Source organism: Pseudomonas sp. GM48, from assembly GCF_000282335.1.
GTDB lineage: Bacteria > Pseudomonadota > Gammaproteobacteria > Pseudomonadales > Pseudomonadaceae > Aquipseudomonas.
Genome location: NZ_AKJM01000187.1, coordinates 1 through 52,899, shown reverse-complemented (window position 1 = coordinate 52,899; position 52,899 = coordinate 1). Strand labels below are relative to the sequence as shown.

Annotated in this window: 42 protein-coding genes, 4 tRNA genes and 1 riboswitch; of the genes, 17 read left to right on the top strand and 29 right to left on the bottom strand. The window is 58.7% G+C overall.

From position 1 onward, the window contains the following. Positions 1–2,974: DUF5801 repeats-in-toxin domain-containing protein (locus tag PMI28_RS00660; RefSeq protein WP_007992798.1), on the bottom strand; the 2,974-nt coding region annotated here is incomplete at its 3' end. Positions 2,975–3,252: 278 nt separating this feature from the next. Then, a tRNA-Arg gene (locus PMI28_RS00665) sits at positions 3,253–3,329 on the bottom strand. Between the two features lie 292 nt (positions 3,330–3,621). On the opposite strand from PMI28_RS00665, the gene PMI28_RS00670 reads away from it, so the two are divergent. Further along, positions 3,622–3,843, top strand: a complete 222-nt coding sequence (locus PMI28_RS00670; protein WP_007992796.1) for a hypothetical protein — start codon at positions 3,622–3,624, stop codon at positions 3,841–3,843. A 23-nt stretch (positions 3,844–3,866) separates the two neighbouring features. Beyond that, the gene (locus PMI28_RS00675; RefSeq protein ID WP_007992795.1) at positions 3,867–4,046 is read left to right on the top strand and encodes a PA3371 family protein; all 180 of its coding nucleotides are present in this window, start codon (positions 3,867–3,869) and stop codon (positions 4,044–4,046) included. A 153-nt stretch (positions 4,047–4,199) separates the two neighbouring features. Here the strand turns inward: PMI28_RS00675 and PMI28_RS30850 are convergent, their stop codons facing one another. Next, a complete protein-coding gene (locus PMI28_RS30850; RefSeq protein ID WP_007992794.1) occupies positions 4,200–4,349 on the bottom strand; it encodes a hypothetical protein in 150 nt (49 codons plus the stop codon). Positions 4,350–4,459: 110 nt separating this feature from the next. Between PMI28_RS30850 and PMI28_RS00680 the strand changes: the two genes are divergently transcribed. Next, positions 4,460–4,786, top strand: a complete 327-nt coding sequence (locus PMI28_RS00680; protein WP_007992792.1) for an Arc family DNA-binding protein — start codon at positions 4,460–4,462, stop codon at positions 4,784–4,786. 102 nt (positions 4,787–4,888) lie between these two features. Here PMI28_RS00680 and mgtE read toward each other — a convergent pair whose 3' ends face one another. After that, entirely contained in the window at positions 4,889–6,331 is a 1,443-nt protein-coding gene (gene mgtE, locus PMI28_RS00685; RefSeq protein ID WP_007992790.1) for a magnesium transporter, read from the bottom strand. A gap of 320 nt (positions 6,332–6,651) precedes the next feature. On the opposite strand from mgtE, the gene PMI28_RS00690 reads away from it, so the two are divergent. Then, the gene (locus PMI28_RS00690; protein ID WP_007992787.1) at positions 6,652–7,170 is read left to right on the top strand and encodes a hypothetical protein; all 519 of its coding nucleotides are present in this window, start codon (positions 6,652–6,654) and stop codon (positions 7,168–7,170) included. Between the two features lie 19 nt (positions 7,171–7,189). On the opposite strand, the gene PMI28_RS00695 is transcribed toward PMI28_RS00690, so the two are convergent. From PMI28_RS00695 to ltaE, 7 genes are all read right to left on the bottom strand, one after another. Further along, positions 7,190–7,266: transfer RNA gene (locus tag PMI28_RS00695), tRNA-Arg, on the bottom strand. 72 nt (positions 7,267–7,338) lie between these two features. Next, positions 7,339–7,415, bottom strand: a tRNA-Arg gene (locus tag PMI28_RS00700). Positions 7,416–7,522: 107 nt separating this feature from the next. Next, positions 7,523–7,613, bottom strand: a tRNA-Ser gene (locus PMI28_RS00705). Positions 7,614–7,675: 62 nt separating this feature from the next. After that, positions 7,676–7,864 (bottom strand): carbon storage regulator CsrA, encoded by a 189-nt coding sequence (gene csrA, locus PMI28_RS00710; protein ID WP_002554426.1) that lies wholly within the window; start codon positions 7,862–7,864, stop codon positions 7,676–7,678. A gap of 188 nt (positions 7,865–8,052) precedes the next feature. After that, positions 8,053–9,294, bottom strand: a complete 1,242-nt coding sequence (locus PMI28_RS00715; protein ID WP_007992785.1) for an aspartate kinase — start codon at positions 9,292–9,294, stop codon at positions 8,053–8,055. Between the two features lie 91 nt (positions 9,295–9,385). Beyond that, the gene (gene alaS, locus PMI28_RS00720; RefSeq protein WP_007992783.1) at positions 9,386–12,007 is read right to left on the bottom strand and encodes an alanine--tRNA ligase; all 2,622 of its coding nucleotides are present in this window, start codon (positions 12,005–12,007) and stop codon (positions 9,386–9,388) included. A 146-nt stretch (positions 12,008–12,153) separates the two neighbouring features. Next, positions 12,154–13,158 carry a low-specificity L-threonine aldolase gene (ltaE, locus tag PMI28_RS00725; RefSeq protein WP_007992782.1) on the bottom strand — a complete coding sequence of 335 codons (1,005 nt, stop codon included), beginning with the start codon at positions 13,156–13,158 and terminating at the stop codon, positions 12,154–12,156. A gap of 284 nt (positions 13,159–13,442) precedes the next feature. After that, positions 13,443–13,613: riboswitch (FMN riboswitch) on the top strand. Positions 13,614–13,727: 114 nt separating this feature from the next. Here ltaE and PMI28_RS00730 point away from each other — a divergent pair. After that, positions 13,728–14,237 (top strand): 6,7-dimethyl-8-ribityllumazine synthase, encoded by a 510-nt coding sequence (locus PMI28_RS00730; RefSeq protein ID WP_007992781.1) that lies wholly within the window; start codon positions 13,728–13,730, stop codon positions 14,235–14,237. Between the two features lie 143 nt (positions 14,238–14,380). Here the strand turns inward: PMI28_RS00730 and astE are convergent, their stop codons facing one another. From astE to PMI28_RS00765, 7 genes are all read right to left on the bottom strand, one after another. After that, positions 14,381–15,391 carry a succinylglutamate desuccinylase gene (gene astE, locus PMI28_RS00735; RefSeq protein ID WP_007992780.1) on the bottom strand — a complete coding sequence of 337 codons (1,011 nt, stop codon included), beginning with the start codon at positions 15,389–15,391 and terminating at the stop codon, positions 14,381–14,383. Between the two features lie 12 nt (positions 15,392–15,403). Beyond that, positions 15,404–15,694 (bottom strand): hypothetical protein, encoded by a 291-nt coding sequence (locus PMI28_RS00740; protein WP_007992779.1) that lies wholly within the window; start codon positions 15,692–15,694, stop codon positions 15,404–15,406. Between the two features lie 61 nt (positions 15,695–15,755). After that, on the bottom strand, positions 15,756–17,102 hold the full coding sequence (gene astB, locus PMI28_RS00745; RefSeq protein WP_007992778.1) for an N-succinylarginine dihydrolase: 1,347 nt from the start codon (positions 17,100–17,102) through the stop codon (positions 15,756–15,758). 202 nt (positions 17,103–17,304) lie between these two features. Beyond that, the gene (gene astD, locus PMI28_RS00750) at positions 17,305–18,774 is read right to left on the bottom strand and encodes a succinylglutamate-semialdehyde dehydrogenase (RefSeq protein ID WP_177318994.1); all 1,470 of its coding nucleotides are present in this window, start codon (positions 18,772–18,774) and stop codon (positions 17,305–17,307) included. Beyond that, positions 18,771–19,796, bottom strand: coding sequence for an arginine N-succinyltransferase (astA, locus tag PMI28_RS00755; RefSeq protein WP_007992775.1), 1,026 nt, complete (start codon positions 19,794–19,796; stop codon positions 18,771–18,773). The genes astD and astA overlap by 4 nt, the downstream gene beginning before the upstream one ends. 73 nt (positions 19,797–19,869) lie before the next feature. After that, positions 19,870–20,889 (bottom strand): arginine/ornithine succinyltransferase subunit alpha, encoded by a 1,020-nt coding sequence (gene aruF / locus PMI28_RS00760; RefSeq protein WP_007992774.1) that lies wholly within the window; start codon positions 20,887–20,889, stop codon positions 19,870–19,872. 214 nt (positions 20,890–21,103) lie between these two features. After that, the gene (locus PMI28_RS00765; protein WP_007992772.1) at positions 21,104–22,324 is read right to left on the bottom strand and encodes an aspartate aminotransferase family protein; all 1,221 of its coding nucleotides are present in this window, start codon (positions 22,322–22,324) and stop codon (positions 21,104–21,106) included. Positions 22,325–22,617: 293 nt separating this feature from the next. On the opposite strand from PMI28_RS00765, the gene PMI28_RS00770 reads away from it, so the two are divergent. Continuing rightward, the gene (locus tag PMI28_RS00770) at positions 22,618–27,636 is read left to right on the top strand and encodes a dermonecrotic toxin domain-containing protein (protein ID WP_007992770.1); all 5,019 of its coding nucleotides are present in this window, start codon (positions 22,618–22,620) and stop codon (positions 27,634–27,636) included. A gap of 3 nt (positions 27,637–27,639) precedes the next feature. Here PMI28_RS00770 and argR read toward each other — a convergent pair whose 3' ends face one another. From argR to acs, 6 genes are all read right to left on the bottom strand, one after another. After that, entirely contained in the window at positions 27,640–28,632 is a 993-nt protein-coding gene (gene argR / locus PMI28_RS00775) for a transcriptional regulator ArgR (protein ID WP_007992769.1), read from the bottom strand. 247 nt (positions 28,633–28,879) lie between these two features. Beyond that, a complete protein-coding gene (locus PMI28_RS00780) occupies positions 28,880–29,644 on the bottom strand; it encodes an ABC transporter ATP-binding protein (protein ID WP_007992768.1) in 765 nt (254 codons plus the stop codon). A gap of 37 nt (positions 29,645–29,681) precedes the next feature. Next, positions 29,682–30,380 carry an ABC transporter permease gene (locus PMI28_RS00785; protein ID WP_007992767.1) on the bottom strand — a complete coding sequence of 233 codons (699 nt, stop codon included), beginning with the start codon at positions 30,378–30,380 and terminating at the stop codon, positions 29,682–29,684. Then, a complete protein-coding gene (locus tag PMI28_RS00790; protein WP_007992766.1) occupies positions 30,377–31,066 on the bottom strand; it encodes an ABC transporter permease in 690 nt (229 codons plus the stop codon). The genes PMI28_RS00785 and PMI28_RS00790 overlap by 4 nt, the downstream gene beginning before the upstream one ends. Before the next feature lie 91 nt (positions 31,067–31,157). Continuing rightward, positions 31,158–31,934 (bottom strand): ABC transporter substrate-binding protein, encoded by a 777-nt coding sequence (locus PMI28_RS00795; protein ID WP_007992765.1) that lies wholly within the window; start codon positions 31,932–31,934, stop codon positions 31,158–31,160. A 701-nt stretch (positions 31,935–32,635) separates the two neighbouring features. Continuing rightward, positions 32,636–34,591 (bottom strand): acetate--CoA ligase, encoded by a 1,956-nt coding sequence (gene acs, locus PMI28_RS00800; protein WP_007992764.1) that lies wholly within the window; start codon positions 34,589–34,591, stop codon positions 32,636–32,638. A gap of 474 nt (positions 34,592–35,065) precedes the next feature. On the opposite strand from acs, the gene PMI28_RS00805 reads away from it, so the two are divergent. From PMI28_RS00805 to PMI28_RS0129055, 5 genes are all read left to right on the top strand, one after another. Continuing rightward, on the top strand, positions 35,066–35,329 hold the full coding sequence (locus PMI28_RS00805) for a DUF2790 domain-containing protein (RefSeq protein ID WP_007992763.1): 264 nt from the start codon (positions 35,066–35,068) through the stop codon (positions 35,327–35,329). Between the two features lie 190 nt (positions 35,330–35,519). Continuing rightward, positions 35,520–35,795, top strand: coding sequence for a hypothetical protein (locus PMI28_RS00810; protein WP_007992762.1), 276 nt, complete (start codon positions 35,520–35,522; stop codon positions 35,793–35,795). Positions 35,796–36,321: 526 nt separating this feature from the next. Next, the gene (locus PMI28_RS00815) at positions 36,322–37,569 is read left to right on the top strand and encodes a ribonucleotide-diphosphate reductase subunit beta (protein WP_007992761.1); all 1,248 of its coding nucleotides are present in this window, start codon (positions 36,322–36,324) and stop codon (positions 37,567–37,569) included. 359 nt (positions 37,570–37,928) lie between these two features. Further along, on the top strand, positions 37,929–38,492 hold the full coding sequence (locus PMI28_RS00820) for a BRO-N domain-containing protein (protein ID WP_007992758.1): 564 nt from the start codon (positions 37,929–37,931) through the stop codon (positions 38,490–38,492). Positions 38,493–38,608: 116 nt separating this feature from the next. Next, the gene (locus PMI28_RS0129055; RefSeq protein WP_033063637.1) at positions 38,609–39,322 is read left to right on the top strand and encodes an HNH endonuclease; all 714 of its coding nucleotides are present in this window, start codon (positions 38,609–38,611) and stop codon (positions 39,320–39,322) included. A gap of 306 nt (positions 39,323–39,628) precedes the next feature. Here PMI28_RS0129055 and PMI28_RS00825 read toward each other — a convergent pair whose 3' ends face one another. Beyond that, positions 39,629–43,132 (bottom strand): alkaline phosphatase family protein, encoded by a 3,504-nt coding sequence (locus PMI28_RS00825; RefSeq protein ID WP_007992753.1) that lies wholly within the window; start codon positions 43,130–43,132, stop codon positions 39,629–39,631. Between the two features lie 173 nt (positions 43,133–43,305). Beyond that, positions 43,306–45,072 carry a SulP family inorganic anion transporter gene (locus PMI28_RS00830; RefSeq protein ID WP_007992752.1) on the bottom strand — a complete coding sequence of 589 codons (1,767 nt, stop codon included), beginning with the start codon at positions 45,070–45,072 and terminating at the stop codon, positions 43,306–43,308. A 263-nt stretch (positions 45,073–45,335) separates the two neighbouring features. On the opposite strand from PMI28_RS00830, the gene PMI28_RS00835 reads away from it, so the two are divergent. Beyond that, entirely contained in the window at positions 45,336–46,301 is a 966-nt protein-coding gene (locus PMI28_RS00835; RefSeq protein ID WP_007992751.1) for a hypothetical protein, read from the top strand. 119 nt (positions 46,302–46,420) lie between these two features. Next, on the top strand, positions 46,421–46,738 hold the full coding sequence (locus PMI28_RS00840; RefSeq protein WP_007992749.1) for a helix-turn-helix transcriptional regulator: 318 nt from the start codon (positions 46,421–46,423) through the stop codon (positions 46,736–46,738). A gap of 99 nt (positions 46,739–46,837) precedes the next feature. Here the strand turns inward: PMI28_RS00840 and PMI28_RS00845 are convergent, their stop codons facing one another. Together PMI28_RS00845 and PMI28_RS00850 are read right to left on the bottom strand one after the other, a co-directional pair. Further along, positions 46,838–48,361 (bottom strand): amidase family protein, encoded by a 1,524-nt coding sequence (locus PMI28_RS00845; protein WP_007992747.1) that lies wholly within the window; start codon positions 48,359–48,361, stop codon positions 46,838–46,840. 130 nt (positions 48,362–48,491) lie between these two features. Continuing rightward, complete coding sequence (locus PMI28_RS00850; protein ID WP_007992745.1) at positions 48,492–49,550, bottom strand: MBL fold metallo-hydrolase; 1,059 nt, start codon at positions 49,548–49,550, stop codon at positions 48,492–48,494. A 216-nt stretch (positions 49,551–49,766) separates the two neighbouring features. Between PMI28_RS00850 and PMI28_RS00855 the strand changes: the two genes are divergently transcribed. Together PMI28_RS00855 and PMI28_RS00860 are read left to right on the top strand one after the other, a co-directional pair. Beyond that, entirely contained in the window at positions 49,767–50,378 is a 612-nt protein-coding gene (locus PMI28_RS00855; protein WP_007992742.1) for a TetR/AcrR family transcriptional regulator, read from the top strand. A gap of 125 nt (positions 50,379–50,503) precedes the next feature. Then, positions 50,504–51,037, top strand: a complete 534-nt coding sequence (locus PMI28_RS00860; protein ID WP_007992741.1) for a DUF1003 domain-containing protein — start codon at positions 50,504–50,506, stop codon at positions 51,035–51,037. A 6-nt stretch (positions 51,038–51,043) separates the two neighbouring features. Here PMI28_RS00860 and PMI28_RS00865 read toward each other — a convergent pair whose 3' ends face one another. After that, a complete protein-coding gene (locus tag PMI28_RS00865) occupies positions 51,044–51,985 on the bottom strand; it encodes a LysR family transcriptional regulator (protein WP_007992738.1) in 942 nt (313 codons plus the stop codon). A 14-nt stretch (positions 51,986–51,999) separates the two neighbouring features. Between PMI28_RS00865 and PMI28_RS00870 the strand changes: the two genes are divergently transcribed. After that, entirely contained in the window at positions 52,000–52,707 is a 708-nt protein-coding gene (locus PMI28_RS00870; RefSeq protein WP_007992737.1) for a CTP synthase C-terminal region-related (seleno)protein, read from the top strand. Further along, the coding region (locus tag PMI28_RS00875) for an antibiotic biosynthesis monooxygenase family protein (RefSeq protein ID WP_007992735.1) at positions 52,704–52,899 on the top strand (196 nt) is incomplete at its 3' end. The genes PMI28_RS00870 and PMI28_RS00875, both read left to right, overlap by 4 nt.

The window sequence follows — 52,899 nt, the reverse complement described above, 5'->3', positions numbered from 1 at the left end:
GGTTCACCGCCTCGCCCGAAGCCGTGTCCGTCAGCCCGGAGGCTCCGGCCACCACGCCCAGCGCATAGCTCAGGGTGCCGGCACCATCGGCGCCAAACGCTGAGTTGAAATTGGCGGCGAAACTCTGGGTCGCGTTGGTCGCCAGCACCGTCTCGTCCACGGTCAGCGTTGGCTCCGTGCCGGTGGTGGTAATGCTCGGCCCGTCGTCCTTGAACACCAGGTTCTGTCCAATGTTGAGGGTCGCCTGGGCGCTGTCACCGTCCTTGTCGGTAATGGTCGCTGTCAGCGTCACCAGGTTGTCCGAGGTCAACGTCTTCGAATCATCAGGATTGGTAGCGTTGGCATGCACCACAGCCCGGAGCTGGTCGAGCGTGACGCTGCCATTGGCGGCGACGCTGACCGTGAACACCAGCAGGCTACTGAGGGCCGTACGCCCTTCGACCACGGTGCCATTGAGCGACAGGTTCACCACCTCGCCCGAGGCCGTGTCGGTCAGCCCGGAAGCCCCGGCCACCACGCCCAGCGCATAGCTCAGGGTGCCAGCCCCATCGGCGCCAAACGCCGAGTTGAAGTTGGCGGCGAAACTCTGCGTAGAATCGGTCGCCAGCACCGTCTCGTCCACTGTCAGCGTTGGCTCTGCGCCCGTGGTGGTGATGCTCGGCCCGTCGTCCTTGAACACCAGGTTCTGCCCGATGTTGAGGGTCGCCTGGGCGCTGTCGCCGTCCCTGTCGGTCTTGATCGCCGTCAGCGTCACCAGGTTGTCCGAGGTCAACGTCTTCGAATCATCAGGATTGCTGGCGTCGGCATGCACCACGGCCCGAAGCTGGTCGAGCGTGACGCTGCCATTGGCGGCGACGCTGACCGTGAACACCAGCAGGTTGCTCGTGGCCGTGCGGCCTTCGACCACGGCACCGGTGAGCGACAGGTTCACCACCTCGCCCGAGGCCGTGTCGATCAGCCCGGAAGCCCCGGCCACCACGCCCAGCGCATAGGTCAGCGTGCCGGCACCATCGGCGCCAAACGCCGAGTTGAAGTTGGCGGCGAAACTCTGGGTCGCGTTGATCGCCAGTACCGTCTCGTCCACAGTCAGCGTTGGCTCTGCGCCCGTGGTGGTGATGCTCGGTCCATCGTCGTCGAAAATGATCTTGGAACCGATTTCGGTTTTGGATACAGAGGCCTGGACCAGCGTGAAACCACCGATATCAAAATCGGCGTGCTCATTGCCCTTGGCATTGACGGCCGCCCCGTTCTCGACGAGCACGCGGTTGTGGTCCGCCGTCGTGGTGTATTCAATCTGGTAGCCGGCTTTAACGCCGATGATGGTTGCAACCCCTGCTGCAAAGCTGATGGTGATGGTGATGGCCGGATCATTCACCGAGCCGTTTGAGTTCTCGATCACCTGCCCGATACTGTTGAAGACGCGAACATTGGTGATGGCCACCGACGCATCATTCGCATACCCATTGATGAAATTCGTGCCAGGCTCAGCAGCGGTGCTGAATGCGCTGACTCTTACCACAGCACTCTTGCCGCTTTGCAACTGCACGACATCGAAACTGGCCGATTTCGCATTGAACACGCCGGTAAAGTCGACGTTGGATTCAACATCGGCTTCGTTCTGATCCAGGTTGGGAATGGTCACATTCTGCCTGGCACCCGTAACGAACGAAAAGCGGATGCCCTCTTGCTCCACAATCATCTGATTGTTGGTGCCGAAGGTGGTCGGTCCCCCCGCCTGGCTGGTATTGATCGTGTCGCCAGTCGTTATATTGGCGCCGCTTGACTGGTCAGCGGGGTCCTTGCCGGTGGCGATAATGGTGGGATCCGTGATCCGCAACACGCCGCCGTCGTTGACAACAGTCGGGTTCGCCTTCGTGAACATCAGGAAGAGGTTCTGACCGGAGGGCGCATTGGCCAGACTGAATTCCATGTCCTGACTGGCTCCGATGAAAACCTTATTCAGCAGATTGAGCGAATCATCGGCGTTCGTCATATCGGGATGTTTGAGCGGTTGGTACTCCACGGTCCAGATCTTGCCGCCCGTGACTGGCGATCCGGTTTCTTCTATATAGGCTGCGAACACGATCGCGCCGCTTGAGCCGCCGGCTCGGCCCAGAACGATGTTGTTGTTCGTATCCGTATAGAGAAGGATGCTGGTGCCATCGAGGGTAAACAGCCCGCTGTCCACGCCATTGAGCGGTACGCCTGTGCTGCCGACGAAGCTGACATCGGTAATGCTCGCTCCGGCGTCAGCGGTGATGGTGAACGCATTGCTGCCCGTGTTGCCCACGGCACCGGTATAGCCGCTCAAGGCCGCACCCGTTGCGGTGCCTGCCCCAAGTCCGGTCAAACGGTTAGCGAAGGTCGTGGGCAGGGAAGCCACCAGAATGTCGTTGTCGTCCGCGTCTCCCACAGGGCCTGGAGTGGCAGTGCCGTTCTGCAGCCCGGCCGTTTCGTCCAGCGTAACGTCCTCGCCGGTCGCCACGACGCCCAAAACGCTGTCCGTAAACGACATTGTCGCCACGGCGTCGTCAGCGGTGCCGACCACACCATCGGCGCCCGCAGAGGCCGCGGTGAGCAGAAACGTTGCGCCTGCCGAGTCATCGGGATTCACGTACCACGAGGTCGTGACGCTGCCGTTGACCTGGCCATCGAGATCGCCGGCGCCGCCGTCGGTCACGGACCAGGGCTCGTGACCCGCGCCAGTGTTGGTATCGAGCACATCGTCGGACGTACCCCACACACCATCCGCGCCGGCACCGATGGCGTGGTCCACTTCGAGCGTGACTGTGCTGCCGGCAGCGAAACCGCTGGCTGTAATGATGGCAGTGCTGCCCGGTGCGTAGTCTTTAAGGTTGGTGGTGACGGTCGGAATGTAGGTAAAAGTCCAGTCGTGGCTGACGGGTGAAGGATGGTCACCAGCGTTACTGGTCAGGTCATTCGTTGGCGATGAAGTCTTCTTGCGCATAGTCATGACTTTCTCCTGGGCGGGGTCCAGTCATCGGAGGTCGACCTTGGACCATTTTCTGTTCTCTATAGGTCACAACTATGAACAAGCACCGCAGGCTGCACATCGACCGATACTCCCAGGCGGGATGGGAGATTCAGACTACTTGGGAGAGGAGAGGGGAAGTCGCGAAGGTAGAGCTGATGGATTTGATAAATCTCAGGTACCTGAATGTGTCGAACTTTATCTACAAGTGGTGAAAATGAAGGGTTGAAACAGGTATAAGGCGGGGGAGCTGCAAAATATGGTGTCCCAGGGCAGGTTCGAACTGCCAACCTTCCCCTTAGGAGGGGGATGCTCTATCCAATTGAGCTACTGAGACACATGTTGACCACGACGAAACGCGGTGCGATGGACGGCGTGCATGTTAACGGTCGGGCTAGCTTTTGTCATGTCGTCCGTAGGGCTTTTTAAGTGTAGGCAGACGCCTCTGCCGGGCGCGGATTTGTTTACCGTGCAAATTGCATCAGCGCAAAAAGCCATCATTGCAAAATGCAATGATCGGCGTTTCGCAAAAATATTCTAATTCGTTGTTTTTAATGAATTTAATTGCCGATAGACTCTGGCACGCGTGCTGCTTCAGCTGTTCTCACAGAACAACGGAGGCCCGCCTCATGATCAGCGCCCTTTTACTCTCGAATGCAATCGCCCTGACGGTTTTGCCGGGTTTTCATTTTACCCCCGAGAGCGGTGCAGCGCAGGTTGCCCAGCGAATGCCACATTACCTTCAACTGCAGAAAGCCCCGCAGTTGGCAGTGAAGAGCGATCAGCACGGCTTTGCCAGCCAGGAAAATATTCTGGTGCCGGCTCCGTCTGCCGAACGTTTGGTATTTTGAATGACCCTCACCAGGAGCACAGCATGTCCAGATCAGCCGCGAGTTTTTTCGTCCTCGCCTTGTTGAGCGGCATATTTCATCTGTCATTGACCCAGGACATGGTCGTCACCCTCCCTCTGATCGCCTGCGGTGTATTCAGCGCTCTTTTCGTACTTGCCCTGATTGCCGGACGCAAGATCAAGTTTGATCCGGTCCTGCGCTAATCCGGGTATGGCAGATCCGGCACAGGGGCCTGCCATCCATCCTGAATTCCCCCCCGCCATAAGACTCCCCCTAGTAAATCGGCCATTTGCCACTATTCTGTAAAGGCAAGGAACAGAGATCGAGTCCTGTTTTTCCTGGCTGTCAGATACCTTTCATCGGGTGGAGAAGGCGCTAAACGATACGGCGCGGTCGAACTTTTCAAACCAATATGCATTTCTGATAATTGGTGCTGGCAGAAAGCCTTTATACAGTTCAATATTTGTCACAGAATTGACGCCAAGGATCTGGCTGATTTGGGGCATGATGCGCGCCTCTATCAATTCAGGTTGAACATTTGGTCAGAGCGCTTGTCCTACCAGACATCCTGCGGCCAATCCCGAAAACCGCTCCCCTGAACTAACCGGTTAAATATATGCGCCCATTGAAACAGGCAATTTATTCCAGCCGTACGGCTGACAAGTTCGTCGTACGTCTGCCAGACGGAATGCGTGAACGCATTGCCGAGGTGGCTCGCAATCATCATCGCAGCATGAACTCCGAAATCATTGCGCGCCTCGAGCAGAGTCTTATTCAGGAAGGCGCACTGGGAGAAGAGTTGAGCATGCGCCTGGACAGCCCGGAGTTGTCCTTGCACGAACGGGAGTTGCTGCAGCGCTTCCGGCAACTCTCCCACCGGCAGCAGAACGCCCTGGTTTCGCTGATCGCCCATGACGCTGAAATGGCCTCCGACGCGTCCTGATTCAGCCAGAAAGTTCAAGCCAGCCTGATCGCTGGCTTTTTTTTCGCCTGAAATCCGGGCACAAAAAAACCCGCCAGATCGCGGGTTTTAGTGAAAGGGACTTTATAGCAGGAAGATGGTTGCCAACCCCAGGAAGATGAAAAAGCCGCCACTGTCGGTCATGGCGGTAATCATCACACTGGCACCCATCGCAGGATCGCGCCCCATCTTCGCCAGCGTCATCGGAATCAAAACCCCCATCAACGCCGCCAGCAACAGGTTGAGCGTCATCGCGGCGGTCATCACCACACCGAGAGACCAGCTGCCGTACAGCAAGTAGGCGACCACCCCGATCACCCCACCCCATATCACGCCGTTGATCAACGCTACTGCCAACTCTTTGCGCATCAGGCGCGAGGTATTGCCGGTGCTCACCTGGTCCAATGCCATGGCCCGGACAATCATGGTGATGGTCTGGTTGCCCGAGTTACCACCGATCCCCGCCACGATCGGCATCAAGGCCGCAAGCGCCACGAGCTTCTCGATCGAGCCTTCAAACAAACCGATTACCCGAGAAGCCACGAACGCGGTGATCAGGTTGATCGCCAGCCAGGCCCAGCGGTTACGCAGGGATTTCCAGACCGACGCAAAAATGTCTTCTTCTTCACGCAGACCCGCCATGTTGAGAACTTCGCTTTCGCTCTCTTCACGGATCAGGTCGACCATTTCATCGATGGTCAGACGGCCGATCAGCTTGTTGTTCTTGTCGACCACGGGCGCGGAGATCAAGTCGTAACGCTCGAACGCCTGGGCAGCATCGTAAGCATCTTCGTCCGGGTGGAAACTCACCGGATCGCTGGCCATCACCTCGGAAACCTGTTTGTCCGGATCGTTGACCAGCAAACGCTTGATCGGCAACACGCCCTTGAGGACGCCGTCGTAATCGACCACGAACAGCTTGTCGGTGTGACCCGGCAACTCCTTGAGACGACGCAGGTAGCGCAGGACCACTTCAAGGCTGACATCCTCGCGGATAGTCACCATCTCGAAGTCCATCAACGCACCGACCTGCTCCTCGTCATAGGACAGGGCCGAACGCACGCGTTCGCGTTGTTGCTGGTCGAGGGTCTCCATGAGCTCATGGACGACGTCTCGCGGCAGCTCGGAGGCCAGGTCAGCGAGTTCGTCGGCATCCATGTCCTTGGCCGCCGCCAGGAGCTCGTGATCGTCCATGTCGGCGATCAGCGATTCACGAACCGAATCGGATACTTCGAGAAGGATGTCGCCGTCGCGATCGGCCTTGACCAGTTGCCAGAGCGTCAGACGATCGTCCAGCGGCAAGGCTTCAAGAATGTAGGCGACGTCGGCGGAGTGCAGGTCATCGAGCTTGCGTTGCAACTCGACGAGGTTCTGCCGGTGAACCAGGTTCTCGACCCGGTCATGATGCGGGCCTTCCTGGCGGTGAGTCAGGTCTTCTACAACTCGCTGGCGCTGCAGCAATTCAACCACCTGAGCCAGGCGATCCTGCAAGCTTTCCTGCGTTTTCTTTACTTCAACTTCGGACATAGGCGAACTCCACTCCCAGCAGCGGGGCACGCCGGAAGGATCAATCAGTCAATTCATGATTGGTAAAACGGGGTACTGAGTAACTACTGGGTAAGTCCATGGAGATATTCCACAAGCCCCGGCGGGGCTGACGGGCGCAATGATACACCGCCTGACGGTTTTAAACGTTAAAAAATCTTGGCTGAAACAAGCGCTTGCACAACAAACTTGAGCATCGTCCTGATCCATGAAAATGCGACGACGCATTCTGAAAAGAAAACACACACCCTTCGAAAATTGTAGCCGCTACCCTTGAAAAGGAACGTCATGGAGGACGCCCGATGCCATCGATTGCACAATTCCTTTTACTGCTCACCCTGCTCAGCCCCCTGCCCCTGGCACTTGCCACCACCGTTCACCGCTGCGAGGCGGCCAATGGGCGCATTACCTTCACGACGCTGAGCTGTGCCGCAGGAGAAAGCGCTTCACTTCAGGATGTCCGCACCTTTACACCTGGCAGCACGATAGCGCTCATGCCGGAAGCCGAACCCCGTGAAACGTCAGGTATGATAATCAAAAGGAGAGAGCCGACCGTGGTCGGCCAGACGCAGGACAAATGTGGAAACCTGATCAGTGCCAGGGAGCGCCGGGACGCGATCATCAATCAGCGAGTGATAGCCGGCATGAGCCAACAAGACGTCGAGAGCGCCCTCGGCAAGCCAGACAAGATCAGTATTCGCAATTCGACGACAAGCTACCGTTACGACACCCAGCGAGGTCGCAGCGCACAGGTGGAGTTCGATGAGAAGGGATGCACGAAAGGAAAAGCCAAATCCCGGACGGCAAAAAGCCCGCATTAAATGCGGGCTTTCTGTTGTATGGTGCACTCGACAGGATTCGAACCTGTGACCGCTCGGTTCGTAGCCGAGTACTCTATCCAGCTGAGCTACGAGTGCAATTTGTGTTTTTAGACCAGATCACAACTGGTTGGAGCCAAGTTACTTACATTGCTATAAATAACTCTTAAATGGTGCACTCGACAGGATTCGAACCTGTGACCGCTCGGTTCGTAGCCGAGTACTCTATCCAGCTGAGCTACGAGTGCATTTGTTGCCGCGCATTATAGGCCGTCTAATCTCTATGTCAAACACTTTTTCTAGTAATTTCAACAACTTACCGAAAAAGCCAGATTACAACGTACTACGCAAATAATGGCGGAGAACGGGGGATTCGAACCCCCGACACCCTTTTGAGGTGTACTCCCTTAGCAGGGGAGCGCCTTCGGCCACTCGGCCAGCTCTCCGCAACACGGGGCGTATATTAACCAGCTTCTTCCCCGTTTGCAAACATAAAAAACGATAAAAATTAATGGCTTGGTTCTTCGTCCTTCTCTTTCTTGATACGCAGGTAAATTTCCTCCCGGTGAACGGCCACCTCCTTGGGAGCATTAACACCGATGCGCACTTGATTTCCTTTGACGCCGAGCACGGTCACGGTGATTTCGCCATCACCGATAATCAGGCTTTCTGCGCACCGACGAGTCAGAATCAGCATACCTTTCTCCTCACGCATTTCATTTCAGGGACAACAGTCTGCAAAAAAAAGGCACTCGACCCACAACCGGAGCGGTCGCAGCCCTACATGCCTGAGTATTGACTAGCGCGAGCAAAAGAACAGTCTCGGGAGCCCTGCCATTCAAAAAAACAAAAGGCGCGGTCAGACCGCGCCTTTTGGCAAACGCATCACTCGCCCTGGGAGGCCGGCGCGTCCAGTTCGAAAGCCGTGTGCAGAGCGCGCACAGCCAGTTCCAGGTACTTCTCTTCGATCACTACGGAGACTTTGATTTCCGAGGTCGAGATCATCTGGATGTTGATGCTTTCCTTGGCCAGGGATTCGAACATGCGGCTGGCCACGCCTGCGTGAGAACGCATGCCAACGCCGACGATCGACACCTTGGCAATCTTGGTGTCGCCAACGACTTCACGGGCACCCAGTTCGCCAGCGGTTTTTTCCAGCACGGTTTGCGCCGCCTGGTAGTCATTGCGGTGCACGGTGAAGGTGAAGTCGGTGGTGTTATCGTGCGCAACGTTCTGCACGATCATGTCGACTTCGATGTTCGCGGCACTGATCGGGCCGAGAATCTTGAATGCAACGCCCGGGATGTCAGGCACGCCACGGATGGTCAGCTTGGCTTCATCGCGGTTGAAAGCGATACCGGAAATGATCGGCTGTTCCATGGTTTCCTCTTCATCAATAGTAATGAGGGTGCCCGGACCCTCCTTGAAGCTGTGCAGTACGCGCAGCGGAACGTTGTACTTGCCGGCGAACTCGACCGCACGGATCTGCAATACCTTGGAACCGAGGCTGGCCATTTCCAGCATCTCTTCGAAGGTGATCTTGTCCAGGCGCTGAGCCACGGACACCACACGCGGATCGGTGGTGTAGACGCCGTCGACGTCGGTGTAGATCTGGCATTCGTCAGCCTTCAGGGCTGCCGCCAGCGCCACGCCGGTGGTGTCGGAACCGCCACGACCGAGGGTGGTGATGTTGCCGTGTTCGTCGACGCCCTGGAAACCGGCGACAACCACCACACGACCCGCCTTCAGGTCACCGCGAATCTTCTGGTCATCAATCTGCAAGATACGCGCTTTATTGTGCGCACTATCCGTGAGAATTCGCACCTGGTTGCCGGTGTACGATACCGCCGGCACGCCGCGCTTGATCAGCGCCATGGCCAACAGGGCAATCGTCACCTGCTCACCGGTGGAGACGATCACGTCCAGCTCACGCGGAACCGGTTGGCCGTCGCCACTGATTTGCTTGGCCAGATCGATCAGACGGTTGGTTTCGCCGCTCATTGCAGACAGCACAACCACCAGGTCATCGCCGGCATCGCGGAATTTCTTAACCTTGTCGGCGACCTGCTCGATTCTCTCGACAGTGCCGACCGAGGTGCCTCCAAATTTCTGTACGATCAAAGCCATTTCAAAGCCGCCTCTGCCCATGAAGGGCGCCCAAATAATCACTCAAACAGCGTTGCGGCCCACCACTAGACTGCGGGCCGCGAGCACTGCCTTATAGACCCTGCTCTACAAACGGAACGGTCAGGGCCAATGCTGCGTCCAGTGCGCCAGCGTCGGTACCGCCGCCTTGCGCCATGTCTGGACGACCACCGCCCTTCCCGCCCACTGCCGCAGCGGCTTGCTTCATCAAATCACCGGCTTTGAGTTGGCCAGTCAGGTCTTTGGTTACGCCTGCAACCAGAACGACCTTTTCCTCATGGACACTGCCGAGCAGGATCACTGCGCGGCCGAGTTTGTTTTTCAGTTGATCGACCAGCGCCAGCAGCGCCTTGCCATCCTGACCGTCCAGACGCACGGCCAGCACTTTCACGTCCTTGACGTCCAGCGCCTGGGCCGACAGATCGTCGCCCGCGGCACTGGCAGCCTTGGCTTGCAACTGCTCGAGTTGCTTCTCCAGCAGACGATTGCGCTCCAGCACAGCCGACAGCTTGTCGATCAGGTTGTCGCGGCTGCCCTTGACCAGGTTCGCCGCTTCCTTGAGTTGTTCTTCCGCCGCGTTCAAGTAGGCCAGTGCCGCAGCACCGGTAACGGCTTCAATACGACGCACACCCGATGCCACACCGCCTTCGCTGATGATTTTCAGCAGGCCGATGTCGCCGGTACGGTTGGCGTGGATACCGCCGCACAGCTCGACCGAGAAGTCACCCATGCTCAGTACGCGCACGCTGTCGCCGTACTTCTCGCCGAACAGCGCCATGGCGCCTTTTTGCTTGGCGGTTTCGATATCGGTTTCTTCGGTTTCAACCTCGGAATTCTTGCGAATCTCGGCGTTGACGATGTCTTCCAGCGCCTTCAACTGCTCAGGCTTGATGGCTTCGAAGTGGCTGAAGTCGAAGCGCAAGCGCTGACTGTCGACCAGCGAGCCTTTCTGCTGAACGTGATCGCCCAGCACCTGACGCAATGCGGCGTGCAGCAAGTGAGTCGCCGAGTGGTTCAGCGAAGTCGCGTGACGCACTTCGGCATCGACATGAGTCTCCACCGGAGTACCTACGATCAGGCTGCCCGAATCCAGCACACCGTGGTGCAGAAACGCACCACCGGTCTTGGTGGTGTCGCGCACGTCGAAACGCGCAGCGCCAGCCTGGAGGAAGCCGCAATCACCAATCTGGCCACCGGACTCCGCATAGAACGGCGTCTGATCGAGAACGATCACGCCCTCTTCGCCTTCGCTCAGTACGTCAACCGATTGCCCGTCTTTATAGATAGCAACGATTTTGGCGGAACCGCTGTGAGCGGTGTAACCGGTGAACTCGGTGGCCACATCGACCTTGACCAGGCTGTTGTAGTCCATGCCGAAGGAGCTGGCGGAACGGGCACGGACGCGCTGGGCTTCCATTTCACGTTCAAAACCTTCTTCGTCGATGGTCAGGCTGCGCTCGCGAGCGATGTCGCCGGTCAGGTCCATCGGGAAACCGTAGGTGTCGTAGAGCTTGAATACCACGTCGCCCGGTACCACGTCGCCTTTCAGTTCAGCCAGATCCTGCTCGAGGATCTTCAGGCCCTGCTCCAGGGTCTTGGCGAACTGCTCTTCTTCGGCTTTCAGTACGCGTTCGATGTGCGCCTGCTGGGATTTCAGCTCCGGGAAGGCTTCGCCCATCTCGGCAACCAGGGCCGCAACGATCTGGTAGAAGAAGCTGCCCTTGGCACCCAGTTTGTTACCGTGACGGCAGGCGCGACGGATGATCCGGCGCAGCACGTAGCCGCGGCCTTCGTTGGATGGCAGCACGCCGTCGGCGATCAGGAAACCGCAGGAGCGGATGTGGTCGGCCACCACTTTCAGCGAAGCCTGGGCGTCGTTGGTGCAACCGACAGCCTTGGCCGCTGCATTCAGCAGGCTCTGGAACAGGTCAATCTCATAGTTCGAGTGAACGTGCTGCAGCACGGCACTGATCCGCTCCAGGCCCATGCCGGTGTCCACCGACGGCGCTGGCAGTGGATGCAACACGCCATCGGCGGTGCGATTGAACTGCATGAACACGTTGTTCCAGATTTCGATGTAACGATCGCCGTCTTCTTCCGGTGAGCCCGGTGGGCCGCCCCAGATGTCGGCGCCGTGATCGTAGAAAATCTCGGTGCAAGGACCGCACGGGCCGGTATCGCCCATGGTCCAGAAGTTGTCGGAAGCGTACGGCGCGCCCTTGTTGTCGCCGATGCGTACCATGCGCTCGGCCGGAACCCCGATGTCCTTGGTCCAGATGTCGTACGCCTCGTCATCGCTGGCGTAGACGGTGACCCAGAGCTTTTCCTTCGGCAGGTTCAGCCATTTGTCGGAAGTCAGGAAGTTCCAGGCGTAGCTGATGGCATCACGCTTGAAATAATCGCCAAAGCTGAAGTTACCCAGCATTTCGAAGAAGGTGTGGTGACGAGCGGTATAACCGACGTTTTCCAGGTCGTTGTGCTTGCCGCCGGCGCGCACGCATTTCTGGCTGCTGACCGCGCGGGTGTACGCGCGCTTTTCCTGGCCCAGGAAGCAGTCCTTGAACTGGTTCATCCCCGCGTTAGTGAACAGCAGGGTTGGGTCGTTGCCCGGAATCAAAGAGCTGGAGGCTACACGGGTGTGGCCTTGCTCTTCGAAGAAGCGAAGGAAGGCTTCACGGATTTCTGCGCTTTTCATTAGGTTCTTCCACGGAGGCTGCGGCCAAAGGCCTGTTCGAAACGTCAACAGACGAAGCGACGGCAAAGGGCCGCATTATATCGGCCCTGCGCGCGGGGTACAGCGTGTTTATACGATAGAAACAGTCAATTGAAGCGCTAACGCTATCACTTGCGCGAAAAGTCGACGAATGTCGCGACGACTTGCTCGATTTGCGCACGGTTGATGTCCATGTGCGTGACCATGCGCAGACGAGCGGCGGCACTGAGCTTGATCCCGCGTTCAGCGGCAAACGCCTTGATCGCCTCCGCCTTGTCGCCCATCTGTACGTAAACCATGTTGGTTTGTACCGGCTCCACATCGAAGCCCGCGGCACGCAAGCCTTCGGCCAGCGATTGCGCATTGGCATGGTCATCGGCCAGGCGCTGAACGTTGTGATCCAGCGCGTACAGGCCTGCCGCCGCCAGAATCCCGGCCTGACGCATGCCGCCACCGACCATCTTGCGCAGGCGCCGCGCCTTGCCGATCAACGCCACCGAGCCGCACAGTACCGAACCCACCGGAGCGCCCAGCCCTTTTGACAGGCACACCGAGACGGAATCGAAATACTGGGTAATTTCCCGGGCATCGACACCCAGTTTCACTGCCGCGTTGTACAGGCGTGCGCCGTCCAGGTGCAGTTGCAAGCCATGTTCGCGAGTAAAACTACGCGCCCGTGCCAGGTATTCCAGCGGCAGGACTTTGCCTTGCATGGTGTTTTCCAGCGCCAGCAAACGGGTGCGGGCAAAGTGGAAGTCATCCGGTTTGATCGCAGCAGCGACCTGCGCCAGGTCCAGCGAACCATCGGCCTGTACTTCCAGCGGCTGCGGCTGGATCGAACCGAGCACCGCTGCGCCGCCACCTTCATATTTATAGGTATGGGCCTGCTGGCCAACAATGTACTCGTCACCGCGTTCGCAGTGGGCCATCAAACCCAGCAGGTTACTCATGGTGCCCGTCGGCACGAACAGCACCGCGGCAAAACCCAGGCGCCTGGCCAGTTCGGCCTCCAGGTGATTGACCGTCGGGTCTTCGCCATACACGTCGTCACCGGTGACGGCCTTGGCCATCGCGTCGAGCATGCCGGCGGAAGGTTGGGTGACAGTGTCGCTACGAAGATCGATAACGCTCATGAATCTGGCCTCGGTAAGCAGGGGAATTCCCTTTCAGGAAAGAATTACTGCGGGCATGGCGACGATTAATCAACCCTTGAATGAGTAAAAGACGAATTGCGCCTATGTGGGAGCGGGCTTGCTCGCGAAGGCGGACTGACAGTCAACATTTGCGTTGGATATTAAACCGTCTTCGCGAGCAAGCCCGCTCCCACAGGTTCCACACCTTGACTGACCGGTATTGGCAATGCGCATACCGCAAATATGTGATAAAAACGCTGCGCCGCCAAACATTCCGGCGGCAAAAACGTTCTCAGGGCGGGGTGCAACTCCCCACCGGCGGTAATTGCGCGCAATGCGCATAGCCCGCGAGCGCTTGGTGACAGCACGGCTTCGGCAGTGCCTGACAGCAAGGTCAGCAGACCCGGTGTGATCCCGGGGCCGACGGTCATAGTCCGGATGAAGAGAGAACGGGATTGACGGCGCCTAGCTCTATACCAAAGCGCCGTCCGTAGGCACTCGTGCCTGCGTACCCTCAAATCCCCTTCGATTCATAACGCCCTGTTTTTCACACAAACAGGAGTCAGAACATGCAACCCACCGCAATCGACAGCAAAAGCAAAAACCATCACGGCGAGCGCGTTGCGTTCATCCAGGCCTGCTGGCATAAGGAAATCGTCGATCAGAGCCGTAAAGGTTTCCTCGCCGAAATGATTGCCCAGGGTTATCAGGAATCCGACATCGACTTCTTCGAAGTCGGCGGCGCCTTTGAAATGCCCCTGCACGCCAAGTTGCTGGCCAAGTCCGGTCGTTATGCCGGCATCGTCGCGGCAGCCCTGGTGGTGGACGGCGGGATCTACCGTCACGAGTTCGTCGCCCAGTCAGTGGTCAGCGGCCTGATGCAGGTTCAACTGGAAACCGAAGTGCCGGTGTTCTCGGTGTCCCTGACCCCGCACCACTTCCATGCCGGCGAAGAGCACCAGAAGTTCTTCTTCGAGCACTTCGTGCATAAAGGTCAGGAAGCGGCGAAAACGTGTGCGGATACGCTGCACAAGGTGCGTGCGCTGCGTCGCAGCGAGCCGCGTGCCGTAGCGGTCTAAAGGCTAAGTGAGGTCTATGGCCTCACCCAAAACCAAATGTGGGAGCGGGCTTGCTCGCGAAAGCGGTGTAACAGTCACATCGAAGCTGGATGTGCCACCGTCTTCGCGAGCAAGCCCGCTCCCACATTGGTTCTACGCTGATTTCAGGCCAGGTTTTCGTCGGTGGTCGGCACGACCAGGATGCCGGCACGCAAACCATTCTTCACCTTGGGGTTCGGGAAGATGATCCGGGCGCCCTCTTCTTCAATGATCCAGCGGGTGTTGGCGATGTCTTCCGCCAGCAGGTAACCCACTTCCAGCTCCGAAAAGTTCTCGATGTCCGCCGGCAGGTTCAGGCGGAAGCTGTCGCTGTGCTTGATGATTTCCCGCGCCACGCTGTATAGCTGCAAACCGTCCAGTGCTTCTCCGGTCATTTCCGGTTCGGTGCCTTCGATGATCTGCTTGAGGCTCCTCTCCAGCAACGAGACGTTGACCCCGGCGTTCTGCCCGAACGGCCGTGCCTTGCCAAGCTCCAGGGTGAAGGCCTCGGCACCGAGCTTGTCGTAGGTGTAGGCGCTGAACACGATGGACGGCTTGTTCTGCAGCAGCACCGCTTCCATGCCGGCAGCACGCAAGCGAGCCAGTTCCAGGCGTGAATGCTGGCGATCTTCCTTCCACGGGTACAAGGCGAATTGCTCGATTTTCGAGCCACGAATTGCCGTGTGCAGGTCGTAATGCAGGCGCTGACGGTCCGGCAGGCTGAAGAAACTCGCAGCCAGACGCTCCAGTTCGCAGGCGCGCAAGGCTTCGGAGCCGCTGCTTTGTTCATGACGGCCATTGAACAGCCGATTGACGTCCTGCTCGATAAAACGCTCGCCTTTGCGAATCGCTTCAGGATTGCCGAACAGGAACAGAATTCGTGCACGCGGCTTCAGGTCGCCGCGGGCAATGTCGTGCAACAGGCGATCGAGCAACTCGATCGGCGCTGTTTCGTTGCCGTGGATCCCCGCCGACAGCAGCAGGTCCAGGCCAATGTCACGCGCTTCAGGTGGCCGGACTTCCAGCGCACCTTCGCTCAACCAGCGCATGCGCACGCCTTCGACAGTCAGTTGAGTCTTCTCCGCCGGTTCGCGGCCGGCGAGGGTCAGTTCAAGCAGTTTGCCGAGGGCGAGCATAGAGCGGTTTCCTTAGTGGTCGTGGTTGCAATCCGGGCCGTGAACGTGTTCCTCATCGTCGGTGAGGTCAGCCGGTTCCATCTCCAGTTGCAGACTTACCAGATTAGTCGCCAATGGGCGCAACAGCAGGTTGGCGTATTCAGCATCGCCCTCTTCGACGTCCACGCCGATCAGCAACTGGCCGCGGCCATCCTGCTGGATCCACAGCTCTTTACCTTGCCACATGACCGCGACGCGGGTGCAGGACGTTTCCAGTTGCGTGCCGTCGGTGTCTTCAAGGATCAGCTGCAGGGTATCGCTCATATCTTTACGCTCTCGTTGGAGATGAAGCAGCGCGCTGCCGTATCGGGCGGCGCGCCGTCGATCAATTGATCTGGAATGGATAAACCGCGCCCAGTTTAAGGATTTGCGTCAGTTCATCCAGTGCCGTCCGGCACTCAAGCAGCAATTGCGGGTCCGCCAGATCGTTTTCGGTCATGCGGTCGCGGTAGTGCTTCTCGACCCATTCGGTCAGAGTGCCGTACAACGGTGCCGTCATGATAACCCCTGGGTTGACGGCCGCCAGTTCGGTTTCGTTGAGTGCGACGCGCAACCGCAGGCAAGCCGGGCCACCGCCGTTCTGCATGCTCTGCTTGAGATCGAAGACTTTCACTTCGCGGATCAGGCCGCCAGAGCTGGTCAACCCTTGCAGGTACTGCCAGACACGCTCGTTGCCACGGCATTCTTCCGGCACGATCAATAGCATGGAGCCGTCAGGACGCGACAGCAGTTGGCTATTGAACAGGTAGGAACGAACCGCATCGTCCACGCTTACTGCGGAACGCGGTACACAGATCGACTGAAATTTCCCACCGACTTTGGCGAGCTTGCTTTGCAGCTCAGCCAGCATCTGTTCGGTCTCGAGGAATGCGTCCTCGTGATAGAACAGCACTTCGCCGTTGCCGACCGCGATCACGTCATTGTGGAACACGCCCTGATCGATCACCGACGGGTTCTGCTGGGCATAGACCACACCGTCATCGCTCAAACCGTGCAAGCGGGCCACGGCCTGGGATGCTTCGAGGGTCTGGCGCGCCGGGTACTTCTGCGGTGCCGGGTAGCGGGTGTCGAATGCGCTGCGACCGAAGACGAAGAACTCGACGCCGGCTCCGCCGTACTCGCGGCAGAAACGCGTGTGGTTGGCTGCCCCTTCGTCACCGAACTGCGCCACGGCCGGCAAGGCGGCATGGTGGGCGAAGTGCTTCTTATCAGCGAACATTGCCCCCAGCACGCGGCTGGTGGTCGGGTGTTCGATGCTACGGTGATATTTGCAGTTGAGGTTGGCGGCGGTGAAATGCACGCGACCGTCAGCGGTGTCGGCGCTCGGGCTGACCGTGGCGGCGTTGGCCACCCACATGCTCGACGCCGAGCAACTGGCCACCAGCAGCGGCATCGCCTCTTTGGCCGCACGCTCGATCACCTGCGCATCGGTGCCACCAAAGCCCAGGCGACGCAGTGCAGCCACATCCGGGCGCTCTTGCGGTGCCAGTACGCCTTGCTGGAAACCCATTTCCATCAGCGCTTTCATCTTCGCCAGGCCTTGCAGCGCCGCTTCCTTCGGGTTGGAAGACTGCTGGCTGTTGCTCTGGGACGCGACGTTGCCGTAGGACAGGCCGCCGTAGTTATGGGTCGGCCCCACTAGACCGTCAAAATTGACTTCATAGGATTTCATCAGCGAGGCTCCACGAGAATCTGTTGTTATAGGCATCAATAAAAATGACTGGAATGCAATCTATGTAGCAGCTGCCGCAGGCTGCGTTCGGCTGCGCAGCAGTCGCGATTGCGGTATCCATGATTCTGATCCGCAAACACGGTGTACCGATTTACGACTGCTTCGCAGCCGAACGCAGCCTTCGGCAGCTGCTACACAAGCCTTACGAAAGCTTCACGCCCGGGGTCAGGGCCGTCGGCAGAGAAAGGCTCGGCGTTTCCAGCGAGGCCACCGGGTACGCGCAGTAATCTGCCGCGTAGTAGGCACTGGCGCGATGGTTGCCCGAGGCGCCGACGCCGCCGAATGGCGCGCTGCTTGCCGCCCCCGTCAGTTGCTTGTTCCAGTTGACGATACCGGCGCGGCTTTCCAGCCAGAATTGCTGGTAACGCGCTTCGGAGTCCGACAGCAGACCGGCGGCCAATCCGTAGGCGGTGTCGTTGGCTTCAGCGATCGCCGCCTCAAAATCAGCGTAGCGGATCACTTGCAGCAACGGGCCGAACAGCTCTTCGTCAGGACGATCGGCGACGGCGCTGACGTCCAGGATGCCCGGGGTCAGCAAGGCCGACCGGGCCTGAGGCTGAGTCATTTCCAGCAGCGCCACGGCGCCATTGGCCAGCAGATGTTCCTGCGCATCCATCAACGCTTTTGCCGCGCCAAGGGAAACCACCGAGCCCATGAACGGCGCCGGTTGCTGATCGAAAGCACCGACTTCGATGGTCGCGCTGACCGCCACCAGGCGCGCCAGCAACGTGTCGCCCCAGGCACCTTGCGGCACCAGCAAGCGGCGGGCACAGGTGCAACGCTGGCCGGCAGAGATGAAGGCCGACTGAATGATGGTGTACACCGCGGCATCGAGGTCGGCGACCTGATCGACCACCAGTGGGTTGTTACCGCCCATTTCCAGCGCCAGGATCTTGTCCGGACGACCGGCGAATTGCTGGTGCAGGTGATTACCGGTACGGCTGGAACCGGTGAAGAACAGACCGTCGATACCCGGGTTCGCCGCCAGGGCGATACCGGTTTCGCGAGCGCCTTGCAGCAGGTTCAACACGCCAGCCGGCAGACCGGCTTCAATCCAGCACTTGACCGTCAGTTCGGCCACTTTCGGCGTCAGCTCGCTTGGTTTGAACAGCACGCTGTTACCGGCCAGCAGTGCCGGCACGATGTGGCCGTTGGGCAAGTGACCCGGGAAGTTGTAAGGACCGAACACTGCCACCACACCGTGGGGTTTGTGCCGCAGTACAGCGGTGGCGTCGCCCAGCGGGCCGCTCTTCTCGCCGGTACGTTCGCGGTAGCTCTGCACCGAGATGGCGATCTTGTTGACCATGCTGGTGACTTCGGTCGCCGCTTCCCACAAGGGTTTGCCGGTTTCTTCGCCGATGGTGCGAGCCAGTTCGTCCGCATGGTTTTTCAGCGCGACAGCAAAGGCTTCCAGCACCGAGATACGCTCTTCCAGGGTACGCCGCGCCCAGCCCGGGAACGCCTGACGCGCCGCCTGCACAGCCGATTCGACCTGAGCGGCGGTGGCACCGGCGCCGGACCACAGCACCTGCTGGGTCACCGGGTTCAGCGACTCGAAGGCTTCGCCCCCACCTGCCAGCCATTCACCTGCGATGTAAAGCGACTTCATTATTTCGACTCCCGAGCTGCGGACAACGCCACGGCGCGCACTTGATCGCCTGCGTTGAGTTGAAGACGTTTGGCGGTCTGCGGATCGACCACCAGGGTGCCGGCGGCCAGACGTGCCGGCGCAGCAGTGATGCGGCAGTCTTCGCGCTTGCGGTTATGAATGATGAACGGCGTGGCGTCGTCACCCGGTGTACCGACGGCCAGCACCAGGGCCTGGCTGTCGCGCACTGCGCGGATCTTGCCGGTTTCGCATTCGATGGCAGGACCTGCGTCGAAAATGTCGACGTAGCCCTGGTAGCTGAAACCTTCGCTCTTGAGCATGGCCAGCGCCGGCTCGGTATCCGGGTGAACCTGACCGATCACGTTGCGCGCATCCGGCGACAGGAAGCAGGTGTACAGCGGGAATTTCGGCATCAGTTCGGCGATGAACGCCTTGTTGCCCACGCCAGTCAGGTAATCGGCCTGGCTGAATTCCATCTTGAAGAAGTGTCGCCCCAGGCTTTCCCAGAACGGCGAACGTCCGGCTTCGTCGGAAACACCGCGCATTTCGGCAATGATCTTGTTGCCGAACAGTTGCGGGAATTCGGCGATGAACAGCATCCGCGCCTTGGACAGCATGCGACCGTTAAGGCCGCTGCGGTAATCGGCGTGCAGGAACAGCGAGCACAGCTCCGAGTTACCGGTCAGGTCGTTGGCCAGGAACAGCGTCGGGATTTCACGATAGATGTTCAGCTCTTGGGAAGCGCTGACCGTCAGACCGACCCGGAAGTTGTACCAGGGCTCACGCAGGCCGACGGCGCCGGCAATGGCGGAAATACCCACCACACGAGCGTTGTCGTCTTCGAGCACGAACAGGTAGTCCGCGTCGCCCCGCCCGGCTTCGCCGCGAAAGGTCTTCTCGGCCCAGCCGACCCGATGGGCCAGACGTTCTTCGTTGGCCGGCAAGGTGGTCAGGCCGGTGCCGGTGCTGCGGGCCAGGTCGATCAGAGCGGGTAAATCGCTGCTGCGTACGGGACGAACGATCATGCTATCTCCTCAAACGGGCCGCTAGCGCCACCCGTGAAACTCGCTGCTTTCTAAGCATTCTTTAAAGCAGGTGTTAAACCGCCACCAGGCGCACGCTGGCACCTTCACCGACGCCCAGGGCTTCGGCCGCTTCCAGATCCAGGGTCACCGGTTTGCCCGGTGCGTAGTCAAGCTCGAGCATGACCGCGCGGTAGTCCTGCAACTGGGCATTGGCGACCAGGTACTGGCGACCGACACCTTTGACCGGCTCACCGATCTTCACCGGCACCACACGGCTCTGGGCGATCGAACGGATCCCCGAGACACGGGCATGCAACGTCGGGCCACCGTCGAAGATGTCGATGTAGTGATCGGTCTCGAAGCCTTCACGCATCAGGATGTCGAAAGTGATCTGCGCCCGCGGGTGCACCTGGCCCATCGCTTCTTGCGCGGAGTCCGGCAGCAGGGGCACGTAGATCGGGTAATGCGGCATCAGTTCGGCGAGGAACGTACGGCTTTTCAGTCCGCACAGACGCTCGGCTTCGGCGTAGTTGAGATCGAAGAAATTGCGACCGATGGCATCCCAGAATGGCGAGTCGCCGTTTTCATCGCTGTAACCGACGATCTCGGTCACCACGGAATCGGCAAAACGCTCCGGATGGCTGGCCACGAACAGCAAACGACCACGGGAATTGAGTTCGGCCCAAGGCGAACCCACCAGCTCGCGCTGCACGTAGAAGCTGGTCAGCAAGCTGTTGCCGGTCAGGTCGTGGCACTGGGAGAGCACGTGGATCTTGTTGTGAATCTTCAGCTCGCGGGAGGCGTGCACGAACGTTTCGTTGCGGAAGCTGTAGAACGGCTCGGAATAACCGGCCGATGCCACGATTGCCGAGCAACCGACCAGCTTGCCGGTGGCAGAGTCTTCGAGGACGAAGAAATAGCTTTCCTCACCGTTGAAACTCACTTCGGCGGCGAACGAAGCTTCGCTTGCCGCGATCTTGTCGCTCAGGCGTTCAACGTCATCCGGCAAGGAAGTGACACCAATCGGACTGTCCGCAGCCAGACGCTGTACCTCGCCCAGATCAGCCATTTGCGCGGGGCGCATCACCAGCATGGTGTCACTCCTTAATCTCAGAACTTACAGAAGAAAAATCCCGGGCCTACACAGAGATCAGTGTGGGAGCGGGCTTGCTCGCGAAAGCGGTGGGTCAGACAGTAAAAATGTTGACTGATACACCGCTTTCGCGAGCAAGCCCGCTCCCACATTTGATCGTGCCCGGCATCAAAATTGGGTTCGACGCCTGAAAGGTCAGGCGTCGAAGGGTCTATCAGGCTTGCGTCAGTTTTGCTGCGGCACGTTCGAAGCGGTCCAGACCGGCATCGATATCGGCGTCTTCCACCACCAGGCTTGGGGCGAAACGCACCACGTCCGGGCCGGCTTGCAGCACCATCAGGCCTTCTTTTTCAGCGGCGTTGAAGATGTCCTTGGCCTTGCCTTTCCAGGCATCGCTCAACACGCAACCAATCAACAGGCCCATGCCACGGACCTTGGTGAACAGGCCGTATTTTTCGCCGATCTGCTCAAGGCGCGCCTTGAACTTGTCGTGCTTGGCCTTGACGCCGGCCAGCACTTCAGGGGTGTTGATCACGTCGATCACGGCTTCCGCGACAGCGCACGCCAGCGGGTTGCCGCCGTAGGTGGTGCCGTGGGTGCCGACGACCAGGTGCTTGGCCAGGTCTTCGGTGGTCAGCATGGCTGCGATCGGGAAACCGCCGCCCAGGCTCTTGGCGCTGGTCAGGATGTCCGGAATCACACCGTAATGCTGGTAGGCGAACAGATGGCCAGTACGGCCCATACCGGTTTGCACTTCGTCGAAGATCAGCAGCGCGTTGTGCGCGGTGCACAGTTCGCGGGCACCTTGCAGGTATTCGAGTTCGGCGGGGATGACACCGCTTTCGCCCTGGATCGGCTCCAGCACCACAGCGCAAGTCTTGTCGGAAATGGCGGCTTTCAGCGCGGCCAGATCGTTGTACGGCACGTGAGTGATGCCGGTGATTTTCGGACCGAAGCCATCGGAGTACTTCGACTGGCCACCAACGTTCACGGTGAACAGGGTACGGCCGTGGAAGCTGTTGAGCGCGGCGATGATTTCGTACTTCTCGCTGCCGAAACGGTCGAAGCCGACGCGACGGGCCAGCTTGAAAGCGGCCTCGTTGGCTTCGGCGCCGGAGTTGCAGAAGAAGGCGCGGTCGGCAAAGGTGGCATCGACCAACTTATGCGCCAGGCGCAGGGCCGGCTCATTGGTGAACACGTTGGACACGTGCCACAGCTTGTTCGCCTGCTCGGTCAAGGCACTGACCAGCGCCGGATGCGCGTGGCCCAATACGTTAACGGCAATCCCGCCAGCGAAGTCGATCAGCTCGCGACCGGACTGGTCCCAGACGCGGGAACCGGCGCCACGCACAGGAATGAATGCGGCAGGCGCATAGTTGGGAACCATTACCTGATCGAAATCGGCGCGTTGTACCGCAGCGTGCTCAACGGACATCGGAGTCTCCTGAAGAGAAAACACTCGCCTGAAACTGGCGAGCTTGGTGAGGATTGTAAGGACAGTTTTCAGCCCGGCCTTGCCGCCAAGCGACAACTTCTTATAGCGCAAACCCCGGATTTTCCCGGGTTTACGGCAATGCGACATATAGGGTCGCAAAGGCGCAGTTTAACTGGCGGGCGGCATTTGCGGCAGCTAGTTCAAGCCGGACGGAACGTGGTGGTAATTATGTACCGCACGTCAGGGGCGGTCATGGGTTTTGCTGAGGGCCTATCAATATCAACGGCCCTCCCATGAGCATCGACACTGAACAACCCGACACCGCCTCGGCCTCCTTCACCCAGGACGCTCATTTTCAGCACCTGATGAGCGCAATACCTCCATGGCTGGCTCAGGCCTCGGCACAAAGGCGCAACACCCTGAAAGGCATTAGCCCCCGCCTGCCGAACGACATCAAGGAAGTATCTCGCAGCCAGCACGCCAGGCTGCGTGAGTTGAACGCCCGACACTGGACGGCGCAGAACCGGGTCGATCGGTCCTTGGCTAACTTGCAAAACGCCGACGCTTTTGCCGAACCACTGCTTCAAGCCGCCATCAAGGAACGCTTTGGCCTGACGTTGGACGTCCGCCAGACATTTTTGCGTCTTTATATTCCTGCGCACATACCCTGGCTGCGACTGAAATCGGGGGCGGCACGCATCTGGACGGTGTCGTTGCTGGATGCCGCGCTGCATAACTTCGAAAGCAGCGAGACCGAGGATGACGCTTTCGAGCCTGCCTCCACCTATATCAACGCGCCTTCGTCCACCGGGCAACTTCATCAACTTCCCGACATTCTGCCAACAATGCCCATTGCAGCGTTCACCCGGTTGTGCCGGGAGCTGGATATTGGCGAGCGCTACAAAGAACATCTCGAAGACAATCTGGGCATCCACAACCCGGTAGCAACGGCAGTCCTGCAATCCAGGATCAATAACAGCCAGAAAGCAGCGCTAACCACCGCGCTGCACATGGCGCACCTGCAAAACAAAATCAGTGGTGACACCCATGAGTTGATCGTCGGATTACGCGACGGTCATCAGAATTCGAATCTGCTCTGCCATGAAATAACAATCATGAATGCCAACCTGACCGGCATCATACTGTTTGCCCCGGACCTGGAACGCTCGCGTAAAACAGTTCGGGTCGTGGCTTATATTCCCGACGACCCCGAACACCCGCTCAAAGAGTACGCTTCTACCGGCGCATTCGCCCAGGAGCTGACCCAGCGCTTGCGCAGCTCTGACTATCAACGGTTTTTCAGTCGCTTTGTCGACCATCAGGATCGCGGGCACTTCTTCGCTCAATTGAACAACCGCCTCGCCCCCATTACCTGGCAACCCGTGTCTTCCGGCGATCCCCGCCCTACCTGGAGGGAGCACCCAAACCAGCGACCCAATTTGCAAATGACGGCAATGCCGATCCAGGGTGACCTGTGGATTCATCTCTACCAGCGCAAACTGGACAAGATTCTCAACGATGCACGGGTCATCGCTGTGTCTACCGCCCTGGTCGACCAGAAAGCCCGATGGGCGCTATGGGATTCTTTCGCGGAAATCGCCTCGGCTCTGCTTAACGTCGCAGCCTTTATCGCCCTGCCGTTCGTACCGTTGCTCGGCGAAGCGATGCTGGCCTACATCGCGTACCAATTGCTCGATGAAACCTTCGAGGGCATCGTCGACTGGGCAGAAGGCCAGACCACCGAAGCGCTCGAGCACTTCATGACGACGGTTGAGTCCGCGGTCCAGTTGGGCATATTTGCAGCTGGAGGCGCCCTCGTCGTGGGGGAATTTCGCTCAGTCCTGCCTCGAGAGATCGTTGAATTCATCGACCGTTTCAAACCGGTCAAGATACCGAGTGGCGAAACCCGCTACTGGAAACCCGACCTGGTTCCATACGAGCAACGCACAGAATTGCCCAAGGGCTCGACAACCAATGATCGCGGGTTGCACATCCACCAGGGCAAAGCCTTGCTGAAGCTGGACGAAAAACTCTATGCCGTGATCGAGGACCCGGAGACCGGCCAGCCTCACATCGACCACCCTACCCGCCCCGACGCTTATAAACCCGCGCTCAAACATAACGGCGAAGGCATCTGGCAGACCGAAGTCGACCAGCCGTTGGAATGGGACCAATCCAGACTTTTGCATCGCATCGGTCCGGATATGGAGCGGTTCTCCACCCGCGAACGCGAACGAATGCTCAAGATCAGCGGCATCCATGAAAACGCACTGCGCAAAATGCACGTGGATGTCGAACGCCTGCCGCCGCTGCTCGCCGACACCCTCAAACGCTTCAGGATCGAACAGGACATCCAGACCTTTATCGATCAGATGAACAGCGACCGGACTGAAAACTTCCTCAAGGCCGATCCCGTGACACAGCTGGAGCTACTCCACGAAAACGGTTACTGGCCCGGGCAAAAAAATCTGCGCCTGATCGATAAACAGGGACAAACCCTCTGGCAAAGCCACCACACCGGGGCCCCGGACCTGCAAATCGATGTCACGCGATTGAACGATGGCGACCTGCTCAAAACGTTGCTGCTGGCACTGAATGAATCCGAAATAAAAACGCTGCTGGGCGAGGAGTTCGGCGCCCCCATCACTCGTCTCGACATCCGCACGCACACACTGCGCCGTACATTGGCGCAGATTGCCGAGCGTAAAAGAGAAACGCTGTTCGACTATCGCTACCGCAGACTCGAACACGGCGCCAGCGACCTGGCACAAACCATCATCAGTAGCGAACCTGGTCTGCCGAAGAGCCTCGCAGATGCCGTGCTCGACACCGCGAGCGAGCAAGAACGACAGCAACTCGAACGCGGCACATTACCTGCGCGCCTGGCGGACTTGAGCCGTGAGGCCGGTTTGCAAACACGGGTGTCACGCGCTTATGAAGGCCTGGAACTGAAGTCGACCGCCAACAACCTCGACACACAGCGTCTGGCCCTGCACTCGCTGGAGCGATTGCCGGGCTGGTCGGGGCAACTGCGTATCGAACTGCACCAGTACAACTATGGGGGGCAGTTGATCGACAGCGTTGGCAACACCGATGCACCGCTGCGCAAAGTCCTGGTCATGACCGAAGAGGGGCCGTTTCAGGCGTATGACGAGGCAGGCCAGGCACTCCATTCCACCAGCGATTTCTACACGAGTCTGCTGCAGGCATTTCCCGACTCCGAGCGTAACGCGCTGAAGCTCAACATCGGCGAAGGAGAGAAACTCAGACAATCGATCGGCGAACATGCCTTGAGTCGAGAAGAAATGCGCGCACTTCTATCGCACCACCCCATCTTCAAACCCACTTACGACCCGTCAGTAATGCGGTTACTGGGTGGCGCCGACGGCTATCGGCTTTTGCACAACCAGACCCCAACACTACAAGCCCGAGCCCAGGCTCTGTTTCCTCACCTTTTGGACGAGGACCTACAGGCATTCGTCGAACGGTTACAGCAGCATCCGAGCGGTCCACGAGAGCAATTGACGCGATTGATCGCCGAGCACGAAAGGCTTCGCGATGAACTGCAACACTGGTCAAGGGAAATTCCACTGCTCATCCCAGACACCGACGTCGAAATCAGCGCCGCCCAGCTCACCGAACAACAACGCATTCGCAGGCAATTCATGAACGAGTTGCTCGACTGCTGGCGTCGACAAACCACCCATTCCCCGACCGACGGTGAGCATCTCGATTTCATCTTCACCCGTCCGATCCTGGGCAAGCTTCCAGTGCTGAACGTCGATTTCGCTCGCGTGACCAACGTGGCGTTGGCTGGCCATAAATCTACTCTAGGTATCAACGAATTTTTGAGCGGCTTCTCCGGACTGCATCGCTTGGCCCTGCGCAACTTCAACCTCGGCAATCTCCCGGACGGCATCAGCCGATGGCCGCATCTCAACGAACTTATTCTCAGCGACTGTGCACTCACCCTCACCCCGCAGAGCCAGGCGACACTCTCTGCGCTGAATAACCTGGTAACGCTGGATCTGTATCAAAACCCTCTGGGGTTACTCCCCAACGTCGAGAACATGCCCGCTCTGGATTACATCGATGTTGCAGGGACCGACATCTCCAGCTTCCCCACCGGTTTGCTGACGCGCCCTTACCTGCGAACCGCCCTGCTCAATGACAACCGGATTGCGCAACTGCCCGCCGCCCTCTTCGAGCTGCCCCGCGAAAGGCAGAACGGTTTTGACCTGGGAGGCAACCCGATTGCCGAAGCCGACCGCGAACGCATCAAGCGCTATTTCATGCAAACCGGTCAGGACTTCGGTTTCTTTGCCGAACAGGACGATATTCATCGGTTGCAACGGCTCTATCCAGGACTGGATCAAGAGCAAGCCAGCAACTTCATTTATCGCCTGCCCGGCACACTTGCAGACGGCCGGACAGAGCTGGCGCGTCTGGAAGCCGAGTACGAAACGCTGAGAAACACCCTGGAAGTCTGGACTACGGACATTCCCGCCAACCACCCAATCTCTGGTCAACCCCTCACGCCGCAGGAGCGGACATTCGAAGAGTTCAACCGGTTTGAATTCAAACGGATTCTGGAGAAGTGCTGGCGCCATGAAACCAATATGGACGGCCTCAACGCGGCACTGGAGCCGACCTATGAGTTGACACTGACCATCAACATCACTGGCAACCTGCCGGTACTGGACGCCGACTTCAGTCACGTATCGATGCTCTATATGCACAGTCATGCCCGGCTGACTTCAGGGGCCGGGCATTTTCTGGAGCACTTCCCGCGCCTGAAAAGCCTGACCATCCGTGAATACACACTGGGTGAAATACCCGAAGCCGTGTTCAGGATGGGCGACCTGACAGCGCTGGCCCTGACCCGGAGCCAAGTCACCCTGACTACGCAAAGCGTGATTGAACTGGCGCAAATGGAACACATGGATTATCTGGAGCTGAGCAATAACCCCTTGGGGCTGGCACCCGATGTCAGCCAGATGCCTGACCTTTCAACGCTGTTGTTGAACAGCACAGGGATCACTGAACTTCCCAAGGGCCTGCTACAACTCAAATCCCTGGATGTGGCGGATCTGAGTGCTAATCAAATCACTGAAATACCCAACGACATTCTGGAACTGCCGCTGGAAATCGCCGAAAGCATCAATCTGCGAGGCAATCCACTAAACGAGCAGAGCCTGCAAACCCTTATCGCCTACTTCAAAAAAACCACCACGTATTTTGGTGTAGAAGCCGTAATCCAACGAGCGGAAATGGAGGTGTCGACGTCGGAAGATTCTGATACTGACGAGTGAACCTTAACCGCGCTCAGACGGCACCGAAGACAATTCGAACGGACTGCTGCTGCGCCGCTGGTTGCGATCTTCCCGTGGCGTGGCACCGAAGAAATTGCGGTAGGCGCTGGAGAAATGCGGCCCCGAGGAGAAGCCACACGACAAGCCGATCTGGATAATCGACTTGCTGGTTTGCATCAACATCTGCCGGGCCTTGTTCAGGCGCAGTTCCAGGTAGTACTGGCTCGGCACGCGGTTGAGGTATTGCTTGAAGATCCGCTCCAGTTGCCGACGGGACACGCACACGTGCTGGGCGATTTCGTCGGTGGTCAGCGGCTCTTCGATGTTGGCTTCCATGAGCAACACGGCTTGCGTGAGCTTCGGATGGCTGGAGCCGAGACGGTTCTGCAACGGGATGCGCTGGCGCTCGCCACCCTCGCGAATGCGCTCGACCACCAGTTCTTCGGACACTGCACCGGCCAGTTCCGCACCGTGGTCGCGGGCCAGCACCGCCAGCAGCAAGTCGAGCACCGACATGCCGCCGCACGCGGTCAGGCGATCGCGATCCCAGTCGAACAGATGACTGGTGGCGATGACTTTCGGGAAGCGCTCGGTGAAGTCGTCCTGCCAGCGCCAATGCACGGCAGCGCGATAACCATCGAGCAATCCGAGTTGCGCCAACGGATAGACACCGGCGGACAAACCACCAATCACGCAACCGGCACGCACCAATTGCTTGAGCGCACTGCTGAGCGCTGGCGCCAGTGCAGTCGGTGGCTCGTCAGCGAGCAGGAACAGTTTCTGGAAGTTCTCGAGCTTGCCGGTCCAGGCTTCGCCGGGCAATTGCCAGGCGCTTTCGCTCGCAGCGTCTGTAATGGCTTCGGCCTGCAAGAACGACAGCTCGTAAACCACGTCCGGATGCACACGCTGGGCAACACGCAAGGCCTCCTCAGCCAGCGCAAGCGTCAGTGCTTTAGTGCTGGGCCAAATCAGGAAACCAATTCGATGGGCAGTCATGGTGGGCAATCCGAAGCGGAGAACAATGATGAAGGCATGGGCCAATGCTAGCCCGTAAATGAACGCAAATCTCAAAACCGGCAAAGATCAAATGTGGGAGCGGGCTTGCTCGCGAAAGCGGTGGTTCAGACAGCAATGATGTTGACTGACACACCGCTTTCGCGAGCAAGCCCGCTCCCACAGGGGATTGGGGCCGGACTCCAGATCGCGAAGCATGCACTATCCCGGGGCACAACGGGAGTTCGGTTTACTTCAGGCTGCCCGAGAGGAATTGCTGCAGGCGCTCGGATTGCGGGTTCACCAGCACTTCGCGCGGGTTGCCGCTTTCTTCGACCACACCTTTGTGCAGGAACACCAACTGGTTCGACACTTCACGGGCAAAGCCCATTTCGTGGGTCACCACGACCATGGTCCGGCCTTCCTGGGCCAGGGCCTGCATGACCTTCAGCACGTCGCCGACCAGCTCCGGGTCGAGGGCCGAGGTCGGTTCGTCGAACAGCATCACTTCAGGTTCCATCGCCAGTGCACGGGCAATCGCCACGCGCTGCTGCTCGCCGCCGGACATGTGGCCCGGGTAAGCGTCCTTGCGATGACCAACGCCGACCTTGTTCAGATAGTGTTCGGCCTTGTCGCGCGCTTCCGACTTGGACATGCCGAGCACGTGCACCGGCGCTTCCATGATGTTTTCCAGCGCGGTCATGTGCGACCACAGGTTGAAGTGCTGGAACACCATCGACAGGCGCGAACGCATGCGCTGCAGCTGCTTCGGATCAGCGGCTTTCAACGCGCCATCCTTGTTCGCCACCAGCTTCAGCTCTTCGTTGTTGAGCAGAATCTTGCCCGCGTGCGGCTGCTCCAGCAGGTTGATGCAGCGCAGGAAAGTACTTTTGCCGGAGCCACTGGAGCCGATGATGCTGATCACATCGCCGGCTGCCGCTTTCAGGGACACACCCTTGAGCACTTCGTGACTGCCATAGCGTTTATGCAGGTCTTGGACTTCAAGTTTGTACATGCGGTCGGTTCTCACAAAAACAGTCAGTCAGTGGTATTCAGTGCTTGCGCGGGGCCAGGTAGCCCAGCCAGCGGCGCTCGGCCAACTTGAACAGCTTCACCAGCATGAAGGTCAGGCACAGGTAGAACACGCCGGCCGTGATATAGGCTTCGAACGGCAGGTAGAACTGGGCGTTGACCGTGCGCGCAGCACCGGTGATGTCGATCAGGGTCACGATGGACGCCAGACTGGTGGTCTGCAGCATCATGATCACTTCGTTGCTGTACTGCGGCAGCGCACGGCGCAGGGCCGACGGCAGCAGGATGCGCTTGTACATCTTGACCCGCGACATACCCATCGCCTTGGCTGCTTCGATCTCACCGTTCGGCGTGGCCCGCAGGCTGCCGGCGATGATTTCGGCGGTGTAGGCGCTGGTGTTGATCGCGAACGCCAGGCACGCACAGAACGTTGCGCTGGACAGCCACGGCCAGAGGAAGCTCTCACGCACCGCTTCGAACTGCGCCAGACCGTAGTAGATCAAAAACAGCTGCACCAGCATCGGTGTGCCGCGGATCACGTAGGTATAGAGCCAGGCGGACATGTTGACCACCGAGTTCTTCGAGACGCGCATCAAGCCCAGCGGCAATGCGCACAGCAAGCCGAAGAACAGCGACAGCGCGAGCAGTTTGAGGGTGGTCACCAGGCCGCCGAAGTACAGCGGCAAGGCCTCCCAAATGACGTTGTAGTCGAAGATCATAGATCAGCCGCCCTTACGCCTACCGAGTAGCGCTTCTCAAGGTGACGCAATGCCAGCAACGAGACACTGGTGATCACCAGGTACAACGCCGCCACTGCGAGGAAGAAGGTGAAAGGCTCGCGGGTGGCATCGGCCGCCTGCTTGGCCTTGAACATCATGTCTTGCAGACCCACCACCGAAATCAGCGCGGTGGCCTTGGTCAATACCAGCCAGTTGTTGGTGAAACCCGGAATCGCCAGACGAATCATCTGTGGCACCAACACCCGGAAGAACACCTGGAAACTGCTCATGCCGTAGGCCATGCCAGCTTCGGCCTGACCTTTGGGGATCGCCATGAAGGCGCCACGGAAGGTTTCCGACAGATATGCACCGAAGATGAAGCCCAGGGTGCCAATACCGGCCACCAACGGGTTCAGGTCGATGTACTCGTCATAACCGAGCATCGGAGCGACGCGATTGAGCAGGTCCTGGCCGCCGTAGAAAATCAGCAGGATCAGCACCAGGTCGGGAATACCGCGGATCACCGTGGAATACAGATCGCCCAGCCAGGCCAGCCAGCGCACTGGCGACAGACGCAGTGCCACGCCTATCAGGCCCAGGACAATGGCCAGGGCCATGGACGACAAGGCGAGCTGAAGCGTCAGCCAAACGCCATCGAGGATGACAGCCCCGTAGCCTTTCAACATGATTCAGGTCCTCGAAAGTTGGGATGAAAAAATGGCGCAAACCTCAGAGATCCTGTTGCTTGCGCCATTTCGGACTTGTCGCCGGGACGTATTACTTGCCGTAGATATCGAAGGCGAAGTACTTGTCCTGGATTTGCTTGTACTTGCCGTTCTCGCGAATGGCGGCGATGGCGGCGTTGAGCTTGCCCAACTCAGCCGAGTCGCCCTTGCGAACCGCGATACCTACGCCGTCGCCGAAGTATTTGACGTCGGTGAACGCAGGGCCGACGAACGCGAAACCTTTACCGGCGTCGGTTTTCAGGAAGCCGTCATCCAGCAGCGTAGCGTCTGCCACGGTGCCGTCGAGGCGGCCGGCGGCCACGTCGAGGTAAATTTCGTTCTGCGAACCGTAAGGCTTGATCTCGGCACCCAGCGGGGCCAGGACTTCACGGGCGAAACGCTCGTGGATCGAACCACGCTGCACGCCAATGTTCTTGCCCTTGAGCTCGGTCAGGCCGTCGCTGACCTGAGTGCCGGCCTTCATGACCAGGCGAGCCGGGGTGTTGTAGTACTTGTTGGTGAAGTCCACGGACTTCTTGCGGTCTTCAGTGATCGACATGGACGACAGGATCGCGTCGATCTTGCGCACCTTGAGGGCCGGGATCAGGCCGTCGAACTCTTGCTCGACCCACACGCACTTGACCTTCATCTCTTCGCACAGCGCGTTGCCGATGTCGTAGTCGAAACCAACGATGCTGCCGTCCGGAGCTTTCGACGCGAACGGAGGGTAAGCCGCCTCGATACCGATTTTCAGAGGCTTTTCATCGGCGAAGGTTGGCAGGGACAGCACGGACAGTGCCAGGGCGCCAAGCAGCACGAGTTTCTTCATCTTGGGACTCCATCGGTAATGGGCAAAAACGGCAGAGTGAGCAACAGCCCAATATGCGAGTGAGTTGAACCGCAAAGCAGTGCTGCGTCCTGGGAAGCCGGTGTTTAAATTCAACACGGGCAACGACGAGCGAGTGATCGGCATTCTAACGACAGGCCCGAAGCCGATATTTCTTCAATGCGACAACTAATTACAGAAGCACCGAGAAAGCCGTTTTAGCACGTTGACAGCCCTGCAAATTCATGCAAGAGCAAAAGACATTGAACCGATCTCTATTGCAAATTGCGGGCCTATTATTGGCAAACCCTTCTAATCCGGCAAGCGCAGCGTTGCTTCTTATTTCTGAAGGGTGGCTAACAGGCGCTGACACGGCACTTTGCGTTTCCCATCACCCCGAATCGGCGCGAGCGGTTACACATTCAGTAACCTGAAAGATCGCGGGTAACAGTAGGAATGGTCCGACGGCTGAAGCCGATATTTATTGGCCGTTGTTTATATGGCGTCTGACAGGCCGCCTTCGCGAGCAAGCCCGCTCCCACAGGTTTTTGTGGTGTGATTCAGATCGCACATACGCCGCAAATCCCTGTGGGAGCGGGCTTGCTCGCGAAGAGGCCAGCCCAACCAACACAAAAACCTCAGGCACAAAAAAGCCCTGCCAGGCTCAACACCTGACAGGACTTTCAGTGACTCACAACCGCCGCTTACGCGACGTTCATGGTCTTGTGCGTATCAATCAAATGCTGCACCACACTCGGGTCGGCCAGGGTGGAAATATCCCCCAACCCATCGTACTCAGCCGTCGCAATCTTGCGCAGAATCCGCCGCATGATCTTGCCCGAACGGGTTTTCGGCAGCCCCGGTGCCCACTGGATCACATCCGGCGAAGCAATCGGACCGATCTCCTTACGCACCCAGTTTTTCAGCTCCAGGCGCAGTTGTTCGTTCGGCTCTTCACCGTTTTTAAGGGTGACGTAGACATAAATGCCCTGCCCCTTGATGTCGTGCGGCACACCGACCACCGCGGCTTCGGCGACTTTCGGGTGCGCGACCATCGCGCTTTCGATCTCGGCAGTACCCATGCGGTGGCCGGAAACGTTGAGCACGTCGTCAACGCGACCGGTGATCCAGTAGTAACCATCGGCGTCACGACGCGCGCCGTCACCGGTGAAGTACATGCCACGGAAAGTCTTGAAGTAAGTGTCGACAAAGCGGTCATGGTCGCCAAACAGCGTACGCGCCTGGCCTGGCCACGAATCGAGAATCACCAGGTTGCCCTCGGCCTCGCCTTCGATAATGTTGCCCAGGTTATCCACCAGTGCCGGCACCACGCCAAAGAACGGACGCGCCGCCGAACCCGGCTTGAGGGCATGAGCGCCCGGCAGCGGGCTCATCATGTTGCCGCCGGTTTCGGTCTGCCACCAGGTGTCGACGATCGGGCAACGGGACTTGCCGACATTCTTGTAGTACCAGTCCCAGGCTTCCGGGTTGATCGGCTCACCCACCGAACCGAGCAGGCGCAGGCTGCTGCCGTCAGCGCCTTCAACAGCCGCGGTGCCCGAGGCCATCATGGCGCGGATCGCGGTCGGTGCGGTGTAGAGGATGTTGACCTTGTGCTTGTCGACGATCTTCGCCACCCGGGTGATGTCCGGATAGTTCGGCACGCCTTCGAACAGCAGCGTGGTCGCGCCGTTGGCCAGCGGGCCGTAGACGATGTAACTGTGGCCGGTGACCCAGCCGACGTCGGCGGTGCACCAGTAGATTTCACCCGGACGGTAGTCGAATACGCGCTCGTGGGTCATGGCAGCGTACAGCAGGTAACCGCCAGTGGTGTGCTGCACGCCCTTCGGCTTGCCGGTGGAACCCGAGGTGTAAAGGATGAACAGCGCTTCTTCAGCCCCCATCTCTTTCGGCGCGCAAACGGTGCCGGCCACTTTCATCAGGTCTTCAAACCAGATGTCGCGATGCTGGTTCCACTTGATGTCGCCACCGGTGCGCTTGCACACGATGACTTTCTGGATGCTGCTGGTTTCCGGGTTGGTCAGCGCGTCGTCGACGTTGGCCTTGAGCGGGATCTTCTTGCCGGCACGAATGCCTTCGTCGGCGGTGATCACCACTTTCGAGCGGCAGTCGATGATGCGACCGGCCAGGGCTTCCGGCGAGAAACCGCCGAACACCACCGAGTGAATCGCGCCGATCCGGGTACAGGCCAGCATGGCGACCACGGCTTCGGGGATCATCGGCATATAGATAGTCACCACGTCGCCGCGGTGCACGTCCTGACCACGCAGGGCGTTGGCGAACTTGCAGACTTGCTCGTGCAGTTCACGGTAAGTGATGTTGCGGCTTTCGGCAGGGTCATCGCCTTCCCAGATGATCGCGACCTGGTCGCCGCGCTCGGCCAGATGACGGTCGAGGCAGTTGTAGGAAACGTTCAGGGTGCCGTCAGCGAACCATTTGATGTCGACATGGTGATCGTCGAAGGAAGTCTGCTTCACCGTGGTGAAAGGCTTGATCCAGTCGAGGCGCTTGGCTTGCTCGCGCCAGAAGCCGTCCGGGTTGACGACCGACTGCTGGTACATGGCCTTGTAGGTCGCCTCGTCGGTCAGCGTGTTAGCCAAAACCTCGGGACGAACGGGATACAGGGAAGCCGCACTCATCTTTCTTACCTCGGTGGAATAGTTGTTTTTGTATGACCCCGTTTTAGCCGGGCCGGGCCTATAGAACCATTCGACGATGGTAGTAACAAGCCCCTACAAAATGTCGTGAAAAACCGTCAAACCCACTACCACCGCGGCACCTGTAGGAGCGAGCTCGCTCGCGATGGTCGTCAACGATAACGCGCCCAATCTGACACCCCGCAGTGCTATCTGGCTCATCGCGAGCAAGCTCGCTCCTACAAAAGAAGCGGCTACTCAGGGATTGTTACAGGATCTGCCAAAAGTGTTTATCAAAACCACGGCTATATGGACGAAGCGTCGACGCCTAAAATCTGCCACGCCAACAAGGCAATCTGATTAACCAAGTTGCAGCCCCCACGAAGGCAGTTAATCAAACACCCTGGTACTGAAGTTCCACACGCAATCTCAAAAGGATTGCGTGACCCCTCTCGACCTTAGAAAGGTAAAATTCAAATGAAAGCTTTATTAGTTCTGGCCCTCAGCAGCGTGTGCGTAACCGCCATGGCAAGCGAGGTCCCGACTGATGTCGCACAGCAACAACCGCCCGTTGAGGAATACACTTACTCAATGAATCTGGACATCGCCAAAGTGATCTCCATGAGCGAAGCACCGAATGTTTGTGAAGTTGTGCCGATGAAAATGGAATACGAAGATTCCAACGGTCAACGGCATATCCTGCGTTACAGCGCGATGGGCAACGGTTGCTCTAACGGCTGACTCCCTGCTTCACCCCTCCCCCAAAAAGGTTCGACCTACCCGCCGCGATCAGGCAGATGAAGCGCCGAACCTTAATGATCGATTTAATCGATGCCTTTAAGCATTTATTTGCGCTTTTTAATCGAATTAGCAGGCGTAGAATCAAATGCAACCCAAGACAAACAACGCCTACGAAACTGGAGTAATGACCATGAAAACCCAACTGATCCTCGCCCTGACCCTCTCCGTCCTGGCTGCCAACACCTTCGCTGCCGATGGTTACGACCGTACTGGCTCTGCCGCTTACACCAGCGAAGCAGCTGTCGCTTCCGACGGTTACGACCATACCGGCTCAGCGTCCTTTGCAGCCGATGGCACAGACCACATTGGCGCAGGTAAACTCGCGTCCGACGGCTCTGATCGCACCGGTGCCGCCCGCCTCGCCGCCGATGGCACTGATCACGTCGGTGCAGCTCGCCTGAGCTGATCCGCCAGCGTGACTTCATAGCCCGGCTTCGGTCGGGCTTAGTTGTGTCTGGAGCCTGAGAAAACCCCACCGAAACACAAGATGTAGTGAAAAAAGCCTTTTTTGGTTATTTCTTGAACAAAAATAATCCAGGGCAAAAATTCAGAAAAAAAAATCTTCCCCCGCCAACATCGTTCAAAGCCCTGTAAACCCTCACTCTGACCGAAAAACGGTCGCCGTCGACCGATCCGTGAGCCATTTCGCCGCACCACAGCACGCAAAACTTCCCTATAATGCGGCCTTAAACGGGCCTGCAATATTCCCTTACAGGGATGAAAGCCAGTCTGAAGCCCCGCACAAGCGTTCACCGCTTGTTGCGCCCATCAGTGGCTCTCGGAACCCCGTACAAAATTCTGTTTGATGCCTGCGTATAGCTGCTGCAAAAAACGATTCCTTTAGATCCAACGCGGCCAGTAAGGCCGTGTGAAAAACCGACCTATTCATTTTCACACGGGCACACTGGCCCTCACGCAGGAGACGACACGTCATGCTGAGCTGGGACGAATTCGACAAAGAAGACACGGAAGTAGCAGTCAAGAGCGCCAACGCTGGCCACGCCACTGAAGCCAACATGGACCGTCTCGACAGCGCTGGCGGTGCCGCCGCCCTGGAAGCCCGTGCCGTGACCGCGTCTGACTCCGCCGCCGTTGCCCGCGCCAAAGCTGCCCTGGACTCCCTCGACGTCGCCGAAGGCCTCGCCGAACTCGAAGGCGCCTCCGCCCGTGTCGCCGTTGACGAAAAGCGCATGATCAACTGCCGCGCCGACCTCAACCAACTCGTGCCATTCAAGTACGACTGGGCCTGGCAGAAATACCTGGACGGCTGCGCAAACCACTGGATGCCGCAAGAAGTCAACATGACCGCCGACATCGCCCTCTGGAAAAACCCGGAAGGCCTGACCGACGACGAGCGCCGCATCGTGATGCGCAACCTCGGCTTCTTCTCCACCGCCGACTCCCTGGTTGCCAACAACCTGGTCCTGGCCGTGTACCGCCTGATCACCAACCCGGAATGCCGCCAGTACATCCTGCGCCAGGCCTTCGAAGAGGCGATCCACACCCACGCCTACCAGTACTGCATCGAATCGCTGGCCATGGATGAAGGCGAAATCTTCAACATGTACCACGAGATCCCGTCGGTCGCGAAAAAAGCCACCTGGGGCCTGAAATACACCCGTTCGATCTCCGATCCGAAGTTCGAAACCGGCACCGTCGAAACCGACAAAGAGCTGCTGCGCAACCTGATCGCCTACTACTGCGTCCTGGAAGGCATCTTCTTCTACTGCGGCTTCACCCAGATCCTCTCCATGGGCCGCCGCAACAAAATGACCGGCGTCGCCGAGCAGTTCCAATACATCCTGCGCGACGAATCCATGCACCTGAACTTCGGCATCGACGTGATCAACCAGATCAAAATCGAAAACCCGCACTTGTGGGATGCCGAGATGAAGGAAGAAGCTTCGCAGATGATTCTGCAGGGTACTCAGCTGGAGATTGAATACGCTCGTGACACCATGCCTCGTGGGGTATTGGGCATGAACGCGGCGATGATGGAGGACTATCTGAAGTTCATCGCTAACCGTCGTTTGAGCCAGATTGGTTTGAAAGAAGAGTATCCAGGGACGACTAACCCGTTCCCTTGGATGAGCGAGATTATGGACTTGAAGAAAGAGAAGAATTTCTTTGAGACTCGGGTTATTGAGTACCAAACTGGTGGTGCGCTTAGCTGGGATTGATTCCCAAGCTAGCCGCGATTTGGCGACTTGAATCGACAAATCGAATACCAAAAAGCCCCGATCTGATCGGGGCTTTTTTATGGGGTAGGAAAACTCTTACTCGCATCTTCAGTAATCGCTAAAACTCCTACGGAAATTCCAGCTCCTTCCGCATTGATGACCATTCAAAGCGACTCTAAGCTCTACCGTAGGTGCCTAAGAAACGCCCAACGTAGAAGCTAACTTCGCTACACAGACCGCATGCTGTTTTCAGCTAAATATGCGTAATCCTGTGTCTGAAAGGAACAGCTTGTTGGGATTTCTTAGATCCTCTACGTCGGGTTCGGCCCTCATCAATTTCACACGTAGGGGGAATGGATATGCCTGCAGGAACACAACACCGATCAGTCACACCTGATCCTTTCAATCCAACAATCTTCACCCGCCACAACCTCTCTCTCCATGCCCTCCTCCTGGAAAACCAACCATGGTTCTGTTCCCGCGATATCGGCCGCTTGATGGGATTCCATCTGAGTGAACGCATCGTCAACAAGCTAGACAAAGACCAGCACCAAACGGTGTGGATTGAGTATTACCGGCAACCGGAAAAGCAGTTGATGCTCAGTGAGTCCGGTGTCTATGCGCTGCTGGTCTATCACTACGCACCAGGAAATCGATTGCTGCGTGAGTGGATCACTCATCAAGTGGTGCCGGCCTTACGTGATGCGGAGCAGTCAGACAATTCAGATCGGCCGATGCTGAGTTTGCTGGATTGGCCGGAGATGTCGCTGAGCCTGCTGCACTGGCAGGATGAAGGTTGGATTCGGCTTCGGGACATGCCTTATCTGTTGCTCGATCACACGCAACGGCGGACGCCGGTGGTTAAACCTTGGTGGCGTAAGGTTGCGCGGGTGTTTCAGTCGTCGAAGCATTCGATGGGTTAGGTAACGTGCTTGTAGGACCAACCGCAAGAACCTTCTCTTCTTTGTGTAGGAATTTTCGTAGACAGTCGTAGTGGCCACTCAGTATCGTCCGAGGGTATTTAACCCTCGGCGATTGTATGGATACGGAAAAGAGCAACGGCGATTGGAGTGAGGTAGAGATTCAGGCTGCGGTCGATGCCTATCTCAGCATGCTTTCTCGCGAGCAGAACGGTCAGGCGATCAACAAGGCCCATGAAAATCGTGTCCTGCGCGAAGGTGCTTTGGCTGGTCGGACCAAAGGTTCGGTTGAGTTTCGGATGCAGAACATTTCGACCGTGTTAGTTGAACTCGGACGTGAACGCATTGAGGGCTACAAGCCCGCTAAAAATGTCGGCGCTAATGTTGCGAAGAGCATTCGAGAAGCACTAAATGCTCCTGGCCCTGTATCTCCCGAAGACTTCGTCCCGACAGCCGACGAGGCCACGCTGGAGCAGCGAGCTGCAAAGCTTGAGCGACAACCGATTAAAGTCGAGCCGAAGGGGATTGAGAAACCAGAGCAAACTCAGTCCAGCGGAAAGTCGTATGTTCGCGATCCGGAAGTGAGAGCGTGGGTCCGCCAACAGGCTGAAGGTAAATGCGAAGGCTGTGGCAACCCTGCTCCGTTTGAAAAGTCGGGCAGGCCGTTTCTTGAGGTTCATCACGTTAAGCATTTGGCACAGGAAGGCTCAGACCGTCCGAGCAATGCTGTAGCGCTGTGCCCGAACTGTCATCGACGTTGTCACCATTCGAGTGATCGGGAGGAGTTCACCGCTTCGCTTTATACAAAGGTGAAACGGCTGAAACCCGAATAACCGAGCAAAACAGAACCCGTGGCGAGGGGGCTTGCCCCCGCTCGGCTGCGCAGCAGTCGTCAATTCGCAGAATTCGGTTTGTCTGATACTCCGCGAGTTACGGATTTTGGGGCTGCTTCGCAGCCCAACGGGGGCAAGCCCCCTCGCCACATGGTTGGTCGCTGGCTTGGTTGTTGTGTTGATCTTGCGAATCGCGAGCGAGCTCGCTCCCACAGGGGGTCTGCGGCTGGCTTGGGAATGTTGGTGTTATCAGGGCCGCTGGATTTTCTTGCGGCCCTTTTCTTTGGTTGTGATAACGCTAAAGCATCATTTCCCTAACCCACTAATCCGCCACGGGCACACCGCCGCCCTCACCCCGCTCGGCCCGACAATCTCCGGTGTCTGCCCCAATGACCTGGCGCTCAGCACACTCCCCACCCGTTCTATCAACTGATCAAACCCCAACGTCGCATCCTCTTGATGCAATTTGCGCAGTTGTTCGACCAGGGCATAAGTGAAGGCGCCGTAGCTGTTCGAACCCACCTCATATTCGTTGGCCTTTTCGTTTTCTCTCGCGGCGTAGAGCATCAGGGGCATGTAGGGCCCATGGTGGCCGTAGAGTTTGCCTTGGCGCAGCAGTTGGGCTTTTTTCTCGGGGCGAAGGCCCGTGGCGGCGCCTTGGGTGGTGCGGGTGCGGGTGAGGCCGCGGGTTTTGTTGTCTTGTTCGCTGAAGTCGCGGCGGTCGGCGTCGACGGCGTAGACGCGGCGGTCCCAGTCGCCGGCGTAGGGGTCCCAGCGCAGCATGCGGTGGCGGATGTCGCTGGGTGGGGTGATGCCGCGCACGCGGCCGTTGCTGCGGGTCATGCCGCCGGCGTAGCAGCAGTCGAACATGACGGTGAGTTTGGCGCCGTGGCCGTCCGGGTCGAATGGCAGGTGGCTGTAGAACTGGCGGAACAGTTTGTCGGTGAAGTGGGTGCTTTCGTCGTCCCAGTCGAAGTCGTGGAGCACCAGGGTTTCGTCCATGCAGTCGGCTTCGCCGCTGCTGCTGTAGACCGGCAACTGGGTGCCGTGGCCGGAGTAGAACAACACGCGCTCGTCACCGGCGCGGGCGCCTTCCACCAGCCATTCGAGGCGCTCGACGAAGTTGGCCCGGGTTGCTCGGGCGTCGTGCAGCAAGCGGATGTCGCCAGCGTCGTAGCCGCTTTCCTGGAGCATGCGGCTGATCAGGTAGGTGTCGTTAATGCAGCCGTCGAGGCGTGCGCTCGGGTCGGGGTAATCGTTGATGCCGACCACCAGGGCGCGGCGTTTGCGTTGGCCGCTGCGGGACAGGAACGCCGGCACTTCCAGTGCGCGTGCGGCCACCACGTCGCGGGCCAGTTGTGGCCAGAGGCTGGTCTGGCTGGTGGGTGACGACAAGTAGGCCTGGGCGGCGTGATTGAGGTCGAGCAGGTCATCGCGCAGCGGCACGCTGAATTCGGTTTGCAGGTCGACCCGCGCCGAATCCGGCGAGGTGATTGGTCGGGTCAGCAAGCCGTCGTTGGGGTTGTAGAGGTGGAACCAACGGCGGATGCCTCGGCCGTTTTCGCTCAGGCGCAGGACCCGTCCGCCCCACACTTCGCGCATCACCAGCGGCAGTGCGATCGGTGAACCGAAGCTGACGAACACGCGGCCATCGATACGCTTGAGTGCCGAACCTTTTTTCGCCACCGACCGGCGCAAGGCGTCGTAGCCGATCAGGCTGCCCAGGCCTTGGGCGAAGATGATCTGTGGATTGAATGCCTCGATCTTCGTCAGCAGATGTTGAGTCAACTCAGTGCGCAAATCGGCGTCTTCGATCCATTGCACGATGGCGCCCACCGTGGTGCGCAGCATCTGATTGACCGGCAGGCCCCAACTGCCGAAATTCTCGTCGGCCTTGCCCCCGGCGTCGGCCCTCAGCATCGCCAGGCCTCGGGTGATCTGGGCGAAGTCCGGCCCTTCCTTGAGTTGCTCATCGAAGCACAGGAAGTCGATGTCCTGGTCGTCAATGAGGCGACCGTTCTGTGCCAGTTGATTGCGGATCAATGTGCGCCATTGCTCCTGCCAGTTTGTATCAATGCCGCCCTGCCCTTTGTCGGCCGACGTGAAACTGACACCGGGCAGGCACAGGACGCGCAGCCGCGCTGGCGCAACTTCCGCTCCCGGTTCTGCCAAGGCTTTGCTGGCAGGCACCGCAACCGGGCGAACGGCTTGCCCTTGGGCAGTGACCATCAAATCCTGCAGGCGCCGCAGTTTCGCCTCCAGGCTGTCCGCACTGGGTGCGGCGGGCGTCAGCGCGGCCTGAGCCGGATCAGCCAAGGCACGGCTGCGATTGCCGAGAAAACCGCTGACCCATTGGGCGCTGTTCTTCCAGATTTGCTCTGGATCGAGGCCGTCGAGGTAACCGGTGGCACTGTCCACCACCTGCCGACTTTGGGTCGCCAGTTCGGACTCGATCAATGGCAAGCCAGCACGACTTGGCACCACGGTGGCCGCCAATGTCGGCGTAGCCGTTAAGCCCGGTGCAGTGCGCCAGATAGGCGCATTGCCGAAGTGCTGCGCCGCGATTACCCGTGGGCCGAGGGCACTGCGTGGCAATTTGAAGTGATCGCACAGAAAGGCCAGCAGGCTGGTGTGATCGTAATGCTGCGCCTGGACGTTGCCCGTCCAGGGAATCAAGCCTGGCTTGAGCCACGGCGAAGCGAGGATCGCCGGAACACGAACGCCGAGACGGGTGAAGGGATTTTTCCAGGGCACATCGACCGTTGAACCGGTCGCCACGCAAGTCGGCGGCACCACGTGGTCATGGAAACCGCCATGTTCGTCGTACAGCAGCACGAACAAGGTTTTATTCCAGACCGCGGTATTGGCCGACAAGGCGTTGAACACCTCACCGACAAACTGATCGCCAAAGCGCAGGTCCTCCGGTGGATGATGCGACACGTTTGGCCCGAGTTTGCCGTTGAGCAGGCCATAGCTCGGCTCGATCCAGGACAGTTCGGGGAGTTTGTTACCGGCGACGTCCGACTTGAAGTCCTCGATGCTCAGGTGCTGCAAACCACCCTTGACCAGCGCCGCCAGCGGAACCGCACCGTCGGAATAAATGCGCGCGTCGTGGCCGTTGTTGCGCAGCAGCGAAAAAATACTCTCGCCGCCGAACTGTGCGATCAGGCTTTTGATGCCGGCCAGTACCGTGCCGGTCGAGGGCATCAGCAAGTGGCCATTGCAACTGCCGAGCATGGCAAAAAAACGGTTCGGCCAGGTTGGACCTGGCACCGAGGAAAACCAGCGATCACACACGGTGAAATTGCGCGCCAGTCCCTGGATTGCCGGCAACGTATCGCCCGCTGGTGTGGCGCCGAACGGAATGTAATTCATCGCCCGTTGGGCCATGGATTGCGACCAGGTTTTGTACACCTTCAGGTCTGTGCGGGCCTTGTCGTAGGCATCCTGGGCAAAACCATCGAGCTTGGGGTTGGCCGGGCTGGTCTTGAACGAGACGCCCAGTTGCTTCTCTACGTTGACGAACTCATGGCCAAGGTCGAACCCCTCACTGTTGCTCGGTGGTAGCGCCGGAGGCAGAGGGGGCGGCGGCGCCCACAGGCTGTAGTTTTCCGGGAACTCCGACGCCTGGGTGATCACCGTCGAATTGCCATTGGCCAGCTTCAATGGATTGGTGCTGGGCGCGTTACGGTTGATACCGTCACACGCCGGGTTGATACGGGTGTAATCCCCCAGCAAATGATCGAATGACCGGTTTTCCATCATCAACACGACAACGTGCTCAATCCCGGCGGGCCAGTTGTTCGGCATGGTGCGCTCCTTGCTGTGAAGTCTCGATTTCGACCTCTCGGGTTTCACCGCAATCAAGGCTTGGACGGCTGGAGAGTCCGCTTGGCCTGGCAGTTGCCCATGAGGCATGCGGCGATTCGATCGGCCAGACAACGCTAGTCAGGCGATGGGGGCCTGTCCAATGGCGGGAGCATCTATCCTTTCACCCAATCCACCGAATATTTCGCGACATAACTATCCACAGCCGTCCCGACCGTAGGGAAAAACGCCGTTTCACCCAGCCGCGCAAACAACCCGAACCGCTTGAGCTTGTCCTTGACCGGGTCTTTCATCTCGGCAATGCACAACTCGATACCCGCCGCGTGCAGGGTGTCGTCCAGTTCGGCGAGCATGTCGGCAGAGGTCACATCGACGCTGGTGACCGGCTCTGCGGCGACCACCAGCCAGCGCACGGGCGTGGGCGACGCCGCCACGGCGTCCAGCACTCGGTCATGGAACAACTCGGCGTTGGCGAAAAACAACGGTGCGTCCCAGCGAAACAGGACCAGACCGGGTACCAGGCGCGCGTCGGGATAGCGTTTGATGTCGTGGTAGCCCTTGACCCCGTCAGCGCGCCCCAATACCGCGGAATACGGGCGCCAGGCATCCCAGAGAAATTCAATGATCGCGATCACGATGGCCAGGCCGATGCCCTCGATCGCGCCGAACACGGCCACGCCGACGGTGCAGACAATCGATAGCCAGCATTCCCAGCGCTGGATGCGATAGATCCGGCGCAGGTCGGCGACCTCGATCAGGCCAATGGCCGATGCAATCACGACTGCCGCCAGTGCGCTGGACGGCAAATGTTGCAGCAGGTCCGGCGCCATCACCAGCAACAAGGCAACCGCTAATGCGCCGACGACGCCGGTCATTTGGGTCTTGGCTCCGGCGGCCTCGGCCACGGGCGTCCGTGACGAACTGCTGCTGATTGGGAAGCCCTGGAAAAAACCGGCCGCCAGGTTGGCGATGCCGAGGCCGACCATTTCCTGATTCGGGTTGACGTAGGTTCGGGTCCGCGCCGCATAGACCCGCGACAGCACGCTGGTGTCGGCGAACGAAACGAGTGCGACGGCGCAACCACCAATCAAAACCGGGACGATATCGGCGGTGGTGATCCAGGGGATGGCGAACCCGGGCAAGCCTTGGGGGAGCGAACCGAGGACCGACACACCGGCGCGTGCCGCAAGATCGAATACACCCACGGCGACCGTCGCGCCTACCACAGCGATCAGGATGCCCGGCAGTCGCGGCCATCTTTTGAGTAGCAGGATCACCGCCAGGGTGAGCGCGCCGACCATGAAGGCGGTCCAGTTGGCTTTTCCCTCCATCAGCGCTGAGGCGATGGCCCACAGGTTTCTCAATGGACCGGCGGACTCAATCGAAAAACCGAACAGCTTGGGCAATTGGCTGATCAATACGGTCAGTGCGATGCCGTTCATGTAGCCATAGCGGATCGGCTTGGACAGAAGCTCGGTAATAAAACCCAGGCGCGCCATACCGGCCAGGATACACACCGCGCCCGACACGATCGCCATCATCCCCGCCAGGGCGACGGCACGCTGCGGGTTACCGCCGGAGAGTGGAATGATGACAGCAAGGATGACAGCCACCAGGGAGGAATCCGGCCCCATCACCAGAATTCGGCTGGGGCCAAACAAGGCATAGAACAATAGCGGAACGATCGTCGCGTAGAGGCCATAAATGCCGGGCACCCCCGATGCCACCGCATAGGCGATACCGACGGGCACCAGCATCGTGGTCAACACCAGGCCGGCCACGATGTCGTAACGCAACCATGCCAATTGGTATTCGCGCAGCACGCCCAGCCCCGGTAGCCAGCGGCGCCAACCGGTCTGTTCATCCCGGCGGGCTATCCGGCCCGGCTCCGGGAGGGGGGGCGAAGCATCTGAATGGCTCATAAACCGCCCTCTTTGATGTAATGCTGTTCATTTAAAAATTTTGTAGGAGCGAGCTTGCTCGCGATGTACTCAAGAGCGCCGCGTTTAGTCAGTAAACACGCTGCATCGTTAACGACCATCGCGAGCAAGCTCGCTCCTACAGTTGAGCATTCCCTCGTTGATGGGCTGTGCAGGCTTGGCGATATCGAAGTGATCTCAGTGTAGCTATTGCTTCGAATGCGTCATCACTGGAAGCTGTTCATCTAAAGGATTTGGAAGCCGACATGAAATTCGACCTCGCCTACTGCCTCAGCCTCAACGACAAGTTGTCGATCTACGACGTGCGGGATCTGAATTTCGACGAGACGATGGATTTCGACTCCGCCAGGGAACACTTCCAGTGCCCCAACGATGCCTGTCGCCTGGCGTTCGATGCGACCAATGAGCTGGGCACGTTCAACGCCAAGAATGTGAATTACGTGCGTACGCCGCACTTCAAGAACCTGCCGAGTACGCGGCATGTCGAGGGCTGCCCTTATGTCAGCTTGAAGACGCCGGCGTCGGGTGTGGATGAGGCGGAAACGGATGACAGTCGCGAGGAAAATTTCCCGTCGGAATTGTTACTGACTCGGCGTGAGTATGTGCGTAAGCCGTCCAGTCCGAAGGTCGCGGCGGATGGGGTGCGTGATGAGTCGCTAACGCCGTCGGTGGCAGACAATGTCGAGCAACCGGGCAGGGAATCTGCACCGGACAAGACCAGCATCTTTGCCCACCCGGTGGAATGCTTTGTTTCAAACTTCGACGACAAGGATTTGCTCAAGCGCGTGCAGCTGAAGATTGGCGAGCACACCGCGCCTTACGCCTCGTTCTTCAAGAAGATCGAATACCTGCAAGACAACAAGGGGCTGATCTACTGGGGCAAGATCAAGGAGATCAAGGACTACACCCAGAGCTTTCGCATCGACTTCGAGAAAAAGGTCTGGTTCGAGAAAAAGCCGTACTCGGTCAATGTTTACCTGAGCAAGAAGCTGATCGACAGCTACCGCAAGCGCAAGGCGTTCCTCGAAGAGATCAAACATGCCATCGAGAGTGGGCGGGAGTTGTATTGCTTCTTTTATGGCGTAACGCCCGAGCTGAAGCAGGTACCGAGCAAGAAAAACCCCGAGCAGACGTTCGGGGTGTTCAGCGCCAGCATTGAGAATCTGGATCACTTTATTGTGCGGGAGGCGCCGGGGTTGGCGGACAAATAAACGCTGCGCCGTTCGTCTGTCTGAAAAGACAAATCAAAAAATGAGTTTGATCCGGGCTCAAAACAACTGTACAAAAACACAGTATATTTTGACCAACACTCTCGAGCCCGGAGAACACCATGGCCTCTCAAGCGATGAAAATCACCCTGGAACGTATCGCCCTCTTCCAATTCACCCCGGCCCACTGCGCCCAGGCCCGAGCGATGCTGGGCTGGAGTGTGGATGAGTTGTCCCGGGAAGCCGGGGTTTCGGTTGATGCCATTCAGCGTTTCGAGGCGAAGCGTGAGGTGCTGGATGTCACTCGTTTGGCGTTGGCCTATCGGTTCGAATCGGAAGGGTTGGTGTTCTTCCCGGGGTTTGCACCGGGTCGCGGAATGAATGTGAAAGGGTCGACGCCGAATCCGGTGGGGCGGGCGGATTTTACGATGGTGGAGTGAGCGCCGAAAATTTCGTAGGCCACGTGCAAATCGTCGTCAAACCGGCCCCCCGATCACGAAAGGCGAGCCGGCTTGAGGTGGTTTTTGCTTAGTGCATTTCTATGGTTTGAATGCAGGTGCCTGACGCGCATGTGAGGCTTGTTCATAGCTGTAAGCCATCGCCAGAAGTCTGGCCTCACTCCAAGGGGCACCGTAGAAAAACACTGAGGTCGGAACGCCGTCAGCGTCCACTCCTGACGGCATCATGATGCCGGGGTAGCCTGCTAGCGCAATGACGTTCAAACCGGGGGAGCCGACGTCGAGCACCAAGGCGTCGAGTTGATGGGTGTTCAGTAAGCCGTCGATGACAGCGGCGTTTTCGTGCTGGATTTTCCGCCACAGCTTGTTGTACGTGCGCTCGTCGAAATCGATGGTGTTGACCGCGCTCAGGATGCTTTGTCCGTAATCCGGGTTGCCAGGCGTGTCCTTGTTAAAACGCACGATAGCTTCCAGTGTGGGGGCAGCCATTGCGGTTCGGGTCGCCAGATACCTCGGCAAGTCACGCTTGATACCCATCCATAGCGCCTCATCTACCTGCTCCGATAACGGATCAGTGAGTTCCACGGGGATCAGAATTGCGCCGGCAGCCTGCATGACCTCCAGAGCCCTGGAAAACTGCGGATCACTTTCAACCCCCTCAGCGCTATTGTCGAACTTCAACGGGAAACCGATACGGCGCCCCGCCAATGCATCAGGACGCAGTAGAGCCGTGTAGTCCGTTGTATTGACGCCTGACGGTTTGTTGATCGGGTCAGCTGGATCATTGCCGGCCATGGCGTTCAGCAATAATGCAGCGTCGCGAACGCTGCGAACCATCGGCCCTGGCGTATCGAGTTTGTGCGTCACGGGAACAATGCCACTGCGGCTGAGTAAACCCACCGTCGGTTTGAGGCCGACCACACCATTGAGTGACGCAGGACAGATAATCGAACCGATCGTCTCAGTCCCAACCGTCAGCGGAGCGAACCCCGCCGCGACCGCTGCGCCCGAGCCCGAACTTGAGCCGCAGGGTGTTGCGCTAAGCAGATGGGGATTTCTGGTTTGTCCGCCTCGGCCGCTCCAGCCATCGGGAATGGCCGGATCGCGAAAGTTGGCCCACTCGCTGAGGTTGGTTTTTCCGAGAATGACCGCTCCGGCGCCCCTTAGGCGCTGCACGATAAAGGCATCCTGCGCAGCAGGTTGCCCGACCAGGGCCAACGATCCGGCGCTGGTCTGCATCGAATCGGAGGTATCGATGTTGTCTTTGAGCAGCACCGGAATGCCATGCAGCGGTCCGCGGACGTGCCCGTTTTTGCGCTCCCGATCCAGGGACTTGGCAATCTCCAATGCATCAGGGTTCAGCTCGATGATTGCGTTGATCGCCGGGCCTTGCTTGTCCAGCCTTTCGATCCGTTGCAACAAGTGCCGAACCAGCGTTACGGAATTCAACTGACCGCGATCCATCCGCTGGTTGAGTTCATCGACACTCAGGTATTCCAGCCTGGTTTCAACCGCCGGGGTCTGCGCATAGGCTGCGCTGGTGGCCATCGATAACAGGACAATCCTGGCCAGCCGCGTCATGCAGCTGTTTAACGTTACTTCCATGTAAAAATCCTTCTGACTGATTTCGAGTGAATGATTTCACCCGCTTTTCAGCCTAAAGAATCAGTCGGAATTTTCCGTCATCTCAGGTCACCAGCTCTTGCACGAAAGTTCGTCGCGATCTGTAGCCGCCTCACCCAACGCTCTGTTGATCCTGATACACCTGTTGTTCAACCGCCAACCACCACGCACCACCACGCTGCGGATGCATCAAGTTGAACGCCTCGCCCATCTGCGGCGTGGTAATTGAAACACTGCGCTCCCAGGCCAGGGCCAGGATGCGATCGAAAGGCTCGTACCAGGCGTGCATCGACAGGTCGAACGTGCCGTTGTGGATCGGCAACAGCCAGCGGCCCTTGAGGTCGATGTGGGCTTGCAGGGTTTGTTCGGGTTGCATGTGCACGTGCGGCCAGTCGACGTTGTAGGCACCGGTTTCCATCAGGGTCAGATCGAATGGGCCGTACTGTTCGCCGATGCGTTTGAAACCGTCGAAGTAGCCGCTGTCGCCGCTGAAGAAGATGCGTGTATCGCCGTCGATCATCACCCACGAGGCCCAGAGGGTGCTGTTGCTGTCGAACAGGCCACGGCCGGAAAAGTGCTGCGATGGGGTGGCGATGAACCGGATGCCATCGACTTCCGTGCCTTGCCACCAATCCAGTTGGCGGACTTTGCTGGCGTCGATGCCCCACTTGATCAGGGTATCGCCTACGCCAAGTGGTGTAAGGAAGTATTTGGTCTTGTCCGCGAGCTTCAGCACCGCCTGATGATCCAGGTGGTCGTAGTGGTCGTGGGACAGGATCACCGCTTCAATCGGTGGCAATTGTTCCAGGCTGATCGGTGGCTGGTGGAAACGCTTGGGGCCGGCCCATTGCACCGGGGAGGCTCGCTCGGCGAAGACCGGGTCGGTGATCCAGAACTTGTCGCGCAGCTTGAGCAACACCGTGGAGTGGCCCAGGCGATAAACACTGTGGTTGGGCGCTGCGATCAGCGCGGCTTGAGTCAGGGCCTGCACCGGGACGGGCGCGCTCGGGCGCGTGTCACGCGGTTTGTGGAAGATCATATTCCACAGGATCCGTAGCGTCTTGCGAAAGCCTTCGCGCTTCACAGGCGCATGATTTCGGTAGGCTCCCTCGACCTGACGAGAAGCTTCAGGCGTAGAGGCGTTATCCGTTGGGGAACTTGAATTGGCCATAACTGGATAGCTCCAGAGAAACCGTAAACATTTCGGCTTCTCACGGTGGGACGATAAATGGCCAAGGCACGCACGCATCAGCCGGACTTTCTATTTTTTACTGGGCAGGATTAACAAAACATTACACTGCACAGTGTAGTTTCTAGGTTGCATCAAAGTCGATGACAAGTAAACTGCTGAGTGTAATTCTCCCCTTCTTCCTGCCGAAGCGTACTTATGACAGCTCCACAGCGCCTCACCGACCGAAAACGCCAAGCGATCATTCAAGCCGCGATCAACGAATTCCGTGACAACGGTTTCGAAATCACCAGCATGGACAAGATTGCTGCCACTGCCGGCGTGTCGAAGCGCACGGTGTACAACCACTTCCCCAGCAAGGAAGAGTTGTTCGCCGAAATCCTCAATCAACTATGGATCCGGGTGACGGCAGAACAGGAAACGTCCTACCGTCCCGACTTGCCTTTGCGCGACCAATTGCGCGAGTTGCTGATGGCCAAGTTGCAAATTTTGGGCGATGACAATTTTCTCGACCTGGCACGGGTGGCGATAGCGGCGACGATTCATTCCCCGGAGCGGGCGCAGGATATGGTGGCCCGCATGGGCGAGCGCGAAGAGGGGCTGACGGTGTGGATTCGGGCCGCTCAAGCGGATGGCCGATTGAAGGCCGTGGCTCCCGAATTCGCTGCTCAACAGATCCATGGCCTGCTCAAGTCTTTTGCATTCTGGCCGCAGATTTCCATGGGCAAGCCGGGCTTGCCACCCGATGAACAACACCGGGTGGCTGAATCCGCGCTGGACATGTTTCTGGCCTGCTACCAGTTGCAATAAATGACAATGTCAGCCGTGCTATCGAAGGTTTGGTCTCTCTGAATCAAACACCGCAATGTGTTTCAGAATGAAACTGGCGCCGGGGCTATAGTGAGCCCCAGTCCCAGCGCCATGCAGAGAACACCATGACCACCACGCCCACCGAAACCACCGCCCCCGTCGATCACCTGCGTTTCCATCGCCCTCACGCCCACTTGGCGCCGACGTTTGGCAATGACAAGTTTGCCCTGCGCGCCGAAGCCTTTGCGCGGTTCTTCGGAACACCGACGTTTCTCGGCGCACAAACGCTGATAGTCGTCGCCTGGGTGTGCCTCAACCTGTCCGGTGTCACCCACTTCGATGCGTACCCGTTCATCCTGCTCAACCTGGCTTTCAGCCTGCAATCGGCCTATGCCGCGCCTTTGATTCTGTTAGCCCAGACTCGCCAGGCCGCACGGGACAAAGCCCAATCCGATGCCGATGCGCAGCACCGCGAAGCGCTGGCGACCGCCAACAGTGAGCGTCAAGCGGAAGCCGCGAAAAACAGCGCACAACTGCTGGAGCTGCTTGAACAGAACACCCGCCTCACGGAGATGACCAAGGCCCTCACCGAGCACATCGAAAACCTGACCACGGAAATGCATCAACATTTCGTGCGCAAGGATGAGCCACAGGCCTGAGCGCTTTCACGGCAGTTTCAGCGCCCGCCCCAACTCATCGAACAACGTGACCACCGAGCGCAAGGCGCGGCAGTCGGGACGGGTCAGCAGCCACAGCGCGGTGTCGTATCCGTGCAACGGCTCGCCCAGCGGCCGTAATCCGTCGCCAATCAAAAAGTCCGGCAACGCCGCTACACCCAGCCCCGCCCTCACCAGCTCGGTCACCGAAAGCATGCTGTTGCAGCGATAGCCCGGCGTTACGCCCGGCAAGGCCTGGCGACGCCAGGTAACGGTCGGGTGATCCGGCAGGAAGTCATCCGGGGCGATCCAGGTCAATGAGGCCAGGTCAGTAGTATTGACCGATTGCAGATATCGCTCGCTGGCACACACGCGGTAGGAAATATCCGCCAGGCGTCGTCCCACCAAATGCTCCGGTGGCGTGCGGGTCAGGCGCAGGGCGATATCGGCGTCCCGACGGCTGAGGTTGGCAAAATCATTGGACGTGCTGAGCTCGAGCGTCAGCGCCGGATAGTTCGGCATGAACTGCGCCAGCGCCGGCAACAGTAATTCTTGCAGGACCGAATCGGTACAGGTCAGGCGCACGATGCCGCTGACCACTTCACCGCCCTGCTCCACACCGATGCGCGCCGCCTCCAGCGCCTGCTCAGCGCGCTCGGCCTGTTCAGCCAGCGACTGCGCGAGGGTGGTAGGCAGGTACCCGGCGCGGCTTTTTTCGAACAATTGCTGACCCAGTGCAGCCTCCAGCCGGCGCACTGCTCGAAACACCGTCGAGACGTCCACCTTCTGCAGTTGTGCGGCCCGGGCCAGGGAGCCGCCGCGCACCAGGGCGAGGATCAGGGCCAGGTCCGCGTAATCCAGTCGGTATTGCATGGCTGCATTGATCACTTGGGAAAACGCCAATATTGAGTGCGTGAACGCCAATCTATAGTGGCCACCAGGAATCAACAAGTGCAGAGGCCCTCATGGAAAACCGTCAGATTCGCATCGCCCTGATCGGCGACTACGACCCACAAGTCACCGCCCACCAGGCCATTCCCATCGCCCTCGAAATGATCGCCGGACACGCTGGCCTGAACCTGCAATGGCAGTGGCTGGCCACCGATGAAATCCACGCCGAGACACCCCTGCACACATTCGATGGTTTCTGGTGTGTACCGGCCAGCCCGTATCGCAACATGGACGGTGCATTGTTGGCGATTCGCTTTGCCCGCGAACAACAGCGACCTTTCCTCGGCACCTGCGGTGGTTTTCAACACGCGGTGCTGGAATATGCGCGCAATGTGCTGGGCTGGTCGGATGCCGAACACGGCGAGACGGTGCCCGATGCAACGCGGGCGCTGCTGACGCCACTGTCGTGCGCGCTGGTGGAAGCGGTCGATACGATTCATTTGCTTGAGGGTTCGTTGATCGCCGAGGCGTATGAAACGTCCGAGATACGTGAAGGCTATCGCTGTCGTTATGGTGTGAATCCGCAATTCGAGAGGGAGCTGCTCAAGCGGGAACTTCACGCCGTCGGCCACGATTCGGAACAAGGACTGCGCGCGGTCGAACTCAGTGGCCATCCGTTCTTTGCCGCGACCTTGTTCCAGCCCGAACGAGCAGCGCTCAAGGGCGTCTTGCCGCCGTTGGTCAGCGCATTTGTCAAAGCCTGTGCGGGGCGCTCGTCATGATCGCCGATACGCCTGCGGCGCCTTACTACGCGGTGATCTTCACCTCGGTGCGCACCGAGGGCGATATGGGTTACGCCGAAGCGGCCGCACAGATGCTGGAACTGGCCCGTGAACAGCCGGGGTTTCTCGGGGTGGAATCGGCGCGGGGCGATGATGGGCTTGGGATTACGGTGTCGTACTGGGCCAGTGAGG

Coding starts and splice junctions, on each gene's coding strand:
- PMI28_RS00690 (WP_007992787.1), top strand. CDS start 6,652: ATGCCATCGATTGCACAATTCCTTTTACTGCTCACCCTGCTCAGCCCC.
- PMI28_RS00860 (WP_007992741.1), top strand. CDS start 50,504: ATGACCACCACGCCCACCGAAACCACCGCCCCCGTCGATCACCTGCGT.
- PMI28_RS00850 (WP_007992745.1), bottom strand. CDS start 49,550: ATGGCCAATTCAAGTTCCCCAACGGATAACGCCTCTACGCCTGAAGCT.
- acs (WP_007992764.1), bottom strand. CDS start 34,591: ATGAGTGCGGCTTCCCTGTATCCCGTTCGTCCCGAGGTTTTGGCTAAC.
- PMI28_RS00840 (WP_007992749.1), top strand. CDS start 46,421: ATGGCCTCTCAAGCGATGAAAATCACCCTGGAACGTATCGCCCTCTTC.
- PMI28_RS00830 (WP_007992752.1), bottom strand. CDS start 45,072: ATGAGCCATTCAGATGCTTCGCCCCCCCTCCCGGAGCCGGGCCGGATA.
- PMI28_RS00785 (WP_007992767.1), bottom strand. CDS start 30,380: ATGATCTTCGACTACAACGTCATTTGGGAGGCCTTGCCGCTGTACTTC.
- PMI28_RS00780 (WP_007992768.1), bottom strand. CDS start 29,644: ATGTACAAACTTGAAGTCCAAGACCTGCATAAACGCTATGGCAGTCAC.
- aruF (WP_007992774.1), bottom strand. CDS start 20,889: ATGCTGGTGATGCGCCCCGCGCAAATGGCTGATCTGGGCGAGGTACAG.
- PMI28_RS00795 (WP_007992765.1), bottom strand. CDS start 31,934: ATGAAGAAACTCGTGCTGCTTGGCGCCCTGGCACTGTCCGTGCTGTCC.
- PMI28_RS00835 (WP_007992751.1), top strand. CDS start 45,336: ATGAAATTCGACCTCGCCTACTGCCTCAGCCTCAACGACAAGTTGTCG.
- PMI28_RS00815 (WP_007992761.1), top strand. CDS start 36,322: ATGCTGAGCTGGGACGAATTCGACAAAGAAGACACGGAAGTAGCAGTC.
- PMI28_RS00730 (WP_007992781.1), top strand. CDS start 13,728: ATGCAACCCACCGCAATCGACAGCAAAAGCAAAAACCATCACGGCGAG.
- PMI28_RS00825 (WP_007992753.1), bottom strand. CDS start 43,132: ATGCCGAACAACTGGCCCGCCGGGATTGAGCACGTTGTCGTGTTGATG.
- PMI28_RS0129055 (WP_033063637.1), top strand. CDS start 38,609: ATGGATACGGAAAAGAGCAACGGCGATTGGAGTGAGGTAGAGATTCAG.
- astA (WP_007992775.1), bottom strand. CDS start 19,796: ATGATCGTTCGTCCCGTACGCAGCAGCGATTTACCCGCTCTGATCGAC.
- PMI28_RS00870 (WP_007992737.1), top strand. CDS start 52,000: ATGGAAAACCGTCAGATTCGCATCGCCCTGATCGGCGACTACGACCCA.
- ltaE (WP_007992782.1), bottom strand. CDS start 13,158: ATGAGCGTTATCGATCTTCGTAGCGACACTGTCACCCAACCTTCCGCC.
- PMI28_RS00670 (WP_007992796.1), top strand. CDS start 3,622: ATGATCAGCGCCCTTTTACTCTCGAATGCAATCGCCCTGACGGTTTTG.
- PMI28_RS00810 (WP_007992762.1), top strand. CDS start 35,520: ATGAAAACCCAACTGATCCTCGCCCTGACCCTCTCCGTCCTGGCTGCC.
- argR (WP_007992769.1), bottom strand. CDS start 28,632: ATGACTGCCCATCGAATTGGTTTCCTGATTTGGCCCAGCACTAAAGCA.
- PMI28_RS00680 (WP_007992792.1), top strand. CDS start 4,460: ATGCGCCCATTGAAACAGGCAATTTATTCCAGCCGTACGGCTGACAAG.
- PMI28_RS00675 (WP_007992795.1), top strand. CDS start 3,867: ATGTCCAGATCAGCCGCGAGTTTTTTCGTCCTCGCCTTGTTGAGCGGC.
- PMI28_RS00805 (WP_007992763.1), top strand. CDS start 35,066: ATGAAAGCTTTATTAGTTCTGGCCCTCAGCAGCGTGTGCGTAACCGCC.
- PMI28_RS00845 (WP_007992747.1), bottom strand. CDS start 48,361: ATGGAAGTAACGTTAAACAGCTGCATGACGCGGCTGGCCAGGATTGTC.
- PMI28_RS00790 (WP_007992766.1), bottom strand. CDS start 31,066: ATGTTGAAAGGCTACGGGGCTGTCATCCTCGATGGCGTTTGGCTGACG.
- PMI28_RS00770 (WP_007992770.1), top strand. CDS start 22,618: ATGAGCATCGACACTGAACAACCCGACACCGCCTCGGCCTCCTTCACC.
- PMI28_RS00855 (WP_007992742.1), top strand. CDS start 49,767: ATGACAGCTCCACAGCGCCTCACCGACCGAAAACGCCAAGCGATCATT.
- PMI28_RS00765 (WP_007992772.1), bottom strand. CDS start 22,324: ATGTCCGTTGAGCACGCTGCGGTACAACGCGCCGATTTCGATCAGGTA.
- PMI28_RS30850 (WP_007992794.1), bottom strand. CDS start 4,349: ATGCCCCAAATCAGCCAGATCCTTGGCGTCAATTCTGTGACAAATATT.
- PMI28_RS00740 (WP_007992779.1), bottom strand. CDS start 15,694: ATGAGCGATACCCTGCAGCTGATCCTTGAAGACACCGACGGCACGCAA.
- astB (WP_007992778.1), bottom strand. CDS start 17,102: ATGAAATCCTATGAAGTCAATTTTGACGGTCTAGTGGGGCCGACCCAT.
- PMI28_RS00820 (WP_007992758.1), top strand. CDS start 37,929: ATGCCTGCAGGAACACAACACCGATCAGTCACACCTGATCCTTTCAAT.
- PMI28_RS00715 (WP_007992785.1), bottom strand. CDS start 9,294: ATGGCTTTGATCGTACAGAAATTTGGAGGCACCTCGGTCGGCACTGTC.
- astE (WP_007992780.1), bottom strand. CDS start 15,391: ATGCTCGCCCTCGGCAAACTGCTTGAACTGACCCTCGCCGGCCGCGAA.
- alaS (WP_007992783.1), bottom strand. CDS start 12,007: ATGAAAAGCGCAGAAATCCGTGAAGCCTTCCTTCGCTTCTTCGAAGAG.
- mgtE (WP_007992790.1), bottom strand. CDS start 6,331: ATGTCCGAAGTTGAAGTAAAGAAAACGCAGGAAAGCTTGCAGGATCGC.
- csrA (WP_002554426.1), bottom strand. CDS start 7,864: ATGCTGATTCTGACTCGTCGGTGCGCAGAAAGCCTGATTATCGGTGAT.